The following is a 41,332-nucleotide window of genomic DNA, read 5'->3' on the forward strand; positions in this document are numbered from 1 at the left end:
GAGCACATGGCGGGCACGTATCGCCAGCGGCTGACGCTCACCTCGGGACGCTTCGCCATGATCGATAATGGGCTCGGCTTCCAGCTCGTGCCCTGGTCCCGCGAACTCGAAAAGAGGTTCGGCCAACACGTCACCGGCGTCGTGAAGGACAGCGGTGGCATCGAATGGGGCTTTGGTCGGAAGCGCGACCTCGGCTTCTAGCAATCTACCAATTCAGTTGCGGAAGGACGCTCGGAATGTCCGGAACCAAAATACTCTGGGGGCAAGTGATCGTTGTCGGCCTGATCGTCTTGCTGGCCATCTGGGGAGCAACCGAGTGGACGGCGTGGCGGCTCGCCTATCAACCGGAGCTTGGGCGACCGTGGTTCGAACTGCTAGGCTTCAGGATCTACTACCCGCCAGTCTTCTTCTGGTGGTGGTTCGTCTACGATGCCTATGCGGCTCAGGTCTTTGTCGAGGGAGCTTTCATCGCGGCGTCCGGGACCTTCGTTTCGATCGCGGTGGCAATCGGCATGTCGGTGTGGCGCGCGCGTGAAGCCAAGAATGTCGAGACCTATGGCTCGGCGCGCTGGGCCGATGCCGAAGAGGTCCGGGCGGCCGGACTTCTTAGCCCGGATGGCGTGGTGCTCGGCAAGCTCGACCGCGACTACCTCCGCCATGATGGGCCGGAGCACGTGCTGTGTTTTGCACCCACCCGATCCGGAAAGGGGGTCGGACTCGTGGTTCCCTCGTTGTTGGCCTGGCCGGCATCGGCCATCGTGCACGACATCAAGGGTGAGAACTGGCAGCTGACCGCGGGCTTTCGCTCGCGGCATGGTCGCGTGCTGTTGTTCGACCCGACCAACCCGAAATCCTCAGCTTACAATCCGCTGCTCGAGGTCCGGCGCGGGGAATGGGAGGTTCGTGACGTGCAGAACGTCGCCGACGTCCTGGTCGACCCCGAAGGCTCACTCGACAAGCGGAACCATTGGGAGAAGACCAGTCATTCGCTCCTGGTCGGCGCCATTCTCCATGTCCTCTATGCCGAGGCGGACAAGACCTTGGCCGGTGTCGCCGCCTTCCTGTCCGACCCGAAGCGGCCGATCGAGGCGACGCTGAAGGCGATGATGACCACGCCGCACCTTGGCGAGCAGGGGGCTCATCCCGTCGTCGCCTCGACCGCACGCGAGCTACTCAACAAGTCGGAGAATGAACGTTCTGGCGTCCTATCTACCGCGATGTCGTTCCTCGGGCTGTACCGTGATCCCGTAGTCGCCCAGGTGACCCGCCGCTGTGACTGGCGGATCGCCGACCTGATCGCCGATCGCCGTCCGATGACGCTTTACCTCGTCGTGCCGCCCTCCGATATCTCACGGACCAAGCCCCTGATCCGGCTTGTGCTGAATCAGATCGGCCGGCGCCTGACCGAGGACCTGCACGCCAGTGACCGCCGGCATCGAGTCCTGATGATGCTTGACGAGTTCCCGGCGCTGGGGCGTCTTGATTTCTTCGAGTCCGCACTCGCCTTCATGGCGGGGTACGGCATCAAGAGTTTCTTGATCGCCCAGTCGCTCAATCAGATCGAGAAGGCCTACGGGCCGAACAACGCGATCCTCGACAACTGCCATGTCCGGGTCAGCTTCGCGACCAACGATGAGCGGACGGCCAAGCGGGTGTCTGACGCGCTGGGCACGGCGACCGAGATGCGCGCAATGAAGAACTACGCCGGGCACAGGTTAAACCCATGGCTTGGGCACCTGATGGTCTCACGGCAGGAGACTGCGAGGCCGCTGCTGACCCCGGGCGAGGTCATGCAGCTTCCGCCAATGGACGAGATCGTCATGGTGGCAGGGACGGCGCCGATCAGGGCGAAGAAGGTCCGCTATTACGAGGATCGCCGGTTCACCGAGCGGGTTTTGTCACCGCCAGATCCGGCGAGCGCCGGCCGATCGCCGCGAACGGACGGATGGTCAGCGCTCGGACCGTTGACGCCGACGGCAGGTCCAACTGACAGAGCCACGGAGGCCGAGGAGGACACGGCGAACAGCGGGCTCCGTCGTGAGCCCGAGCTCCCCGATCACGTCGCGATCGCCAAGGAGACGATCGAACCGACGCCGGCTGAGGAATTTGCCGCCGTTCTGGACGATGACGAGGATGCCGTCCGCCAGTCCCGGCTCATACGTCAACAGATGCGCGGTGTCGCCCGCCAGGTCGCCATGGACCCTAGTGACAAAATGGAGCTCTAAGGCATATGCGCGACCGGATGAACGTCTACTTTCCGCCAGAACTTTTGAAGCACATCTCGGAGCTCGCTGATCGCAAAAAGCTCTCCCGGTCCGCGATCGTGGAAGCGGCGGTCGCTTCGTTTCTATCGCCAGATGGCGCTGACAGGCGGGAGGCAGCGTTTACCCGGCGCCTCGATCGGCTGTCGCGTCAGATGCAGAGGCTGGAGCGCGACGTTGGTTTGACGGCGGAGACCTTAGCTCTCTTCATTCGTTTCTGGCTGACGATCACGCCGCCACTCCCCAACGACGTACAGGCGGCAGCGCAGGCAAAGGGCAGGGAGCGTTTTGAGGGATTTGTCGAGGCGCTCGGGCGCCGTTTGCAAAAGGGGCAGAGCTTTCTCCGCGAGATTCCAGAAGATATCCGCCGTCAGGAACCGGCCGGCGAAATCTAATCGAGCGCCCTTAGATACACTAGCGCGGTGTCCCTCCTTTTTCTACGCCAGCCTAGCAGACCTTGATCCCCGCTTGCTGGCAGGTGAACTCGTAATAGGCTCTCTTTCCTGGCGTTAGCACTCGCCTTCTCGCGTTGCATCAGGTGATCATTCAGCCAACGAAGCCGCTCCCTCCTGTAAACGTACCGGTCAACTGAGAGCGTCTCCTAACCGCGCTCAGCACAGTGAGGAACCAGAGCTCCTGCAATGCCGAGATGCGAAAGACTTGGAACTTGAGTCATCGGATTAGAGTCGCTACAATTGTTGGTGGAGAACGGCAAACGTATTTCAGTCGTCCTCCGTTGGTAAACTTAAGCCCTTTGCGGCCCCGTCTCCGGGTGCCTAACAAAAAGTACGTTGCGGACCTATTTGTCCTCTCTGTTCTTCCCAATGCCTCCGGAGGCGGGCCTTTTCCCACGGCCTGCGAGCCGCCGCTTGCTGAGCTTGAACCTTTGCGCGAGGTGCAAAGACATCAATATGGGTCGGGGACCATCTTGGGGAGCAATGATGCCAACGTCCATTTCAGCACCAGCGATTTGCGCTCGCAAATCCGCCTCGTCGAATACCGACTCCGACCAACTATTCGCAGTCGCCATTTTTTCAGGAATCGGTCTCCTGGCCTCGCTCCTGGCCGTGCTCTTGGGTTCCCAAGGCGTCTGGCTTTAGCACCGTTGACAGAATCCTGCCGGCTTCACGTTTGTCGGCGCGCTGAGATGTCAAGAGGAGGGCCAACTTCGAAAGCGCCGACATAAAGAAAGACGCATAACATACCCTTCGAAAAGGGCATTCCACATTCCCGCCGTGGTTGAGTCAATTCGCCTGAAGTACGATTAAGAGGTTGACTCGCTCCGCTGAGTGCCCGCAGAAATGTTCGTGTCGCCTGGAGAAAGTCAGATGAGCACCGAGATCATCACCACCTGTATCAACTGCGTCGCACCTGGAAGCCTCTGGGCCATCCTCATTGTAGTCGCGATCGGAGCCGTGGCTGCGGTGCAGTATGAACGGCAAAAGCCTCGAACAAACTCCTCTACCTAGGACATCTCGTCCCCGCATGTCACAGATTTTGGGCAATCACTAGGGCCGCGGCCAAAACGACCAGCCCTGCAGTCCAGCGAATAGCTCAACATCTCCCGGATCATTCCGAAATTTCCACCCCCGTGACGCCAGCACGCTCAGCAGCCAGACAGCCACAAGCATTCCCGCACCCGCTCCCACAAGTTTTTCCAAGAGGTCGCTTACACGGGCACGAGCAGCTGGAGAATTTCCAATCCGATCGTTGCGCAGACTATGAAGTTGCGGATCTGGCGGTGACGCGCTGGATAGGCGCAGAACAGGAGAAATCTGACCACCCCGAACGCCCCGACATGTTTAAAGAGCAGGGCGATCGGAGGCTCCGTTTCCGTCAGTTCGGGTCGCGAAGAGGGGGCGATAACGTCGCAAATGTCATGAAGCCGGACCATGTCCAGGCGACTAATGACATCAAGCAGCGTGCACGTCGCAACCGAACTCGCGCGTTAAGCTTGATGCCTGCGCTCCGGGTTAAATCTAGAGCCTGAGTCTGATGCCGTTTGACATGCCTCAAGGCACGGGAGTGCGACTGTGACACAGTCAGTATACAGCCTAACAGTTTGCTGCTGGGCTTGAGGTATCTCAAGGCACTCTGGGCCCTTTTCTTTGAGAATATGTTAGCCCGCCATCAGCCAAGTCAGCCCAGCGATCATCCCATAGAAGCCGGCCAGCGCTGTGAGCACAAAAGCTCGTTCGATCTTGTCCATGGAATTCCCCCTGTAACAAATTTCCGCCTGGAAACATCGCCGAGGTTATTCTCGCCTGGTTTCAAATCAACAGCGCTGTCAAGCGCGTGCGGGCCCCGAGCTGTGGATAATGGGGAAACTAGTTTGTGTGCGCTTGGTGGCGCACAGCTTTACCTTCGGGAAAATCGTTCGTCCTTCTATCCGCGTTTTGTCTCGCATCCTTGCCGGCCTCCAAGTTGCCGGCATGCAGTTGATTCGAGCCTAGCCAACAAAGGGCGCGGAGGAACGGGTTGGAGGCATAAGAGCCTCAGAATGTTTGATGCTGAGTGGTGAGAACTGACTTGCAGCGAACCGATACGATTGAGTAGTCCTCAGAGATCAGTTCTCAGTCTTTCTTTTTCTTCGCTAATCTACGATCACTGAAAGCCATTGTTGCACGAAGTCCGTTAATGCCTTTCTTAATCATCCCCATCTGAGGGCCGTCTTTGGACGCTCTCATTCGGTGGGGGCGAACGGTGTCAATCCATTCCATTCAATCGGAAGCGAGTTCGCGCGGCGCGCGAATGCTGCGCAGCGCGCTTGGCTCTGCGATCTCCGGCTACCTCGAAGACGAAGCGATCATCGAGGTGATGCTCAACCCAGATGGGCGGCTGTGGATCGACCGCTTGTTGAATGGCCTGATGGACACAGGCGAAACTCTGTCGGCCGCGGACGGCGAGCGCATTGTTCGTCTGGTAGCGCACCACGTAGGTGCGGAGGTGCACGCCGGTGCGCCACGGGTTTCGGCCGAACTGCCTGGGACCGGCGAGCGTTTTGAAGGTCTGTTGCCGCCGGTCGTCGCGGCACCGGCATTTGCGATCCGCAAGCCTGCCGTCGCCGTGTTTACGCTCGACGACTACGTCCGCAGGGGGATCATGACCTCGGAGCAGGCCAAGATCCTGCAGAACGCAGTCGCCGTACGGAAGAACATTCTGGTCGCCGGTGGGACATCGACCGGCAAGACAACATTGACGAATGCGCTCCTGGCCGAGGTGGCAAAGAGTGCCGATCGGGTCGTGTTGATCGAAGATACGCGCGAACTTCAGTGCAAGGCGCCCAATCTTGTAGCCTTGCGGACCAGGGACGGCGTCGCATCGCTCTCGGACCTCGTTCGGTCTTCGCTGCGACTGCGTCCCGATCGTATCCCGGTGGGTGAGGTCCGTGGTGCCGAAGCACTTGATCTGCTCAAGGCCTGGGGCACCGGTCATCCCGGCGGTATCGGCACTATTCATGCGGGTAGCGCGCTCGGAGCGCTGCGGCGTCTTGAGCAACTTATCCAGGAAGCCGTCATCACGGTTCCGCGTGCCCTGATCGCCGAGACGATCAACCTCGTTGCCGTGCTTGCGGGGCGCGGCGCGGACCGTCGCTTCACTGAGCTCGCGCTCGTCACGGGGCTGAGTGGCGCCGGCGATTACAGCCTTTCATCAGCAGGAGACTGACATGCGTCTGCAATTTCGTTTCCGTCGAGGTGTCGCTTCATCGGTCGCCTCTGGCGCGGTTCTTCTGGCGTCGGCGCCGGCATGGGCTGCCGGCTCGAACATGCCGTGGGAGCAACCGCTCAACCAGATCCTTCAGTCGGTTGAGGGGCCGGTCGCCAAGATCATTGCGGTCATCATCATCGTCGTGACCGGGCTCACGCTCGCGTTCGGGGATTCGTCGGGTGGTTTCCGCAGGCTGATCCAGATCGTGTTTGGTCTGTCGATCGCGTTCGCGGCTTCGAGTTTCTTTTTGTCGTTCTTCTCTTTCGGCGGCGGCGTGGTGATCTGATGGAAGAACCGGTCACAGGCTTTGTTGTGCCGGTTCACCGCGCACTCACCGAGCCGATCCTGATGGGCGGCGCGCCGCGGTCGGTCGCGATCATCAACGGCACGCTGGCGGCCGCCCTTGGGCTTGGATTGCGGCTCTGGATCGCGGGTCTCATCCTCTGGTTCATCGGCCATATGGCCGCGGTCTGGGCCGCCAGGCGCGATCCCGCCTTCGTCGATGTGGTGCGCCGACATCTGCGCATTCCCGGTCATCTTAACCTCTGAGTTCTCGGCCATGTTGAACCTTGCTGAATATCGTCATTCCAGCGCGCGCCTTGCTGACTTCCTGCCCTGGGCAGCCCTTGTCGACGAAGGAATCATCCTGAACAAGGACGGCTCGTTCCAGCGGACAGCAAGGTTCCGGGGACCAGACCTCGATAGCGCAGTGCAGGCAGAACTTGTCGCCGTAGCCGGGCGTCTGAACAATGCACTTCGCCGCCTCGGATCGGGCTGGGCAGTATTCGTCGAGGCGCAGCGCCATTTTGCGGGGAGTTACCCGCCGAACATCTTTCCGGATGTCGCATCTGCGCTGGTTGACGCCGAGCGCCGGGCGCAGTTCGAGGAGGCGGGTGCCCATTACGAGTCCAGCTATTTCCTGACCTTCCTCTATCTGCCTCCAGAGGAAGGGGCCGCTAGGGCAGAGCAACTGCTTTACGAGGGGCGGGATCGCACCGCGGGAGCGGACGCCCGCGAGGTTCTCCGCGGATTTGTCGATCAAACGAGCCGCGTGCTGCAGCTGGTCGAAGGGTTCATGCCCGAATGTGCATGGCTCAATGATCAGGACACGCTGACCTACCTGCATTCCACGATCTCGACCAGGCGCCATCGCGTTCGAGTGCCGGAAATTCCGATGTACATCGATGCGCTGTTGGCCGACCAGCCGCTGGCCGGCGGACTGGAGCCGATGCTGGGCTCAGCCAACCTGCGGGTTCTGACGATCGTTGGCTTCCCGGGCGCGACGACTCCCGGAATTCTTGATGACCTTAATCGCCTGGCGTTTCCGTATCGGTGGTCGACCCGGGCGATCATGCTCGACAAGACCGATGCCACGAGGCTGCTGACCAGGATTCGCCGGCAGTGGTTCGCCAAGAGAAAATCGATCGGCGCCATCCTCAAGGAGGTCATGACCAGCGAGGCGTCGACGCTGCTCGATACCGACGCCCACAACAAGGCGCTTGATGCTGACGCTGCATTGCAGGAGCTGGGATCGGATCAGGTCGGACAGGCGTTTGTCACGGCAACCATCACGGTGTGGGACCGCGAGCCAAATGCAGCCGACGAGAAGCTGCGGCTGGTCGAGAAGGTCATTCAGGGGCGCGATTTCACCTGCATGATCGAGACGGTGAACGCCGTCGAAGCCTGGCTCGGCAGTCTACCCGGGCACGTCTACGCCAACGTGCGGCAGCCGCCGGTTTCGACCCTCAATCTCGTCCACATGATCCCGATGTCGGCAGTATGGGCGGGCGAGGCGAGGGATCTGCACCTCAAGGGTCCGCCGCTTCTGTTCGGCAAGACCGAGGGATCGACCCCGTTCCGGTTCTCCCTCCACGTCGGCGACGTCGGCCACACCCTCGTGGTTGGACCGACCGGTGCTGGCAAGTCAGTCCTGCTCGCGCTGATGGCGCTGCAATTCCGGCGCTACCCGAACTCACAGGTCTTTGCTTTCGATTTTGGCGGTTCGATCCGGGCGGCCGCACTCGCCATGGGTGGCGATTGGCATGATCTTGGCGGTGCATTGTCTGACGGGGACGAAAATCCCGTTGCGTTGCAACCACTGGCCTGGATTGATGATCCCTCTGAGCGCGGATGGGCCACCGAATGGATCGGCGCGATCCTCGCACGGGAAAAGATCGCGATCACCCCGGAGGTCAAGGATCATCTGTGGTCGGCGCTGACGTCACTCGCCTCGGCGCCGAGGGAGGAGCGCACCCTGACGGGCCTGTCAGTGCTCCTGCAATTGAACTCCCTGAAACGTGCCTTGCAACCATATTGCCTCGGCGGTCCGTCCGGGCGCTTGCTCGATGCCGAATTCGAGCGCCTGGGCGAGGCCTCGGTCCAGGCATTCGAGACCGAGGGCTTGATCGGAACGAGTGCCGCCCCGGCCGTTCTGGCTTATCTCTTCCATCGCATTGGTGACCGCCTCGACGGCCGGCCGACGCTCCTTATTGTAGATGAAGGCTGGCTTGCCCTTGATGATGAAGATTTCGCGGGCCAGCTCCGGGAGTGGCTGAAGACGCTTCGGAAGAAGAATGCGTCGGTCATCTTTGCTACCCAGTCGCTTTCGGACATCGATGGCTCGGCGATCGCGCCGGCGATCATCGAAAGCTGCCCGACCCGTCTGTTGCTTCCGAACGAACGGGCCATCGAGCCGCAGATCACTGCCATCTACCGCCGCTTCGGCCTCAATGATCGCCAGATAGAGCTCTTGAGCAGGGCAACGCCAAAGCGCGACTATTATTGCCAGTCCCGTCGCGGCAACCGGATGTTCGAACTTGGGCTTGGTGAGGTTGCGCTCGCCTTCACCGCAGCCTCCTCCAGGACGGACCAGGCCGCCATCGCGCAGTTCCTTGCCGAACATGGACCGGAGGGCTTCATGCTGGCCTGGCTCCAGCACCGTGGTGTCGGCTGGGCCCTCGACCTGATCCCCAATCTCGTCAATCTGGAGAAATCGCAATGAGGCGCCTTCGCTTGTTGGCAGCTGCTGGCATCCTCGCGCTGGGGTTTGGCGTCGCGGTGCCCGCACGGGCGCTGATCGTGTTTGATCCTAGCAACTACGTCCAGAACGTTCTGACCGCCGCGCGGGAGCTGCAGCAGATCAACAACCAGATCACCTCGTTGCAGAACGAGGCACAGATGCTGATCAACCAGGCGAGGAATCTGGCAAACCTGCCGTATTCGTCATTGCAGCAATTGCAGACATCGAGCCAGCGGACGCAGCAATTACTGGCACAGGCCCAGCGCATTGCCTACGACGTCCAGCAGATCGATCACGCGTTTTCGACGAGCTACGCGCCGGCTACCAGCAGCCAGTCGGATCAGTTGCTGATCTCGAACGCTCAGTCGAGGTGGCAGAATTCATATGCCGCAACGCAGGACGCGCTTCGTGTCCAGGCGGGCATCGTCGGTAACCTCGACACCAGTCGCATCCAGACGTCCGCACTCGTAACGTCAAGCCAGGGCGCCAGTGGCGCCTTGCAGGCGACACAGGCCGGCAATCAGATTCTCGCGCTGAACGCGCAGCAGCTGGCCGACCTCACCGCCGTCATAACCGCACAGGGCAGGGCGCAGAGCCTTGAAGCTGCCCAGCGCGCCTCGGCCCAGGACCAGAGCCGCGAACAGCTTCGACGGTTTCTGACGCCAGGGCAGGGCTATCAATCCTCGGACGTGCGGATGTTTCACTGATGACCGACGCGAAGGCTTTCAAGGCGCTGTCGCTGCTTGCGACAATCGGCGTGCTGGTCGTTACAGCCTGCACCATTCAGCTTCGCGGCGGAAACGAGTCTCCGCCACTGCCGAAGGCGGAGCAGACGACAGATGCAACCAGCTCTGACCTTGCAAGCTGCCGCGGCGTTACTGCTGCGGAAACGGCCGGTTATCGTCATTGCCAGCAGGTTTGGGCGGAAAACCGGCGCCGCTTCCTTGGAAGGAAACACGACACCGCGGCTCCCGGTCACGATGATTCAGCGGGCTCGAGTCCTGTCCCGAAGGATCAGAGCCGGGTCCCGCAGGGATCTCCGAACCTGGCGACACCTGAAGCGAGCGAGCGATGACGGGTACGGGGATCATCGACCAGTTCCTGGAAACGTTCACGCGCTACATTGACAACGGCTTCGGGTTGCTGGGGAGCGATATCGGATATCTCGCAACGACGCTTGCAGCGATTGACATCACGCTCGCCGCATTGTTCTGGAGCTGGGGAACGGACGAGGACATCATCGCGCGGCTCGTCAGGAAGACGCTCTTCGTCGGTGTTTTTGCCTGGCTCATTGGCAACTGGAATAGCCTGGCGCGCATCGTCTTCGAGAGCTTTGCCGGTCTTGGGCTCAAAGCATCGGGCGCAAGCCTCTCCGCATCAGACTTCCTGCGACCCGGGAAGATCGCCCAGGTCGGTCTCGACGCAGGGCGACCGCTGCTCGACTCGATTTCCAACCTGATGGGCTACATCAGTTTCTTCGAGAATTTCGTCCAGATCGTCGTTCTCCTGTTCGCGTGGGTCGTGGTGCTGCTCGCCTTTTTCATTCTGGCGATCCAGCTCTTTGTCACCCTGATCGAGTTCAAGCTGACGACGCTGGCGGGCTTTGTGCTCATTCCTTTCGGGTTGTTCGGGAAGACCGCATTCGCGGCGGAACGGGTCCTCGGCAACGTCGTATCCTCCGGGATCAAGGTCCTAGTCCTGGCCGTCATCGTCGGCATCGGCTCGACCCTGTTCTCGCAGTTCACCGCCGGCTTTGGTGGCAATCAGCCAACCATAGAAGACGCGATGACGCTGGTTCTTGCTGCGCTCTCCTTGCTGGGACTCGGTATTTTTGGGCCCGGGATCGCAAACGGCCTTGTGTCCGGCGGACCGCAGCTCGGCGCCGGCGCCGCGATCGGAACAGGACTTGCTGCCGGCGGCATCGTGGCGGCTGGCGCAGGCCTCGCCGCCGTCGGCGCCGGTCTCGCCGGCGGTGCGGTTGCGGGCGCCGCGCGCGGTGGGGGTGCTCTCTTGAGCGGTGCGTCCGCCGCCTATCGAAGCGGAGGCGTGGCCGGCGTTGCTGAGGCTGGTGCCTCCGCCGCTATGAGCCCGTTGCGTCGTGCAGCGGCTGCGCTCGGCGGAGGTGGGGAAGCTGGTGCGCAGACCGCGAACACTTCGGCCGAAGGGCAGCCCGGTTGGGCGCGACGCATGAAGCGCGCCGAGACTATTCGGCATGGTGCCTCGGTCGCTAGCCAGGTCGTTCGCTCGGGCGATCATGGTGGCGGCGGCTCCTCCGTCGACTTGTCTGAAGGAGAGCGCTGACACGCACCGGTGCACCTTATCGCAGACGCCCAACCGTACCTCAAATCCGAATAGCACACGAAGCAAACCGATCACCTGATCCGGGGGCAATTATGATGTTCAAGCGACCATCCGTTCATTACGGGCGCATGCCCGAGCCGGTTACGCCGTATCAGAAGGCGGCGCAGGTCTGGGACGAACGCATTGGATCAGCACGCGTGCAGGCCAGAAACTGGCGCCTGATGGCCTTTGGCTGCCTGATACTGTCAGCCGGTCTCGCAGGTGGCCTTGTCTGGCAATCGAGCCAGGGCTCGATCACACCCTGGGTGGTCGAGGTCGACCATCTCGGCCAGGCCCAGAGGGTTGCGCCGGCCAACATCGATTATCAGCCTACAGACGCCCAGATCGCATGGCATCTGGCGCGCTTCATCGAGGATGTTAGAGGCCTGCCAGCCGATGGCATTGTTCTGCGCCAGAACTGGCTCCGGGCCTACGATTTTACGACCGATCGTGGCGCCGCCGCGCTCAACGACTATGCACACAACAATGACCCCTTTGCGAGGCTGGGCAAGGCGCAGATCTCCGTCGACGTCTCGAGCGTGATACGCGCGTCTCCGGAGAGCTTCCGGGTCGCATGGACCCAGCGAACCTACGAGAACGGCTCGTTGAGTTCGACCGAGCGCTGGACGGCCATCCTCACCATCGTGATCGAAACGCCGCGGGATGCCGAACACCTGCGCAAGAATCCCCTTGGCGTCTACGTCCGCGCCATCAGCTGGTCGAAGGAGTTGAGCCAGTGACCAAGACGATATCCGATGTCCGTTCGTATATGACCTCGAAGCGAGCGTTTCTCTCTGCTCTTCTGCTTTGTTCATCCGCGCTTGGTGGCTGCGCGGCCTACATTCCGCCGGAGATCAGCTATGACGCTGACGTTCCTCCGCTGCCGGCGCCACCAGTAGCTCCCGACGACAGATCGCGACCGCTTCACATTCCACCCCTCTGGAAGCCGGCTCTCGGCGGCAAGTCGGCAGCGAAGGAAGACGCAGAACCGGTGAGCCGGGTTGAGACGGCAAACAGTGCAGCGCGCGTCGAACCGCGCAAGCGGGGGTATTTCAACGCGGCCCAGATCTACGCCTACAGTCCCGGGGCGCTCTATCAGATTTACGCCGCACCGGGACAGATCACGGATATCGCGCTCGAGGAGGGCGAGCAATTAACGGGATCAGGACCCATCGCGGCCGGAGATACCGTGCGCTGGGTCGTGGGCGATACCGAAAGCGGGAGTGGCGACACGCGACGCGTCCATATCCTGGTCAAGCCGACCCGCGCATCGATCGAGACCAACCTTGTCGTCAATACAGACCGGCGCACCTATCTGATGGAGCTGCGCTCTCGCGAGCGGCCGTACATGCCATCTGTTGCCTGGTATTATCCGGAAGCAGCACATGATCGATCCCGTTCAGCTGCACTGAAACCCGTTCTTCCGGATCCGGCGCAGCGCATCTCCCGCTATGCCATCGAAGGGGACAGTCCTCCCTGGCGGCCGCTCGCCGCATATGACGATGGCCGCAAGGTCTACATTGAATTCCCGCGAGGCATCGTGCAAGGCGAGATGCCACCGCTCTTTGTCATCGGACCGGATGGCAAGACCGAGCTCGTCAACTATCGCGCTTACGGCAATGTCCTGATTGTCGATCGGCTGTTTGGCGCCGCTGAACTGCGGCTCGGCGGTGAGCACCAGCAGAAGGTCAGGATTGTCAGGACAGACGGGAGGCCGTCGTCATGAACGTCAGGAATGGAGATGACAGCGAGCAATCTGTCCCGCCGGCGACACAGGAGGACGGGTCCGGGAGTTTCCGCCTGAGAGCAGAGCATCCGCGCGTGACGCGGTTGTCGCGAAAGGTCCTCGCCGGAGGGAGCGCTGCAGTGTTGCTGGTCATCAGCGGAGCCGTGTTGTGGTCGCTCCAGTCCGGCCGTCCCCGAAACCAGGCTGCCGATGAGCTTTACAGCACCGATCATCACAATGTTGCCGACGGCCTTGCCGCACTGCCGAAGGACTACACTGGCGTTCCGCGCCAGGTAGTCCCGCAGCTTGGCCCGCCGCTCCCAGGCGACCTCGGTCGACCGATCCTTGCGGCTCAAGGGCAGTTGCCTGCGATCGGCGCTGATCCGGAACAGCAGCGCCGGGACCAGGAAACCGAGGCGGCCCGCATCAGCCATTTGTTCGCTACGACGAATGGAGCAGGAGTGCATCCGTCCGCCGCAGCGGCTCCTGGAAGCGAGCGCGTCACGTCACCGAACGCGGCGAGCATCGGCGATGACGGACTTGTGCAGAACGGTCAGGACCGGAAGCTTGCCTTCGTGAACGCAACTGTGGACCGTCGTACGGTCAGCCCTGATCGTGTCACGAGGCCGGCTTCACCCTACATCGTGCAGGCCGGGACGGTCATTCCGGGAGCCCTGATCACCGGAATACAGTCGGACCTGCCAGGCCAGATCACAGCGCAAGTAACCGAGAATGTCTTTGACACCCCGACCGGCCGCTTTCTACTTGTTCCTCAGGGAGCCCGTCTGATCGGGATCTACGACAGCCAGGTCACATTCGGACAGTCCCGAATCCTGCTGGTCTGGACTCGGCTGATCATGCCGAATGGACGTTCCATTGTGCTCGAGCGGCAGCCCGGCGCTGATACGGCAGGCTACTCGGGCCTTGAAGACCGGGTCGACAACCACTGGGGTGAGCTGTTCAAGGCCGCGGCTCTATCGACGTTTCTGGCGGTCGGGACAGAATTGGGCGCCGGTTCGGACACCAACAGCAACGACAGTGCCATTCTCCAGGCGCTTCGGCATGGGGCGGCGGACTCGCTGAACCAGACCGGACAACAGGTCGTCCGGCGCAGTCTCAACATCCAGCCGACGCTGACCGTGCGACCTGGTTTTCCGGTTCGCGTTCTGGTCAATCGCGACCTCATACTTGCGCCGTACGGAGGATAAGGAATGCCCAAGCTTAGAATAGGAGTGCTGCCCGACGACAAGCCGGTCAAGGTCACCACCGAGTTGCCAGCATCAGTGCATAGGGATCTCGTTGCCTATGCAGAGGCCCTGGCACGCGAAAACGGGCAGCGTATCGATCCAGCAAAGCTGATCGCGCCCATGCTGGCACGCTTTATGGCCACGGACCGCGGATTTGCAAAGGCGAGACGAACGAATCATTCTCCAAGAACCGGCGGAGGCGAAGGATAGCGCTCCGCTAACAGACTGAGGAAACGCCTCAGAGCGGGATTTTCATTGTCATCGCGCCAGTGCGCATGAAAGTCGACCCGGCTTGGTCCCGTTCCGTCGTGCAACTCGCGGTAAACCAGGCCTGCGCAGCTTGCACCAATGTCTGATTCCATCACCAGACCCAGCCCCATGCCCATGCTTGCCAGACTCTTGATGATACTACGGCTGACATCATGCCGTTCTACTTTGGGACGGTCGTCAGGCAGTACGAGCTTCGAGATCAGAAGATCCTCGAGTTCTCGTCCAGGATCATAATCGCTCAAAAGAATTGTCTGGTTACGTAAATCGGTCCAGTAGATGGTCTCGCGTCCTGCCAGGTAGTGTTCCCGGGGCAGCGAGATCAGGATGCGTTCGCTCCACAGCAGGAGCGATCTGGTTTCTCTTGAAGACAGGCGTCCAGGGCTAACGACCACATCAACGGTACCGTTGCGGAGCGCAGTCATCAGACGGGAGCGAGAACGTTCCATCGTTGCCAATTCGAGTTGCGGGAGCCGCTTCCTGAGCTCGCCCACCGTCGCCCGCAAATTGCCGGCTGACATGGACGTGCAGAAGCCAATGACAAGATGGCCGGTGTCGCCGCGGCCACCAGATCTCCCTGTCTCAACGAGCATGTCGACTTGCTCGAGAATAAGCCTCGCAATTCGCAGAACCGCCCGCCCGGCAAGCGTCGGCCTGATCCCGCCACTTGAGCGCTCAAACAGGGAAGTCCCTACCAGATACTCGAGCTGGCCGATGGAACGACTGACAACTGTGTGCTTGATCGAGAGTGCTTCCGCAGCCCGCCGAAAGCTTCCATAGTCGCAAGCGACAACCGCCAATCGAAGCTGTTGCAGGTCGACAGCTCTCGCTGCGATCCGTTGACCGCTTTTCGTCTCATTGTCCGTCATGTTCATACTCGGCGGGCAATCCGCAGGACCCGGCGCCCTCGCTGCCGGCGAGGACGCAGATTTCGCTTGTTGTCAGGGATCTAGGCGGCTGCACAGATTACCGGCGTCCAAAGGACCGGTGCCGGAAGATCGCCAGCCTTGCGAAGGCCAAGCAGAGCATCGCGGGAAATCTTGAGGTAACCCGCCACGGCCAGGGTGTTGCCAATTGTGGAAGGTTTGCCAATACGTCGCAGGGACCAGCCGGCCCGTCGAAGGATTCGCTCCATTCGGACATCCGTGACGGTAACGATGTCTGTAAGCTGCCGTGAAAGCCCGAACTCGACCATTCCCGCAAACAGCTCGTAAGCCGCGCGGGTGATGCCGTGATCGCCTTTCGGGGCATCGACAGCAACATCGATTGCAAATCGACTGCTTTCCCAGATCTGACAGGCTGACGGCGCGGATTGACCCTCGAGGAGAGCGGGAAAGGTGTCGCGGAGCATGGTCGGACCAAGGGTAGGGAGAAGACGTACGGAGCCCTGCACCTGGCCGCTGTGAGACATCTGCACCAGGTAGACCGGACCCAACGCGTCATAATCATCGACTTCCATGTCTCCACTGGTTTGAACGTCCCACGCCAAACGCAGCTTGAAAACACGATTTCGCAGCCGGTGCATTTCAACGAGAGTGCTGGAAAACTCCCCATACGCAGGTGGTGTGATCAGTTGAATCATAATCCTCGTCCCTCCAAGAGCGCTGATCAGCTCTCTTGAAGCGGGGTTTTCGGATAAGTTCATCACCTGCAGTTGCAGGGGGCCGGAGGTCCTAAATCCGCGGCTTTCTGTTCGCAGCCACCAGCAAGCAGACCGCTTGCACAACTGTGCGAACTCCCAGCTTCTCCTTTGCGTTCTCCAGATAGTATGCGACCGTATTGCGCGAGATGCCAAGGATGCACCCGATTTCCCAGGCGCTCTTGCCTCGCGACGCCCATTCAAGGCATTCGTATTCCCGCGGAGAGAGAAGTGTCTCACCGATCCTCGGCTCATCCGAGAGCTTGCGTCTGACGTGAGCATGAAAATACATTGCCATTAGCTGAAGCACTCGCGCATGCGAGTTGACACAGACTTCGAATGGCGCCTCTCGCTGGCTGGTAGCGAAAGTCAGCGCCGCGATCGGGCCGCGTCCATCATGAATGGGAACTGTGAAACCGGTTCGGATGCCGAACTGTGCGGCTTCGTCCAGGAGCCGCTGCTGTGCCGGAGAATTGAACGAAGACGGCAGACCAACGCCCCACTGAAATGGCTCCGGGCTTTCGAGCACTTGCGCGATCACAGGGTCGATACGCTCATATCGGCTTCCAAGGTAGTGAGAGGTCCACTTTTCCGGATACGTTGCTATCAACCGCGGTTTGTCCTGCGGGCGGCGAGGCAGGCTTAAATACGCGAAGCAAGACAGATCGAGATCTGCGGCCGTCACTGCCATCGCATCAGAAAACCCGACTGGATCTTCTGCGGCCGACAAAAGGTCAATAAACCTTTGAAAGATGCGGTGCATCAGGACGTATGCTTGCGGTGACCTGGTTTCGCAGCGCGTGACTTCAGCAATCAGACAGCGGTCTTCAGGTGGTCCAGCATCGCGATTACTCCTTCAGCTGGTTGGCAATATAAACGCTCATGCCGGTATTCGGTCCGCGTGTGCTTCTCATCAGAAACCGGCGTGCGTCACCGGATTCTCATTTTCGGGGCATGGTCCAGAGATGAGTCATTTCAAGAGGGCAGGTATTGTCCGCCTTCCGCATGATTGAACTCAGTCCACAAAACAACGAGACTCGCACAATCGAGCGGCATCTCCGGGTTTGAATAGATCATCCGGGTGTGGGCACCGGCCGCTCCGAAGATCTGATTGATCAAATCGGATGCTCCGTTGAGAGCTTTGGCATGTTCTGTAAAGCCTGGCGCAACGTTCAGTACGCCTTCGAGCCGGACGATACGTATGACCCGCGAGAGTTCACCTAGCGCGCTCTTGAGCTGGGCAATAGCATTGAGCGTTGAAAGTTTGCAGGCTTCATAGCCTTGCTCGGGGGTGAGATCCTTGCCAATCTTGCCCTTGAATTTTAACTGCCCATCGATCCATGGCAGTTGTCCCGACGTGTAAAGCATGTTGCCTGTAATCACGCATGGCTCGTAGTTGGCAACGGCGGCCGCTGCCTTTGGCAGTGAGAGCCCTGCGGCCAGCAAGCGCGATTCAGGGCTTGATGAACTCGTTTCTGATTCAGCCAGATGCATTTTTGATATCGTCCAGGTCAACAGGCGTCGACGGTCCGCGATGCGCGGGGACCGAGCCAGCTCTTAGAGCGTAGACTGGCTGTGAGGGGTGTCACTTTCGCGGAAAACCAGTTCCAGGAGAATTCCTGTGGGGGTGCGTATAAAGAGACGATGTTCCCCAAGCTCAGGCAATTCCATCCGCGAATAGGGAATTGCGAGCTTATCCAGCTTGCGACGCATGCCATCATGGTCGCTGAGTCGGAAGGCAATGTGGTCGATTGTTTCGCCCGTGCGATTTACCGAACCCCCATTGCCCGGAATGAGATGCACCTCGGGCGAGCTATCGGCATAAAGCCAATAGCCCGGGAAGGGGAAGTCGGGCCGGTAGCCAGCCTTCAGGCCTAGCACGGCCTCGAGGAAGGTGCGTGTTCCGTCCAGATCGTTCGTGCGTATCGTGGCGTGATCAAGCATGGCAACCTCAGGCGATGGCTCCGCCCCCGTCGACGCGTACAGTTGAACCTGTCGAGAAGGGTGTCGTAGCCAGGAACATGACTGCGTTCGCGATATCCTGCGGCTGACCGACGCGGCGTACGGGCAGGCGCTGTGCCGCGTTGGTGAACATCGCTTCGCGCTTTTCCGCCGCCATTCCGGACCATAGTGGCGTTTCGACAAGGCCTGGAGATACGGTGTTGACCCGCACCGGCGCCAGCTCAAGGGCCAAGCCCCGGGCGAGCGAATCCAGCGCTGCGTTGATCGCGCCTTGAAGGACTGACGTCGCCGACGGCCGGACACTCAGGAAGCCCGAGACGAAGGTTAGTGAACCGCCATCGTTGATCCTCGCGGCGCGGGCAACACGATAGGCGCCCCAGAACTTGCTTTCCATAGCGGTCTTGGCGTCGACAAGGTCGAGTGCACGCACGGGTCCAGACGGCGTCTGGGCTGCCGAGACGATGACGTGATCCCAGGGAGCTTCCTCAGTGAAGAAGCGTTGCACTGCTGCCTGGTCGCCGGTGTCAATCACGACGGCTCGTGTCGATTTGCCAAGCTTTGCCAGGGCAGCATCAAGTTTGGTCTGCGAGCGTGATGCGATCGTTACGTCGGCGCCGGCTTCGACGGCCTGGACAGCTGTCGCCAGGCCGATACCCGAGCTGCCACCGAAAACCAGCACACGCGCATTCTTCAATTGATCTGACATTGAGCATTCCTGTCGCTTTGTCACCTCTGCTGTTTTCGATCTAGCCCTTCTGCACCAGGAAGATTATCTCCGTTCGAATGGAGGGTCCCTCCACCAACGGGAAAGTATTGGTCCGCCAGGCTGCTCCTGATGATGTGCCTGCGTGCCCTGAAGGTCTCACATTGCCCCGGCGATGCCGCCTGAAAATCCACTCAATCGGTCGGCCATCGCGTCGAGAAATGCGCGCGCCCGGATCGGCAGGTGGCGGTTCGACGGGAAGAGTGCGCACACCGGTGCCGGGTCGCTGCGCCATTCGGGCAGTACGCGGGTCAAGCGCCCCGCGCGCAGGTCGGGCTCGACGTCCACCCAGGATTTCAGGATAAGGCCGCAACCGGCCAATGCCCAATCGTGTGCAACCTCGCCGTTGTCGCTCTGCAGACGGGACGCACCCCGCACGTCGACGGATTTCCCGCCGGGCCCGACCAGACGCCAGCGGCTTCCGACCCCGCGGTAGTGCAGACATTCGTGATCTTCCAGTTCTTCCGGCGTTTTGGGGAGCCCGTGACTCTCGAGATAATCGGGGGCTCCGACGATGACGCGAAAATTATCGGCCAGCTTGCGCATCATCAGCCCTGAGTCGGCTGGAGTGCCGATCCGTACAGCTATGTCGATTTCCTCTTCAATCAGCTCCACCAGCCGGTCTGTCAGCACGAGATCAATCGAGAGTCGCGGATGCAAACGCACCAGTTCGCGACAGACAGGACTGACATGGGTTTTGCCGAGCCCCATCGATGCACTGACGCGCAGTACGCCACGGGGCTCATCGCTGTCGTGGCCGAGTGACGCCTCGGCAGCGTCGATCTCCGCAAGAATGCGCTGGGCGCGTTCGTAAAGGTCCTGTCCTTCTTCCGTGGGGGCAAGGCGTCGGGTGCTGCGCTCTATCAGGCGGGCCCCGGTACGACGCTCCAGCGCCGCAAGGCGCTTGCTGACCACGCTGAGAGCCAGCCCCATCTCACGCCCTGCAGCGGACAGGCTGCCTGTTGCGATAATTCTGACGAAGGTGCGCAACTCGGTGATGTCGTCAAGCATGGCTGCGTCCATTTGTTTCCCGCCGGTGGAGAGTGTCTCCACCGGGGTCAGGATAATCCTTCGGGGTGGAAAAAGGCTAGATGCCGAGGTGCAGCAGAGAACCGCACGGGAGGAAAGGTCGGAATGAAGGTCAAGGCGGTCAGGATTCATGCTCAGGGTGCGGCAGATGTGCTGCGTGTTGAGCTTGTGGAAACGGGATCACCAGGCCCCGACGAGATCCTGATCCGGCAGACTGCAATCGGCCTGAACTTCCAGGACATCTATCATCGTTCCGGGTGGTACTCGCTCCCTCTGCCATCAGGGCTGGGTACCGAGGCTGCCGGCGTCGTCGAACAGGTTGGCTCGAACGTAACCGAAATACGCCCAGGAGATCGTGTTTGCTATGCAGGCGGTGCTCCAGGCAGCGATGCGGCTTACCGGCTGTTTCCCGCGGACAGGGTCATCGTGACGCCTGCTGGCGTCACTGACGAAGAAGCGGCCGGCGTGCTCATGAAAGGCATGACAGTCGAGTACCTGCTCAATCGTTGCTATCCGGTCGAGCGCGGCATGCCAGTCCTGTTTCACGCCGCGGCCGGTGGCGTCGGATTGCTGGCCGGTCAGTGGGGCAGGCATATCGGCGCAAGAATGATTGGAATCGCGAACGGGCCCGAGAAGTGCGCATTGGCCTTGCGTAACGGTTACGGTGAATGCATTGATCGATCCAAAGAAGACATTGTGGGACGTGTCAGGGCCTTGACGAAAGGCGAAGGCGTTCCGGTCGTATACGACTGTGTTGGAAAAGACAGCTTCGAACAGTCACTGCATTGCCTCGCTCCTCGCGGCGTCTTTGTGTCGTTTGGCACAATAACCGGACCGCCCCCTCCGGTATCAGCACCATTATTGCAAAAGCTGGGCTCTCTCTATTTCACGCGCCCGACGCTGGCGACTTACATCGCGTCAGTGACAGATTTGCGGGCGAGCGCTGCGGCGGTTTTCGATTTGCTTGCCCGAGGCATCCTCGAGATCAATATCAATCAGCGTTACCCGCTTGATGAGGTGGCGCTTGCGCACAACGACCTTGAACGCGGCAGGAATACGGGATCGACGCTGCTCATTCCGTAGCAGTGCATGCGCAACGCGTAACAGAATGCGAGGACCGGTGGAATGTTGAAGCTGGCTGTGTTGTCACTGTTGAACGGCATTTCGGTGGCGGCGCTCTATTTCATCGTAGCGAGCGGCTTCACGGTGACATTCGGATTGATGCGAACCATCAACCTTGCCTACGGCTCCCTTTTCCTGATTGGCGGCTACGTGGGCTATCAGGTCGGCGATCTGACCCGGAACTGGTATCTCGCAATGATCGCGGGAAGCGCAATCGCTGGCCTGAGCGGTGCCGTTCTTCAATGGGGTGTTCTGGACCGGCTGCGCGGCCAGGATATGCGCCAGGCACTGGTGACGATCGGATTGTCGATCGTAGCGGCAGACGTACTGCTCGCCGTGTTTGGCGGATTGACCTACCAGTTTACACCACCTGACTGGATGCAGGCGACGGTTTCACTGGGCGTGTTTGGCGGCTATCCGGCCTTTCGACTGCTGTTGATTGCTCTTTCGCTCTTCATCGGCGTCGTTATATGGGCAGGCTTAACCTGCACGAGAGTTGGCCTTGCGATCCGTGCAGGGGTCGACGATCGGGAAATGCTGTCTGCCATAGGCGTTAACCCGTCCCGGTTGTTTGTTATCGTAGCCACGTGTGGTTCGGCGCTGGCAGGGCTTGCCGGTGTCATCGGTGGTACAGCGTTGTCAATCTCACCCGGCGAGGACTCCCGTTACCTGCTCGCGTCACTCGTTGTCACGATCGTCGGCGGGATGGGCAGCATTGCCGGCGCAGCGGTGGGAGCCTTGCTGGTTGGGCTGCTGGAGCAGGTCGGATTGCTCTACTTCCCGAATTACTCAATCGTTGCGGTGTATCTCGTCATGGTTGGCGTGCTGGCGCTTCGTCCGCAAGGCCTGGTGAGGGGAACGGCATGACGAGGCAGGAGAAAACCGCGCTTGCCGTAGCGGTCCTTGCGTTAGCGCTGGTACCCGTCGTAGCAGACGACTTCTGGCTCGTTCAGATCTTCGGGCAGTCGTTTGCGCTCGGACTTGTTGCCTTAAGCCTGAATTTTCTCTCCGGCTATGGCGGCTTTGTGTCGATGGCGCAAACGACGCTCGCGGGCTGCGCCGGATACATGGTTGCGCTCACGAGCGTGAATGCGGTCGGCAAGGGAGTTCCACTGCATCCTGTTGCAAGTATTGGTCTCGCCCTTGGCGTCTCCGCCCTTGCCGGAGCATTCGTTGGATGGATTTCAGTCCGGCTGCATGGCGTATACATGCTCATGCTGACCCTGGCTCTCGCCATGGGCTTCTTCTTCTTCGCGCAACAGAACGTTGAGCTGTTCAACGCTTTCGACGGTATCCGGGGTATCGTCGTGCCAAACGTCGCGGGAGTGTCGCTGCGCAGCCCAAAGATATTTTTCTATATGTCGCTGATTTGCTCCGCGGCAGCTCTCTTCGCGGTCATGATGACAGGTCGCTCACCTTTTGGCCTTGTCCTGAAAGCCCTGCGGGATCATCCGCGCAAGGCTGCCGCTCTTGGTTTCGATGTCGCGGCACACCGTATCGCCGCCTTCGCCGGCTCCGGTCTTTTGGCGGGATGTGGCGGAATATTTTACACGTGGTTTAACCAGCGGATATCGGCCAGCACTGTCGGCCTCGGAATGATCAACAGCGTGTTGATCATGGCAATTATCGGCGGTCTGCGATCCCCGATTGGCGCGTTTACAGGCGCATTCGCGTACGTCCTCATAAACACGTTCGCTAGCGGTCTCGTGGGTGCCGAGCGCGTCAATACGCTCGTTGGCTCTGCATTCGTGGCCGTCGTGCTGGCGTCGCCGGATGGCATCGCGGGCGCGGCCAAATATGTGCGGAGCCGCGTTCGTCAATCATCGCTGTTTGAGCGGTTCGTTGCGCAACCGGCATCCGGCTCCGCGCGCTCTGCCGTCAATGAATAAAATCAAGAGGTCGAAGACCCGGTTGAAAGCAGTCGAAGTCGTAGCATAAGACAGGAGGAAACATTTATGACGATCTGCGCATCACATTTCGGCAATCGACCCATGACTTGGGCAATGCTTGCCGCGGGCATGACTTTGATGGCGCACGATGCAGTAGCGCAAAGCGGCGATACCATTCGCATCGGGACCATGTTCGTAACAGAAGGAGCACTCGCAAGTCTTGGGCAGGAGGCCAATCGTGGCCTTGAGATCGCCCTGGCTGAGTTCGATGGCACGATCGCCGGCAAGAAGATCGTTGTTTTCAAGGAGGGGACGAACGCCACTCCTGATCTCGCTGTCCAAAAAGCGCGCAAGCTGATCGAGCAGGACAAGGTGGACGTGATCGTTGGTCCATTGTCGGGCGGCGAGGGCCTTGCCGTCAAGGAATATGCCAAGACCGTCCCATCGAAGACGTTCGTCAACGGTGCTGCGGCCTCACAGGACACGACGATGCGCGATCCCGCGCCCAATTTGTTCAGCTTCCGTGTCGACGGCGCACAGATGACCGCTGGACTTGGAAAATACGTCTACGACGAAAAGAAGTACCGCAACGTCGCAATCGTCGCCGAGGATTATGCATACCCGTACACCCAGGTCGCCGGGTTTGTCTCCGAATTCTGTGGCCGCGGCGGCAAGATCGCTGATCGTTACTGGGTGCCTCTGGGAACGAAGGACTACTCCTCGGTCATAGCCAGGATCCCCTCGGACGTGGACGCCGTGTATGTGGTTGTGGGCGGAGCCGACGCGGTCAATTTTCTGAGCCAATACTACCAGACTGGCGGGAAGGCGCCGCTCATCGGGGGGTCAATTACCGTTGACTCGGACGTGCTCAACAGCAAGGGGCCGTTCCGCAGCAAGATCATAGGCATCTTGTCGTCCAGCAATTCTGCGGACGAGTCCGAAGCGCCTGAATGGCAAGCCTTTGCAAAGACCTATCGTGCGAGGTTCCCTGATGGGCTTCCCGCGCCGTCGAGTCTGGCCGCCGCCTACTACATCAGCATGAAGGCGATGTTGCTGGGATTGCAAGCCGCCAGGGGAGACGTCAGCGGAAACCAGGACGTCCTAAAGGAGGCGCTCCGGACGCTGAAGTTTGACACCCCGACAGGCCCCATCAGCCTTGATCAGAACCGCCAGGCCATCGCCGACAATTTCCTCATGGAAGTCACGAGCCGGCCCGATGGCAGTCTCTACAATAAGGTGGTGAAGGTCGTGCCACAGGTGAACGCGACCTTGAACATGCCGCGTGAACCATACATTGCAATGGGGGCGCCGTCGCGCACCAATCCGCCGTGCCGCCAGGTCGGGAAAGTTCTGTGAGCGATCCGGCGTTGTCCATCGAAGGGCTTGGTGTGAGCTTCGGCGCACTCCAGGCCCTGGAGTCCATCGACATGAGCGTGGAGCCCGGTGAACGCCGGGTTCTGCTGGGGACCAATGGCGCGGGAAAAACCACGCTGTTCAATGTTATTGCGGGCGACCTGTCGCCCACCCGAGGCAAGGTAGCGCTGTTCGGGAGGGATCTGGGATCGATCCCGGCTTTCCGTCGCGCGCGCGTGGGACTGGCACGCACTTATCAGTCGTCTGCTGTATTCGAGAGCCAGTCTGTGAGGGACAATCTCTATCTTGCAGCTTTGGGCGCGCGGGGCCGGCAATGGGGACCATTGCCAGTCGACGATTTGAGCGAGCCTATGCAACAGGCTGCGGTTGATGCTGCCAGAGTTGGCCTCGCGAACCTGGTCGACCGTTGCGTAGCAACCCTCTCGCATGGTCAGCGGCGGCAGCTCGAGATCGGAATGGCGCTTGCCCAGCGACCAAGGCTGCTATTGCTCGACGAGCCGGCGGCTGGCCTGTCACCAGGCGAACGGCCGCTGCTGATCGAACTCGTGCTGGCCCTGCCTCGCGACATAACTCTGGTGATGATCGAGCACGACATGGATGTCGCACTGCTCGTTGCAGATCGCGTAAGCGTGATGAAGAACGGCCGCGTGGTTGCCAACGGCAGTCCGGCGGATGTCCGCGTCGATCCAGCAGTGCGAGCGATTTACCTCGGAGGGGAGCATGCCTGAACCTCTTCTCGAGTTGAGGGGATTGTTTGCCACCCTCGGTAACACTTGTATCTTGCACGGCGTCGACCTGACCCTGGCCTCAGGTTGTCTCGCTGTCGTGGGGCGAAATGGGGTCGGCAAGTCAACGCTATGTCGAAGTATCATGGGTTTGGTGCCGGACGTTACTGGACGCCTGAGGCTCGCCGGACAAGAGCTTCTCGGGCGCCCGCCTCATGAGATGGAGGGGCAGGGCGTCGCCATCGTGCCGCAGGGACGTCGTACATTTCCTTCGCTCACTGTGCACGAACATTTGCGTTTGGCGCAAAAATCAAAGGCAAAAGCCTGGACGATAGAGCGGGTCTACCAAACGTTTCCGCGGTTGGCAGAACGACGTCGAAATCGTGGAACGCAGCTGTCGGGCGGCGAGCAGCAGATGTTGGCCATCGGCCGGGCCCTTTTGCGCAACCCGCGCCTGCTTATCCTCGACGAGCCATCCGAGGGTCTTTCTCCGCTGGTGGTTGAGCAATTGAGCGCGCTTATGCAGCAGCTGTACCGAAGTGAAGGCATGACCCTCTTGCTGGTCGAGCAGAATTTCCGGGTAGCCGTTTCAGTCGCTGAGCGCGTGGCTGTGATGATCTCCGGTCGCATCGTGCATGAGGACGAAGCGTCCAGCTTCGCTTCGGATCACGAGGCGCATGAACGATTTCTGGGCCTCGGTGAAGCCGCATGAAAAAGCAAGCGCGTAAGTCGCTCGCGCAGTTCTGGCCGCTGCAAAAGCCGGAATGGATGTCCGGTCCCCAAGGCAGCTTCGAACGACAGGTGTTTTGGAATCTCCGGCGACTCCCCTGGAGATGAGGACGGCTTGATCGTGTTAACGACGCCACCTCTTACTGGGCCGGCGCTACGGCGCCGGCCTTTTTCACGTGGGCCGAGATTGAGTGGTCGCCGGCATCTCTACAGATCTCGTAGCGGAGAAACGTAATCCGAGTCCCATCGCTCAGTATTCGCGGTCTTTGTCCGCTTTTAGAAAATACCTGACCTGTTAGCGAATGACCGCCCTTGCTCGCAGTGAAATGTTGCCGGTCACAAATCGTATCCACTCGCGGGGAAAGAAATGATGTCAAGGGGAGGGCATGTCGAAAGCAGCAGGCCTCAGCCTCGCCAAGCCACTCGGGCGCAAGTTCGCTAGCCCATAGTTTCGTCATTCCGATCAAACGCGGGCAAGGGCCAATTGGTTGGCACGACGTGGTCGCCGTCCAACGTGAGGAGAAATCAAGTGCTCTACGACCTGAGAACTTATCGCTGTCGCCCCGGAACGGTTTCCGCCCAGCTTGCTGCCTATGCAGAAACCGGCTTTGCGGCGCAGTGCCGTCACCTCGGCGCTCCGCTCCTCTACGCGACGGTGGAGACCGGAGATGTCAACGCCTATGTGCATCTTTGGCAATTCCAGGATGCCGCCGACCGTGAGCGTCGCCGCGCCGCGCTTTATGAGGACGAGCAGTGGCTCGCTTATCGCCGCCGCAGCGCCGAAGCCGGCTTCCAGACCGGGCAGACCAACATGCTCCTGAAGTCCGCCTTCTTCTGGCTGCAGCATCCCACGCAAAATGAGGACCAACGATGACAGCGACGGATCACCCGCCAGGCCGGTTCAACGGCAAAGTAGGCCAGAGCCTTGTTTCAGAAAGCGACGGGGTTCGCGTCTGGCTCATTAGACTGCAGCCAGGCGACTATCTCGCGCCGCATTGCCATCAGCTCAACTATTTCTGGACCGCTACGACCGCGGGTCGCGCTCGCTCCGTCTACGACGACGGCCGCACCGTTGAGCGCGACTATGCGGTCGGCGACACTGCTCATTTCAGGATTGGTGCCGGCGAATTCTTCATCCACGACCTTCGCAACACCGGCGACAGTGTGCTCTGCTTCACCACCGTTGAGTTTCTGGATAGTGCGAATGAGCCACTCCCAATTGGGCAGTCGCAGGAGGATGTGAAGTGAAAGGCGTCATAGCCGCGATTGCCACGCCCGTGACGGAAGGGAACACGCCCGATATCGCGCGCTTTCTCGAACATGCCCGGACGTTGCTCGAGACAGGCTGCGACGGCCTGAATGTACTTGGCACCACCGGCGAGGCTACATCATTTTCCACAACAGCCCGGCAGATCCTGATGCAGGCTGCCGCCTCTGCTTTGCCGTGCGAAAGGTTGATGGTCGGGACTGGCGCGGCGGCGCTTGGCGACGCCATAGAGTTGACAGCTGCGGCAGCGGATCTTGGATTTTCCGGCGCGCTCCTGCTGCCGCCCTTCTACTATAAGAGTGTTGCGGACGACGGTCTTGCAGCCTTCGTGACGGCCGTGGCAGACGCGACTGTTTCTCCAGAGATCCCGCTTTACCTCTACAATTTCCCGCAGATGACTGGCATCGTCTGGAGCGAAACACTGGTCAGACACTTGAAGGATGAACTCGGCCCGCGCCTTGCAGGATTGAAGGACTCCTCTGGCGATCTTGCCTATGCCAGCACGATGGCGAAAATTGAAGACCTCGCGGTCTTTCCCTCCAGCGAGGCAGTGCTGCTCGACGCGCGCGGTGGCGTTTTCGCAGGGTGCATTTCGGCGACGGCCAACGTGAATGCGTCGCTCTGCAACCGGGTATTCCATCAAGGCGATGAAGATGCGCTTGCAATGGCGGTAGCAATCCGGGATCTGCTCGGCGCGGCGCCACTTATTCCGGGAATAAAGTCGGTGCTCGCTCACAACTATTCAGATCGAGCCTGGACGAGAGTTTTGCCGCCACTTCTTAACCTGGCGAAAAGTAGTCAGGAATCCATTGTTCGACGGGTCAATGAGATCCGGAGCAGGACGTCCTCAATGCTGCGGAACTGCTGAAGAGGGCCTCCAAGGTCGAATAGGCCAAGGCATGTTGTCGGTCGCAGTTGGCTGTCGGCCTGATCCGCTCCAGCCGCGTGCGCTAAAGCTGGTTGTTGCGCCCCATCGGAGCAATGCCTGGACTTGAAGTTTTCGAAGGCGCAAGCAGCGGTCTGACTTCCCTGGCTCTCGCATTGCCTCGCGCATAGGCGCTGGGCGTTGAACCGGTATAGTTGGAGAATGCCACCGTGAAGGCACCGAGACTGTTGAAGCCGACGGCATAGGCGGTTTCGGTCACGCTGGACTCACCTCGGCCGAGAAGTCTCATCGCCTCTGTCATCCGGAGTTCGTTGATGAACTCGCGCCAGCTGATACCGAGCTCGTCCTGGAAGCGACGGCGCAACGTCCGCTCCGACATGCCGGCAGCAACCGCTGTATCGGCAATGGAGGCGGTCTCTATGTGGTCACGGGCAAATGCGATGGCGCGCTCCAGATCCGGAGCATTTCCGAATGGCGTCCACATCTTGCGTTTGTTGTCGAACCATACGGCGAAGAGTTGACCCATTGTGTCGAAAAACCGGTTGGCAAGACGGTCAGTCGGATCCCGGTTCGGTCCCCAACGATGAGCAAACTGGCACATCTCGACAGCGAGTGTTGACATCGCGGTTGCCCAGCAGCCGGTATGGTGCCAGACCGTCTCCGCACCGGTGAACTTCACCAGCGTCAGATGCACTGGCACATTGGCCGCCAGCCGGTAGGAGCGTTCCGCCGGGATGAAAACCATGTGGCCTGAAGGCAGCGTCCATCGTCCGGAAACGCCAAGCAGCTGCACACCGCCATCATGAACGGCGACCAGCATCCCGCCTGGCTCGCGCTCCGAACTCGCATCGAAATACGGAAGCTTGAGCTCAACCGAGTGGCTTGGCTGACCCGCCACGACTGCGAAGCGTTTGTCGGACGGTCCAAGAGCAAAACGCTCGGCACCATCGGCCCCGCCGGTGAAGGGGCAGCTCTCCTCAGGCTTCGGTCTGTTCATCTCATCCTCGAGACGGATTGTCCGCTTTTAGAAAGTGGCTGGCCTATTTTCGAATGACGGCCTTTCTCCGCAGTGTCAAGGTTTGAGTCAAGCGAGGCATAGAGGTCGCACTCAAAAAGCCTTGAGCGGGAGGGACAGGATGAGGCTCGACAGCCATGTGCAACGCAGCGAGAACTTGCAAGGTGTTGCGGCCAACCTCCTTGAGGTCTCCGGCGTCAGCAAGCGCTTCGGCGGAACAGTTGCGCTGCGTGATGTCTCCTTCTCGGTTGCCAGAGGTGAGATCGTCGCGCTGCTCGGCGAGAACGGCGCCGGAAAATCCACGCTGATCAAGATCATGGCGGGCGTCTTCCCGGCGGATTCGGGTTCTCTCCGCTTCGGGGCAGATGCGGTCGAGGTTGCGGTCAGATCGGACCGCATAGCCTTCATCCACCAGGATCTCGGCCTTATTCCCTGGATGACCGTGGCCGAGAACCTGATGCTCGGCACAAGCTACCCCCGCCGTCTCGGTTTGATCGACTGGCGCGCCGGCCGCGAGCAGGCGCGCAGGGCGCTGGCCGAGGTCGACGGCAAGATCGATCCCGACGACCGTATTGAAACACTCAGCCGCACTGACAAATCATTGGTCGCGATTGCGAGAGCGCTGACGAGCCAGGCCGAATTGATCGTACTCGATGAGCCGACTGCGAGCCTGCCGCAATCCGAGGTCGAGAAGCTGCACGTGGTACTCAGACGCCTGCGTGACCGCGACGTCGGGATGATCTACGTCTCGCACCGGCTGGATGAAGTCTACGCACTCTGTGATCGTGTCATCGTGCTCCGGGATGGCACCGTTGCAGCGGCGGCACCGACCGCCGGGATTGATGCCGACGCGCTTGTACAGGCAATCATCGGCCGGCCGCACGACCAGGTTTTCGTTCGACCCGCCGCGCCGGCTCAGTCGAAAGAAACTGTCCTGAGTCTCGATCATGTCGAGATCGGTGCTGTCGGTCCGATTGATCTTGAACTCCGGGCCGGTGAGGTCGTCGGGCTCGTCGGCTTGCGCGGGGCCGGGCAGGACGCCATTGGCAAGGCACTGTTCGGAGTTGAGCCCGTTGCCGGAGGGAAGATCCGGCTTTGCGGCACAAGCTATCTGCCCCGGGATCCCTTCGATGCCGTGTCCAAAGGAGTGCTGATGGTCGCCGGGGATCGCGCCGCCGAGTCCATCGCGCAGGGCATGAGCATCCGCGAGAATATGTTCCTCAACCCGGTAGCGTCCGGTCGCAGCCTTCTTTCGTTGCGCTCGGCGGCTTCGGAGGATCGGGAGTCAGAGAATCTGGGGTCGGCCGTGCGGCTGCGGCCCAACCTGCCGTCGGCGCCGATCGAGACGCTTTCCGGAGGCAATCAGCAGAAAGTGGTGATTGCGCGCTGGATGCGGATCGGCGGCAAGGTCCTCGTTCTGGAGGATCCGACGGCAGGTGTCGATGTCGGCGCAAAGGCGGAGATCTATCGGCTGCTCAACGCTGCGCTGGCGGATGGTCTGAGCGTCGTGCTGGTCTCGACCGATTTCGAGGAAGTCACTTCCATCTGCCACCGCGCCTATGTCTTTCGTTCCGGTCGGATCGTTGCGGAGCTGGGCGAGAACAGGCTCTCGATAGCCAGTCTTTTGAACGCAGCCTCGCTGTCACCGGCGGCCTGACGGCGAGCGGCACAACGATATCTCCAAAGAGAACAACCGGCCGAAAAGCCGGAAGGGAGGACGACAATGGAATCCATCAAGTCAACGGCACTTGAGCCGACGCCACGGGATCTGGCGGGCTTGCCGCTGCTACAGCGTGCGGCACGACTATTGCCGGTGTACGGCCTGCCCATCCTGACAGTCTCGCTGCTTGTGCTGTTCAGCGTGCTGTTGCCAGCGACTTTCCCGACGATGCTAAACCTTCGCTCGGTGCTCGGAGACAAGTCGATCATTTGCATTCTTGCGCTCGCCGCCACAGTGCCGATGATGGCCGGTCGCATCGACCTGACCGTCGGTTACGGAATCGTCATGTGGCACGTGCTGGCGATCAGCCTGCAGACGCATTACGGGTTCGGCTGGCTGACCGCCATCCTGATCGTGCTGGCGCTGGGGATGATGCTTGGCCTCATCAATGGCCTTCTTGTCGAGATCGCCCGCATCGATTCCTTTATCGCAACCCTCGGCACCGGCACCGTGCTCTATGCGCTGGCGCTGTGGCATACCGGCGGCCGACAGGTCATCGGTGCGCTGCCGGCAGACTTCACCATGCTCTACGCGAGCAGTCTCTTCGGCCTGCCGATTGCAGCGTTCTATGTGCTGGCAGTCAGCGTCGTGCTTTGGATCGTCGCGGATTATCTGCCGATCGGCCGGATGCTCTATGCGATCGGTGCCAATCAGCGGGCCGCCGAGCTCAATGGCATTCGCACTCATCGCTTCGTCATCGGCGCCTTTGTGACCTCCGGCCTGCTCGGCGCCTTTGCTGGAATTGTGCTCGCCGCGAAGCTGCGTATCGGCCAGGCGAGCGTCGGCCTCGAATTCCTGCTGCCGGCGCTTGTCGGTGCGTTCCTTGGCTCGACGACGATCCGCCCCGGTCGCGTCAACGTCTGGGGCACCGTCGTCGGCGTGACAATCCTGGCCGTCGGCATCTCCGGCATCCAGCAATTCGGCGGCGCCTTCTATGTCGAGCCGCTGTTCAACGGCACCACGCTGCTCGTTGCCATCGGTATCGCCGGATACGCGCAGCGCCGGCGCGCCATCGGCCCGACGGCACCAAGGCAAGTCCAGTCAAACGAGAAGGGCGGCAGCTGAATCCGCCCCGGCACCCAACCCAGCATGTCAGATCGCGAGGAAACAGATGACAGCAATCTACCGGAGAACCACAACCCTTCTTGCTCTCGGCCTTGTCGGCCAGATGATGACAGTGCCTTTCGCCCTTGCCGGTGAAAGTGGAGGCAAAACTGCGCAGCAGTATATGGTGGATGTCACCGAACCCAACCCTCCATGGACGGGTCCGACCACCGGTCCAGCCGCGCAGAAGGGCAAGTCGATCGTTTATGTTTCCGCCGACCAGCGCAATGGTGGTGCCCTGGGTGTTGCCGACGGCGTGCAGGAGGCCGCCAGCGCAATCGGCTGGACTGTACGTGTGCTCGACGGGCAGGGCACTGTCTCTGGCCGCTCAACCGCACTCCAGCAGGCCATCGCGCTCAAGCCCGATGGCATCGTGCTTGGCACGGTCGACGCAAAGGAACAGGCGGAGCTTATCCGCCAGGCCGCCGATGCTGGCATCAAGATCGTGGGCTGGCATTCGGTAACAAAGCCAGGCCCGTCGGCTGAATACAAACTCTTTAACAACATCGCGACTGATCCGCTCGAGGTTGCAAAGGCCGCAGCCACCTTCGCGGTGACCGACTCCGATGGCAAGGCCGGCGTCGTGATCTTCACTGACTCGACCTATGCGATCGCGATCGCCAAGTCGGACGCCATGGCCGCGGTAATCAAGGCCTGCAGCGGTTGCAAGGTCCTGAGCGTCGAGGACACGCCACTCGCCGAGGCCAGCACCCGCATGCCACAGCTCACTACTTCGCTGCTCCAGCGCTTCGGCAACCAGTGGACCTATGCGCTCAGCATCAACGACCTGACTTTCGACTTCATGTCGGCCTCGCTTTCTTCGGCGGGCATTGCGCAGGATGGTTATCCACGCAACGTTTCGGCAGGTGACGGCAGCGAAGCCGCTTTCCAGCGCATCCGCACCAAATTCTACCAGTCCGGTACCGTCGCCGAGCCGCTGCACCTGCATGGCTGGCAGGCTGTCGACGAGCTCAACCGCGCATTCGCAGGCCAGCCGGCATCGGGTTTTTCCGCTCAGGTCCATCTGGTGATCCCGAAGAACATCAGCTCCGACGGCGGTCCAAAGAACATCTACGACCCGGAAAACGGCTATCGCGCCGTCTACACCCGGATCTGGAAAGGTCGCTGAAGTTTCGCGGAGGCCTGATCGGCCTCCGTCCATTCCCCCAGGCACGAAGGACGTTCCAACCATGAATAAAGCCTATTGGCCCGACGGCAGCCGGCTTGTCATCTCGATCTCGATGCAAATGGAAGCTGGCGGTGAAGCTCCGTACGGTCCGGGCGGACCGTTCTCGGGCTTCATCGACATGGATCCGAGCTACCCGGATTTCCCTACGAAGTCTTGGTACAAGTACGGCTACCGCGAGGGCATCCAGCGGATGCTGGACCTGTGGGACCGTTTCGGCGTCAAGGTCACCTCGCATATGGTCGGCTCGGCCGTTGACCGGTCGCCACAGGTCGCGAAGGAGATCGTCGAGCGCGGCCACGAGGCCGCAGCCCATGGGCGCGACTGGGTGCAGCAATACGATCTCGACTACGAGGCCGAGAAGAAGTTCATCCAGGATAACATCGACAGTGTCCGGAAGGCGACCGGGAAGGTGCCGGTCGGCTACAACGGTGCCGCCATGCGCGGCACAATCAACACGCTGAAAATCCTGCAGGAGCTCGGCTTCCGGTATTTCATCGACGACGTGAGCCGCGACGAGCCGTTCCTCATCAAGGTGGGCAAGAGGGACATGGCCATCGTGCCGTATTCCCTCAATCTCAACGACATCATCCAGTTCGAAGCCTACAAGTTCTCTACGGGGGAATATGAGCAGCAACTCAAGGATGAGTTCGACCAGCTCTATGAGGAAGGCGCGACGCGCCGGCGAATGATGGCGATCTCAACGCATGACCGCATTCAGGGGCGTCCCTACCGCGTGCGTTCGCTCGGGCGGTTTCTCGAATATGCCAGCAAGCACAAGGGCGTGACTTTCCTGCGCAAGGACCAGATCGCCGACATCATCTACTCGGATCCCGAGCCGCTGCGCGACATCAACGAACACGATGCCTGGGCCGAATGGGAGCGCAAGCACGGCAACCAGAAAATCGTGCCGATTGCCTGAAGCAGAGGGCTGGCGTGACCCGCCAGCCCTCAAACCGCAGCATGAGTCTCGTTGATGAACCACGATCTTGCAATTATCGGAGGCGGCATCGTCGGCCTGGCGACGGCTCTTGAAATCACCGAACGCGTTCCAGGCCTCTCTGTCGTCGTGCTCGAGCGCGAAAATGATGTCGCCTTGCATCAGACGGGGAGGAACAGCGGCGTCATCCATGCCGGCGTCTACTACCAGCCGGGCAGCCTGAAGGCCCGCTTCTGCAAGGAGGGGGTCGAGGCAACGATCCGCTTTTGCAGAGAGCATGGCTTGCCCTTCGAGCAGTGCGGCAAGCTGCTGGTGGCAACTGACGCCGCGGAGCTCGATCGCATGACAGTCCTTCACCAGCGATGTATCGCTAACGGGTTGCCGGTCGAGAAGCTGGACGGCGCCGAGCTGCGCCGCCGCGAGCCGCATATCCACGGTGTCGGGGCGCTCTTCGTGCCAGCGACGGGCATCGTCGACTACGGCCTCATAGCTCGCACCATGGCGAAGCTGCTGAGGGAGCGAGGTGTTGAGATCCTGACCGGCGCCAGGGTCGATAGCATCGAGGAAGGACCGGCCGGAGTTATGATCGGAGCAGGGGAGCACAGGATTAGGGCCCGCAACATGATTGCCTGTGCCGGGGTCATGGCGGACCGTATCGCCCGACTGGGCGGTCTTGATCTCGATTTCAGGATCGTACCGTTCCGGGGTGAGTACTATCGCCTGGGCAGCGACAGGAATGACATCGTGAGTCACCTCATCTATCCAATCCCGGATCCGGCCTTGCCATTTCTCGGAGTGCATCTCACGCGGATGATCGGTGGCTATGTCACGGTCGGACCGAACGCCGTACTGGCCCTCGCGCGGGACGGCTATCGCTTTGGCGATGTCAGCCTTCGTGACCTCGCCGAAATGATCGCCTACCCGGGCTTCAGAAAGGTAATCGCCAGCAATCTGCGCTCCGGCCTTGCGGAGATGTGGAATTCATTGAACAAGCGCGCCTATCTTGCTCTCTGCCAGCGCTATTGCCCGGACCTTAGGCTTACTGACCTCAAGCCGTATCGACCCGGCATTCGCGCACAGGCTGTTCTGGCCGACGGGAGCCTTGTGCATGATTTCTTGATACGCGAGACGGCGCGCAGCCTCCATGTCTGCAACGCGCCTTCGCCTGCAGCGACTTCCGCAATGCCGATAGCCCGCGATCTCGTCACGCGCGCCATCGCTCAATTCCGCTGGAAATGACGACGCCCCTGGGCTCATCGTGGTGCGTCGGGCGCGAAAAGGACGGAGCGCGCACAAGGCAAATATTTGGCTGGCTCGGTCCCGCGGCCGATGCGAGGTTTTACCAGCCTGATCCTGAGTGGCGTGGTCGCTCTGGCTTTCCAAGACAAGCCCGGCTTGAGTAGCCCATTCAAGCGGGCCTATTAATGTCACAAGCTCCTTCTCCCGGTCGATGGACCAAAGATGAAGACGAGGGGCAGGCGGGTAAGCGTAGCAACCGGCTGCATATTCGCTCTCGGAGGCTTTTGGTGGTTCGACGAAACCAAGCTTGCTGATCTGGCCGAAAGATCGAGAAACTCTGGGCTGGTGAGAGCGTCGATTTGCTGGATGCATCGTGGGATCCACGCCCAGATGTTCTCCGCGGCGTTCCGTCCATTCATCGCAGGTTGGTCCAGATGCGCAAGCACGGCAGAGAGTCTTGATCGCTCAAGACGTTGCTCATGGACTGCATCAACAAACTCAAGGCGTCGCTTCTCGCGCGTATTGATTAGAGCGTCAACGCTGGTGGCCGAGTCCGATACCGAGCGCAAGAGCCTTCTGCCGGAGGCTTCCCTCGCTGCGCTTCATCTGCTTCGCAATCTTGACAACTGGCGTGGGTGCCCTTGAGTGCGAACGCAGTTGCTTGACGTCATCTGCGCTGTAAGTGCGACGTGTTCTCTGCTTGGCCTACTTTACCATTGGTATCCTCGCCCGTTGGTAAGTGGGTCGTCCTTCTAGCAAGATCGCCCAAGATCGCAACGTCGCGCCGGTTGCAACGTAAGCGTCGTTCTCAGGCCACGGCTTTGAGGGCTTGAGCTCGGTAGGCCCAGGGCAGGAGCTGGTCGATGTCTCGGTTTGGATGCCCGTTGACGATCCTTGTCAGGACGTCGGTGAGATAGGCGAGCGGATCGACGCCGTTAATCTTGCAGGTCTCGACCAAGGTTGCGACGACGGCCCAATGTTCGGCGCCTCCGTCGGATCCGGCAAACAGTGCGTTCTTGCGACTGAGCTTGATGCCACGGATTGATCGTTCGACCGTATTGTGTCGAGTTCGATGCGGCCGTCATCGATGAAGCGCGTCAAGCCTTGCCAGCGCGAGAGGGCGTAGCGGATGGCCTCGGCGAGCTTGATCTTCTGGCTGATGAGAGCCAGCTTGGCGCGCAGCCAGGCCTCGAAGGCATCAGCCAGCGGCCGGCTCTTCTGCTGCCGCACGAGGCGACGCTCCTCCGCGCTGCGGCCGCGGATCTCCTTCTCGATCGCATAGAATGCGGCGATATGCTTGAGCGCCTCGCTCGCAATCGGCGCGGGGCCGGCTGTCGCGAGTTCGTAGAAGTTGCGCCGCATGTGCACCCAGCAGAAGGCAAGCTCGACCTCGCCACGTTCGGCAAGCTTTGGATAGGCGTTGTAGCCATCGACCTGCAGGACGCCCTTGAAGCCGGCAAGATGGCTGAACAGGCGCTCAGCTTTGCGGTCGGGTGCATAGACATAGGCGATGCCGGGCGGATCGAGGCCGCCCCAGGGCCTGTCGTCGGCGGCATAGGCCCAGAGCTGGCCGGTCTTGGTGCGCCCTCGACCGGGATCGAGCACCGGCACCGTCGTCTCGTCGGCGAACAGCTTGGATCTCGCGCGAAGCACAGTGAGAAACCCCCGAATGTCTCTCCGCGATATCAGCAACGGCGCTCGCAGAAACTGCGATCGTAACGCAGCTTGGCAGGTACACGCGCGAAAGCCGACCAGCAACGGCGGCCCCTGTCGAAAAGCCGGCCTAAAGCGCGCTTCAGGCAGGCACCGCAGTCGTCGCGGCACAGCGGTGGCGGAGGGGTATGGCGGCTGATGACGCACCGCCGACGATATACTGGCGGGCCTAGCACTCCCGGCGCTCTAAATCCGCAATTGGATGGGCAGCCGGGAGCATGGGGGCTGGAACACAAGCGGTGCCATGTTCGCTCTCAGGATGCAATCCTTCGAATGACGCCGATTTCGGAACGGTGTGTTCGCCTGAGGGAAAGCGCAAGTGGAAGGGAACAAGTGGCGATGGGATAGGCTTCATCCTGCTGCCAGGCAAAAACCTTAAGTTGCCCCAATTTGAATCGATCCTGATATTTGGAGCTGTCGGGCATACCCTGTGCATTGAGGTTCGATCATGTCGTTAAGCAAGGCCTTGAATGAGCGACTAACAGAACTAAAGTTTCATCCAGCCGTCCTCGCGGTCAGACAGATCAAGAAACGTTTCGCCGACAGTGGACCTGCACTGCGCCTCAAATTCAATGGCCAAAAGCGCGATGAGATCCTCGGGGAGTACAAGCGTAAATCAAGCGTGCAAGACGTCATTGACTTCACCAAGCAACATATGGGCACAGGCTCCTGTCAGATCGAAACGGAGATTTCGTCGGCCCTCGATTACATCGCTGCGTCCGCTCCGAAGACTGTCGTTGAAATCGGAACGCTGAACGGCGGAACCTCGCTTCTGTTCGGACGATTTCTGCCGACGATGGAGACGATGATCTGCATCGATCTGCACGTGAAGAACAAGGAAATGCTGAAGCTGCTGGCGACGCCGAAGCAGCAATGGATGTTCTACGACATGCCCTCCTACGCGGATGACACGGTCAAGCGGGTCGAGAAATTTCTCAATGGCCGGCAGATCGACACGTTATTCATCGACGGCGATCACCGTTACGAAGGCGTCAAGCAAGACTTTCTCTGCTACCGGCATTTCGTTCGAGAAGGAGGGATCGTCCTGTTCCACGACATCTGCGAGTCCAGCGGAAACACCAGCGCCTGGGCCGGCGGTGTCCCGCGGCTATGGCGCGAATTGTTGCCGTTCTACGAGCATAAGGAATTCATCCGAAACCGTAGCCAGGAAGGTTTTGGCATCGGCGCTCTGAAATACGCCAAGGCCGCGGAGCCATTTAAATCGACGTGACTTTGGCCGAACACAAGGCCCAAGCGGCCGCGTAGCGGGTTGAAGACCGTCAACGAAGGGCTCCGGCACAACATGACGATAGTCGCGATCGCATCGGCCGCGCCATAGCTTGGCCGCAAAAAAGGGGATCAGCCGTCACGCGCGAGGACGAGATTGGTATCGTGGCCCAATCCAGGCAGACCCGCGCTCGCGCCAAAGCACTTCAGGACCTACACGACAGCGAGATCAACTACACGATCGCCACGTTTTGGGTGCTGGTTTTAGGGGCATGCTTGGTGACGACTTGAATTGCCGCCTTTGCATCCAGCCCCTCGGGCTGGACGAGCCGCGCGATGATGTTCTGCGCGCTCTTGACGGCGAGTAGGATACGCTTTTAGGGGTCATATGGGATCAGCCTGCATGCTGCAATGGCAGGCTGAGCTGTACGTCGATCGCGCGGCCGAGCTGGCTCTTGATGAAATCTCTCAATCCGTGTGTAATGTCGCGGTGTTTCCCATTGATATGGCGCTCGAGCTCGCGCGATGGGGGAAAGCGCAGGCGGCGCCGCAAGTGAGCGTGCTGGGGTCTGCGGCTGCCAACCGGCCGGTCAGAAAACGCAAAGGCCGCAGCAGTGAACTGCCGCGGCCCGCGCCTTGTCAAAAAATCCGGGTGAAAACGATCTAAGTGAAATATGCAGCCAGCCCCGGTAAGCAGCAGCCTACAGCAGCTCTGCCGCAGTGCAATGTGATCTATTTCACAGTTTGAAACGTATTTAACGCGCCAGCGAGGCAAGAACCGCCCGGGCTGGCTGCTGGCGGCCCCTTATTAACGAAGGGCGAAAATCTCAAGCATTGATGGCACGAAACATGCTGAGTACCCGCCGCCGCGTCGATCGTGCGGAACGTCGTGGCATCGGCCGCAGGAGCCGTATGCAGAGCGGAGCCTGCGGCCCCTCTGTTAGCCCGTTCACGCTGGCCGGCCTTCAGGCCCCTGCCGGCGTACGCGACAGGGGGCCGTGTAGGTGGACAGCGCGAGCGTCATGCCATGAGGGGTCGCGCCAAGGACCCGCACAAGTCGAGACCATCGGCGCGCGATGGATGAGCGCATATGTTGTGCAAGGCGCGCAAATTAGAGGCCAGATGATTTCACTGCTGCTGCCGTGCCGGTTCACGCTGGCGGGCCATCTGCTAAAATCGCGACGCGATCGGTGCCCGCCGATCGTCAAAAAATCTTGGCTTTCAACTCCGCCGGCTCACAAGGTCGGCGGATTTTCTTTTATCAATTTACAACGATCGCCGCCCTCGATACATTTCACACTATTGCAAATCCGAAACCATTCAGTGAGGGCGTTATGTCGAGTGCGATCGAGTTGATTGTGAGTGGATACGCTACGCTTAAGGATCGACAGTCCCTTGAAAACCTGAGAACGCACCGTCGGCACTTGGCAGTCGATTTGAAGGCCCGGAGTGGCTTCGACTGCCGGTCATCGATCGCTCAGCTCGAGCAGGACATTGCCGCGATCGAGGCCGGACTTCAGGCGCTTTCCGAGCCGGTGAGTGGCTGATTAGGAATTTTGCGCTCGCATCACGCGGCGCCTCAGGTGTTTGCAGTCGCTGGAGGACTTGGATCGCTTTCCCATAGTATTCGGCCACTTTGAGAAGACCCTCCCTCGCAAACTCCAGGGAAGCAATGGCCCAGTGTTCTCTGCACGCACGTTCGGGCCTGCGAAATTGCTTCAATTCCCCTATTCAACGACAGCTCCCCAGCCTGGGGCAACTACGTCTTATTTGGCCGCCTTAATTAAACCAGTAGCTGAAACCCGCAATAACAAAAATCAACCGCTGGCTGTTTCGAATTGCTGATTTTCGATAGTGTCAAGTTGCCTGAGGTCGGACAAACGGCGCAAGCCTTCGGCCTTGACGCCCGAGTTCACGCTGGCGGGGCTATCACCTCGTACTCGAAAGCGGCGCCTTCGCGATCGTTCTCGTCAAGCCAAGCTTGAGCGGCTTGCTCCGTCGCGAAAACCTTCAGATCATCCTCGCCTTGATCGTAAATCCAGACAGTCATGACTGGCGCTCCGGGAGGTCGCGTTGAGGGCCTAGGATGCACACGAGCATCGACCAGGACCTCGGTGATGGCGTCTCGAAGGCCGTCGCGATCGAGGATGCGGGTAGGACGATCAATGGTGGCTTCTGCGTCGCGCTCGCGGGTCAGATGGTCTGCCAAGGAACCATTGCCACGGCGGCTTAGCCGTGCGTTGGCAGAGTCCGCCCAAACCTGAAGTCACGTTTAACGTGGGCGTTTAGTGTCCGCCACCTGGCCGCTTGGCATGTCGGGGACATCATCCGGGTTGCCCGTTCGCTCTGTTGCAGAAAGGACAGGGCTCACCGGGAGCACCGCAGGGACAGGGCCTGCTTTCGCTACCCCGAAGGGCGGTCAGGGTTCGCCTCGCAAACCCAGCGGCTGTTGTCGCATCGTGGGCAGAATTGCATGTTAAGGCCACATGGTCGTGAGCAATTGGTTTCGACTTACGCGGCGAAGCTCCTGCCTCTCTCGGTCAGCTCGAAATGAGGACCCTTCTCAACAAGCAGGCCGAATTTCAGCATCTCCCGCGCCAGGGACAGCGTACAAACCGGATGGGATGATAGACGTGCGTTCCGCGCGCGATGAGATGCCCATATAGCAGCGCGAGCCGCAGTGGCCTGAGCATTCCCCGCAAGATATCTGGCATTGTTGAAGAAGCGGCTGAACGTTCTGCCGTTCCTCAGATCGCGTCAGGCGGCTCCCCCCGCAGCGGCAATGCGAGTTGCAAGCCATATGGGCGCGAGCTATTGGCTTCGAATGAAGGCGTCCAATGCCGGCGAGAGGTCCAGCCGTTCGCGCGCAGTTCGTTCGGCGAGCAGGTCCGCGATTTACTCGGTCGCGTCGCGCGACCAGCCCCTCGACGGCGTTGCAGGCGACGATCCGCACGAAATAGGCATACTGGCCCGAGATCAGGTCCCGCAGCACGGTCTGGCGCTCGGTGTCCTGTTCGTCGGTCTCGCGCCGGGCGCAGCCGGCCCGCGCGCCGATGTCCTCCAGCACCAGATAGATGTCGCGGTCCAAACGATGCAGCGGCATGATCGAGAGCGAGGCACGCACACGCTTACTCCGATACTGACTGAGGAGAGAGACGGCCCCGGCTCGCAGGGGGCTTGGGGGGTATGGGCCGGGGCCGGTCCGCCAGCCCGGCGGCGGGCCAGCGGGACTCAA

Annotated in this window: 41 protein-coding genes and 2 pseudogenes; 32 read left to right on the forward strand and 11 right to left on the reverse strand. The window is 60.5% G+C overall.

The window, feature by feature from the left end:
* The 14 genes from XI06_RS14640 to XI06_RS14705 form a co-directional block, all read left to right on the forward strand.
* Positions 1 to 201 (forward strand): DUF3363 domain-containing protein (locus XI06_RS14640; RefSeq protein ID WP_271605680.1); only part of this gene is annotated, 201 nt, incomplete at its 5' end.
* Positions 202 to 236: 35 nt separating this feature from the next.
* A complete protein-coding gene (locus tag XI06_RS14645; RefSeq protein WP_271605681.1) occupies positions 237 to 2,225 on the forward strand; it encodes a conjugal transfer protein TraG in 1,989 nt (662 codons plus the stop codon).
* Between the two features lie 5 nt (positions 2,226 to 2,230).
* Complete coding sequence (locus XI06_RS14650) at positions 2,231 to 2,656, forward strand: CopG family transcriptional regulator (RefSeq protein WP_237891962.1); 426 nt, start codon at positions 2,231 to 2,233, stop codon at positions 2,654 to 2,656.
* Between the two features lie 2,356 nt (positions 2,657 to 5,012).
* The gene (gene trbB / locus XI06_RS14655) at positions 5,013 to 5,927 is read left to right on the forward strand and encodes a P-type conjugative transfer ATPase TrbB (RefSeq protein ID WP_271605702.1); all 915 of its coding nucleotides are present in this window, start codon (positions 5,013 to 5,015) and stop codon (positions 5,925 to 5,927) included.
* A 1-nt stretch (position 5,928) separates the two neighbouring features.
* On the forward strand, positions 5,929 to 6,255 hold the full coding sequence (locus XI06_RS14660; RefSeq protein ID WP_237874102.1) for a TrbC/VirB2 family protein: 327 nt from the start codon (positions 5,929 to 5,931) through the stop codon (positions 6,253 to 6,255).
* Positions 6,255 to 6,518 carry a VirB3 family type IV secretion system protein gene (locus tag XI06_RS14665; protein WP_271605682.1) on the forward strand — a complete coding sequence of 88 codons (264 nt, stop codon included), beginning with the start codon at positions 6,255 to 6,257 and terminating at the stop codon, positions 6,516 to 6,518. The genes XI06_RS14660 and XI06_RS14665 overlap by 1 nt, the downstream gene beginning before the upstream one ends.
* Positions 6,519 to 6,528: 10 nt before the next feature.
* The gene (gene trbE, locus XI06_RS14670; protein ID WP_271605703.1) at positions 6,529 to 8,970 is read left to right on the forward strand and encodes a conjugal transfer protein TrbE; all 2,442 of its coding nucleotides are present in this window, start codon (positions 6,529 to 6,531) and stop codon (positions 8,968 to 8,970) included.
* Complete coding sequence (trbJ, locus tag XI06_RS14675) at positions 8,967 to 9,695, forward strand: P-type conjugative transfer protein TrbJ (RefSeq protein WP_271605683.1); 729 nt, start codon at positions 8,967 to 8,969, stop codon at positions 9,693 to 9,695. Before trbE ends, trbJ begins: the two co-directional genes overlap by 4 nt.
* Positions 9,695 to 10,063 carry a putative entry exclusion protein TrbK-alt gene (gene trbK-alt, locus XI06_RS14680; protein WP_271605684.1) on the forward strand — a complete coding sequence of 123 codons (369 nt, stop codon included), beginning with the start codon at positions 9,695 to 9,697 and terminating at the stop codon, positions 10,061 to 10,063. Before trbJ ends, trbK-alt begins: the two co-directional genes overlap by 1 nt.
* Positions 10,060 to 11,289, forward strand: a complete 1,230-nt coding sequence (trbL, locus tag XI06_RS14685) for a P-type conjugative transfer protein TrbL (RefSeq protein WP_271605685.1) — start codon at positions 10,060 to 10,062, stop codon at positions 11,287 to 11,289. The genes trbK-alt and trbL overlap by 4 nt, the downstream gene beginning before the upstream one ends.
* Before the next feature lie 95 nt (positions 11,290 to 11,384).
* Positions 11,385 to 12,068, forward strand: coding sequence for a conjugal transfer protein TrbF (gene trbF, locus XI06_RS14690; RefSeq protein WP_271605704.1), 684 nt, complete (start codon positions 11,385 to 11,387; stop codon positions 12,066 to 12,068).
* Positions 12,069 to 12,097: 29 nt separating this feature from the next.
* Entirely contained in the window at positions 12,098 to 13,054 is a 957-nt protein-coding gene (gene trbG, locus XI06_RS14695; protein WP_271605705.1) for a P-type conjugative transfer protein TrbG, read from the forward strand.
* Positions 13,051 to 14,262, forward strand: coding sequence for a TrbI/VirB10 family protein (locus tag XI06_RS14700; RefSeq protein ID WP_271605686.1), 1,212 nt, complete (start codon positions 13,051 to 13,053; stop codon positions 14,260 to 14,262). Before trbG ends, XI06_RS14700 begins: the two co-directional genes overlap by 4 nt.
* A gap of 3 nt (positions 14,263 to 14,265) precedes the next feature.
* Positions 14,266 to 14,511, forward strand: coding sequence for a DUF2274 domain-containing protein (locus XI06_RS14705; protein ID WP_237874092.1), 246 nt, complete (start codon positions 14,266 to 14,268; stop codon positions 14,509 to 14,511).
* Here the strand turns inward: XI06_RS14705 and XI06_RS14710 are convergent.
* From XI06_RS14710 to XI06_RS14740, 7 genes are all read right to left on the reverse strand, one after another.
* Complete coding sequence (locus XI06_RS14710) at positions 14,478 to 15,443, reverse strand: LysR family transcriptional regulator (RefSeq protein ID WP_237874090.1); 966 nt, start codon at positions 15,441 to 15,443, stop codon at positions 14,478 to 14,480. The genes XI06_RS14705 and XI06_RS14710 overlap by 34 nt on opposite strands.
* 74 nt (positions 15,444 to 15,517) lie before the next feature.
* The gene (locus tag XI06_RS14715) at positions 15,518 to 16,150 is read right to left on the reverse strand and encodes an acyl-homoserine-lactone synthase (RefSeq protein ID WP_237874089.1); all 633 of its coding nucleotides are present in this window, start codon (positions 16,148 to 16,150) and stop codon (positions 15,518 to 15,520) included.
* Between the two features lie 91 nt (positions 16,151 to 16,241).
* Entirely contained in the window at positions 16,242 to 16,970 is a 729-nt protein-coding gene (locus XI06_RS14720) for a LuxR family transcriptional regulator (protein ID WP_237874087.1), read from the reverse strand.
* 212 nt (positions 16,971 to 17,182) lie between these two features.
* Entirely contained in the window at positions 17,183 to 17,701 is a 519-nt protein-coding gene (locus tag XI06_RS14725; RefSeq protein ID WP_271605687.1) for a RidA family protein, read from the reverse strand.
* A gap of 63 nt (positions 17,702 to 17,764) precedes the next feature.
* Complete coding sequence (locus XI06_RS14730; RefSeq protein ID WP_237874084.1) at positions 17,765 to 18,151, reverse strand: VOC family protein; 387 nt, start codon at positions 18,149 to 18,151, stop codon at positions 17,765 to 17,767.
* A gap of 7 nt (positions 18,152 to 18,158) precedes the next feature.
* Positions 18,159 to 18,875 (reverse strand): SDR family oxidoreductase, encoded by a 717-nt coding sequence (locus tag XI06_RS14735; RefSeq protein WP_237874082.1) that lies wholly within the window; start codon positions 18,873 to 18,875, stop codon positions 18,159 to 18,161.
* A 156-nt stretch (positions 18,876 to 19,031) separates the two neighbouring features.
* Entirely contained in the window at positions 19,032 to 19,943 is a 912-nt protein-coding gene (locus XI06_RS14740; protein WP_271605688.1) for a LysR family transcriptional regulator, read from the reverse strand.
* 123 nt (positions 19,944 to 20,066) lie between these two features.
* Between XI06_RS14740 and XI06_RS14745 the strand changes: the two genes are divergently transcribed.
* The 9 genes from XI06_RS14745 (at position 20,067) to XI06_RS14785 (ending at position 27,935) form a co-directional block, all read left to right on the forward strand.
* Positions 20,067 to 21,044: a quinone oxidoreductase family protein gene (locus XI06_RS14745; protein ID WP_271605689.1), complete on the forward strand. Its 978-nt coding sequence runs from the start codon at positions 20,067 to 20,069 to the stop codon at positions 21,042 to 21,044.
* Between the two features lie 42 nt (positions 21,045 to 21,086).
* Positions 21,087 to 21,950: a branched-chain amino acid ABC transporter permease gene (locus XI06_RS14750; RefSeq protein WP_271605690.1), complete on the forward strand. Its 864-nt coding sequence runs from the start codon at positions 21,087 to 21,089 to the stop codon at positions 21,948 to 21,950.
* A complete protein-coding gene (locus XI06_RS14755) occupies positions 21,947 to 22,972 on the forward strand; it encodes a branched-chain amino acid ABC transporter permease (protein WP_271605691.1) in 1,026 nt (341 codons plus the stop codon). The genes XI06_RS14750 and XI06_RS14755 overlap by 4 nt, the downstream gene beginning before the upstream one ends.
* 66 nt (positions 22,973 to 23,038) lie before the next feature.
* Positions 23,039 to 24,328 carry an ABC transporter substrate-binding protein gene (locus XI06_RS14760; RefSeq protein WP_237874075.1) on the forward strand — a complete coding sequence of 430 codons (1,290 nt, stop codon included), beginning with the start codon at positions 23,039 to 23,041 and terminating at the stop codon, positions 24,326 to 24,328.
* On the forward strand, positions 24,325 to 25,074 hold the full coding sequence (locus XI06_RS14765) for an ABC transporter ATP-binding protein (RefSeq protein WP_237874074.1): 750 nt from the start codon (positions 24,325 to 24,327) through the stop codon (positions 25,072 to 25,074). The genes XI06_RS14760 and XI06_RS14765 overlap by 4 nt, the downstream gene beginning before the upstream one ends.
* Positions 25,067 to 25,783: an ABC transporter ATP-binding protein gene (locus XI06_RS14770; RefSeq protein ID WP_237874073.1), complete on the forward strand. Its 717-nt coding sequence runs from the start codon at positions 25,067 to 25,069 to the stop codon at positions 25,781 to 25,783. The genes XI06_RS14765 and XI06_RS14770 overlap by 8 nt, the downstream gene beginning before the upstream one ends.
* Before the next feature lie 546 nt (positions 25,784 to 26,329).
* Positions 26,330 to 26,674, forward strand: coding sequence for an NIPSNAP family protein (locus XI06_RS14775; RefSeq protein ID WP_271605692.1), 345 nt, complete (start codon positions 26,330 to 26,332; stop codon positions 26,672 to 26,674).
* Positions 26,671 to 27,048 (forward strand): cupin domain-containing protein, encoded by a 378-nt coding sequence (locus tag XI06_RS14780; RefSeq protein WP_271605693.1) that lies wholly within the window; start codon positions 26,671 to 26,673, stop codon positions 27,046 to 27,048. The genes XI06_RS14775 and XI06_RS14780 overlap by 4 nt, the downstream gene beginning before the upstream one ends.
* Complete coding sequence (locus tag XI06_RS14785) at positions 27,045 to 27,935, forward strand: dihydrodipicolinate synthase family protein (protein ID WP_271605694.1); 891 nt, start codon at positions 27,045 to 27,047, stop codon at positions 27,933 to 27,935. The genes XI06_RS14780 and XI06_RS14785 overlap by 4 nt, the downstream gene beginning before the upstream one ends.
* An 82-nt stretch (positions 27,936 to 28,017) precedes the next feature.
* On the opposite strand, the gene XI06_RS14790 is transcribed toward XI06_RS14785, so the two are convergent.
* On the reverse strand, positions 28,018 to 28,950 hold the full coding sequence (locus XI06_RS14790) for a helix-turn-helix domain-containing protein (RefSeq protein WP_271605695.1): 933 nt from the start codon (positions 28,948 to 28,950) through the stop codon (positions 28,018 to 28,020).
* A gap of 139 nt (positions 28,951 to 29,089) precedes the next feature.
* Between XI06_RS14790 and XI06_RS14795 the strand changes: the two genes are divergently transcribed.
* The 5 genes from XI06_RS14795 (at position 29,090) to lhgO (ending at position 35,157) form a co-directional block, all read left to right on the forward strand.
* Entirely contained in the window at positions 29,090 to 30,625 is a 1,536-nt protein-coding gene (locus XI06_RS14795; RefSeq protein WP_271605706.1) for a sugar ABC transporter ATP-binding protein, read from the forward strand.
* A 66-nt stretch (positions 30,626 to 30,691) separates the two neighbouring features.
* Positions 30,692 to 31,753, forward strand: coding sequence for an ABC transporter permease (locus XI06_RS14800; RefSeq protein WP_271605696.1), 1,062 nt, complete (start codon positions 30,692 to 30,694; stop codon positions 31,751 to 31,753).
* 55 nt (positions 31,754 to 31,808) lie between these two features.
* Positions 31,809 to 32,921: an ABC transporter substrate-binding protein gene (locus tag XI06_RS14805; RefSeq protein ID WP_442869445.1), complete on the forward strand. Its 1,113-nt coding sequence runs from the start codon at positions 31,809 to 31,811 to the stop codon at positions 32,919 to 32,921.
* A 61-nt stretch (positions 32,922 to 32,982) separates the two neighbouring features.
* On the forward strand, positions 32,983 to 33,900 hold the full coding sequence (locus tag XI06_RS14810; RefSeq protein WP_271605698.1) for a polysaccharide deacetylase family protein: 918 nt from the start codon (positions 32,983 to 32,985) through the stop codon (positions 33,898 to 33,900).
* Positions 33,901 to 33,951: 51 nt separating this feature from the next.
* Complete coding sequence (lhgO, locus tag XI06_RS14815; protein WP_271605699.1) at positions 33,952 to 35,157, forward strand: L-2-hydroxyglutarate oxidase; 1,206 nt, start codon at positions 33,952 to 33,954, stop codon at positions 35,155 to 35,157.
* A gap of 808 nt (positions 35,158 to 35,965) precedes the next feature.
* On the opposite strand, the pseudogene tnpC reads toward lhgO, so the two are convergent.
* Positions 35,966 to 36,807: pseudogene (tnpC, locus tag XI06_RS14820) on the reverse strand (IS66 family transposase); the annotation flags it as partial.
* A 511-nt stretch (positions 36,808 to 37,318) separates the two neighbouring features.
* Between tnpC and XI06_RS14825 the strand changes: the two are divergent.
* The 3 genes from XI06_RS14825 (at position 37,319) to XI06_RS43790 (ending at position 39,644) form a co-directional block, all read left to right on the forward strand.
* Complete coding sequence (locus tag XI06_RS14825) at positions 37,319 to 38,101, forward strand: class I SAM-dependent methyltransferase (RefSeq protein WP_237874059.1); 783 nt, start codon at positions 37,319 to 37,321, stop codon at positions 38,099 to 38,101.
* A 399-nt stretch (positions 38,102 to 38,500) separates the two neighbouring features.
* Entirely contained in the window at positions 38,501 to 38,764 is a 264-nt protein-coding gene (locus XI06_RS14830) for a hypothetical protein (RefSeq protein WP_271605700.1), read from the forward strand.
* Between the two features lie 523 nt (positions 38,765 to 39,287).
* Positions 39,288 to 39,644, forward strand: coding sequence for a hypothetical protein (locus XI06_RS43790; RefSeq protein WP_377803216.1), 357 nt, complete (start codon positions 39,288 to 39,290; stop codon positions 39,642 to 39,644).
* A 365-nt stretch (positions 39,645 to 40,009) separates the two neighbouring features.
* Here XI06_RS43790 and XI06_RS14840 read toward each other — a convergent pair whose 3' ends face one another.
* Positions 40,010 to 40,147, reverse strand: coding sequence for a hypothetical protein (locus XI06_RS14840; RefSeq protein ID WP_271605701.1), 138 nt, complete (start codon positions 40,145 to 40,147; stop codon positions 40,010 to 40,012).
* A 36-nt stretch (positions 40,148 to 40,183) separates the two neighbouring features.
* Here XI06_RS14840 and XI06_RS14845 point away from each other — a divergent pair, with 36 nt between their 5' ends.
* Positions 40,184 to 40,330, forward strand: a complete 147-nt coding sequence (locus XI06_RS14845) for a hypothetical protein (RefSeq protein ID WP_237874056.1) — start codon at positions 40,184 to 40,186, stop codon at positions 40,328 to 40,330.
* A 514-nt stretch (positions 40,331 to 40,844) separates the two neighbouring features.
* Here the strand turns inward: XI06_RS14845 and XI06_RS43795 are convergent.
* Positions 40,845 to 41,221: pseudogene (locus XI06_RS43795) on the reverse strand (hypothetical protein).
* Positions 41,222 to 41,332 lie beyond the last annotated feature (111 nt).

It is taken from the genome of Bradyrhizobium sp. CCBAU 11434 (assembly GCF_028128895.1).
GTDB lineage: Bacteria > Pseudomonadota > Alphaproteobacteria > Rhizobiales > Xanthobacteraceae > Bradyrhizobium > Bradyrhizobium zhengyangense.

Bases quoted from the DNA above. Each gene is read 5' to 3' on its own strand.
- XI06_RS14645 (WP_271605681.1), top strand. From the start codon at position 237: ATGTCCGGAACCAAAATACTCTGGGGGCAAGTGATCGTTGTCGGCCTG.
- XI06_RS14650 (WP_237891962.1), top strand. From the start codon at position 2,231: ATGCGCGACCGGATGAACGTCTACTTTCCGCCAGAACTTTTGAAGCAC.
- trbB (WP_271605702.1), top strand. From the start codon at position 5,013: ATGCTGCGCAGCGCGCTTGGCTCTGCGATCTCCGGCTACCTCGAAGAC.
- XI06_RS14660 (WP_237874102.1), top strand. From the start codon at position 5,929: ATGCGTCTGCAATTTCGTTTCCGTCGAGGTGTCGCTTCATCGGTCGCC.
- XI06_RS14665 (WP_271605682.1), top strand. From the start codon at position 6,255: ATGGAAGAACCGGTCACAGGCTTTGTTGTGCCGGTTCACCGCGCACTC.
- trbE (WP_271605703.1), top strand. From the start codon at position 6,529: ATGTTGAACCTTGCTGAATATCGTCATTCCAGCGCGCGCCTTGCTGAC.
- trbJ (WP_271605683.1), top strand. From the start codon at position 8,967: ATGAGGCGCCTTCGCTTGTTGGCAGCTGCTGGCATCCTCGCGCTGGGG.
- trbK-alt (WP_271605684.1), top strand. From the start codon at position 9,695: ATGACCGACGCGAAGGCTTTCAAGGCGCTGTCGCTGCTTGCGACAATC.
- trbL (WP_271605685.1), top strand. From the start codon at position 10,060: ATGACGGGTACGGGGATCATCGACCAGTTCCTGGAAACGTTCACGCGC.
- trbF (WP_271605704.1), top strand. From the start codon at position 11,385: ATGTTCAAGCGACCATCCGTTCATTACGGGCGCATGCCCGAGCCGGTT.
- trbG (WP_271605705.1), top strand. From the start codon at position 12,098: ATGACCTCGAAGCGAGCGTTTCTCTCTGCTCTTCTGCTTTGTTCATCC.
- XI06_RS14700 (WP_271605686.1), top strand. From the start codon at position 13,051: ATGAACGTCAGGAATGGAGATGACAGCGAGCAATCTGTCCCGCCGGCG.
- XI06_RS14705 (WP_237874092.1), top strand. From the start codon at position 14,266: ATGCCCAAGCTTAGAATAGGAGTGCTGCCCGACGACAAGCCGGTCAAG.
- XI06_RS14710 (WP_237874090.1), bottom strand. From the start codon at position 15,443: ATGAACATGACGGACAATGAGACGAAAAGCGGTCAACGGATCGCAGCG.
- XI06_RS14715 (WP_237874089.1), bottom strand. From the start codon at position 16,150: ATGATTCAACTGATCACACCACCTGCGTATGGGGAGTTTTCCAGCACT.
- XI06_RS14720 (WP_237874087.1), bottom strand. From the start codon at position 16,970: ATGCACCGCATCTTTCAAAGGTTTATTGACCTTTTGTCGGCCGCAGAA.
- XI06_RS14725 (WP_271605687.1), bottom strand. From the start codon at position 17,701: ATGCATCTGGCTGAATCAGAAACGAGTTCATCAAGCCCTGAATCGCGC.
- XI06_RS14730 (WP_237874084.1), bottom strand. From the start codon at position 18,151: ATGCTTGATCACGCCACGATACGCACGAACGATCTGGACGGAACACGC.
- XI06_RS14735 (WP_237874082.1), bottom strand. From the start codon at position 18,875: ATGTCAGATCAATTGAAGAATGCGCGTGTGCTGGTTTTCGGTGGCAGC.
- XI06_RS14740 (WP_271605688.1), bottom strand. From the start codon at position 19,943: ATGCTTGACGACATCACCGAGTTGCGCACCTTCGTCAGAATTATCGCA.
- XI06_RS14745 (WP_271605689.1), top strand. From the start codon at position 20,067: ATGAAGGTCAAGGCGGTCAGGATTCATGCTCAGGGTGCGGCAGATGTG.
- XI06_RS14750 (WP_271605690.1), top strand. From the start codon at position 21,087: ATGTTGAAGCTGGCTGTGTTGTCACTGTTGAACGGCATTTCGGTGGCG.
- XI06_RS14755 (WP_271605691.1), top strand. From the start codon at position 21,947: ATGACGAGGCAGGAGAAAACCGCGCTTGCCGTAGCGGTCCTTGCGTTA.
- XI06_RS14760 (WP_237874075.1), top strand. From the start codon at position 23,039: ATGACGATCTGCGCATCACATTTCGGCAATCGACCCATGACTTGGGCA.
- XI06_RS14770 (WP_237874073.1), top strand. From the start codon at position 25,067: ATGCCTGAACCTCTTCTCGAGTTGAGGGGATTGTTTGCCACCCTCGGT.
- XI06_RS14780 (WP_271605693.1), top strand. From the start codon at position 26,671: ATGACAGCGACGGATCACCCGCCAGGCCGGTTCAACGGCAAAGTAGGC.
- XI06_RS14790 (WP_271605695.1), bottom strand. From the start codon at position 28,950: ATGAACAGACCGAAGCCTGAGGAGAGCTGCCCCTTCACCGGCGGGGCC.
- XI06_RS14795 (WP_271605706.1), top strand. From the start codon at position 29,090: ATGAGGCTCGACAGCCATGTGCAACGCAGCGAGAACTTGCAAGGTGTT.
- XI06_RS14800 (WP_271605696.1), top strand. From the start codon at position 30,692: ATGGAATCCATCAAGTCAACGGCACTTGAGCCGACGCCACGGGATCTG.
- XI06_RS14810 (WP_271605698.1), top strand. From the start codon at position 32,983: ATGAATAAAGCCTATTGGCCCGACGGCAGCCGGCTTGTCATCTCGATC.
- XI06_RS14825 (WP_237874059.1), top strand. From the start codon at position 37,319: ATGTCGTTAAGCAAGGCCTTGAATGAGCGACTAACAGAACTAAAGTTT.
- XI06_RS14830 (WP_271605700.1), top strand. From the start codon at position 38,501: ATGCTGCAATGGCAGGCTGAGCTGTACGTCGATCGCGCGGCCGAGCTG.
- XI06_RS14840 (WP_271605701.1), bottom strand. From the start codon at position 40,147: ATGACTGTCTGGATTTACGATCAAGGCGAGGATGATCTGAAGGTTTTC.
- XI06_RS14845 (WP_237874056.1), top strand. From the start codon at position 40,184: ATGCACACGAGCATCGACCAGGACCTCGGTGATGGCGTCTCGAAGGCC.